This window comes from Agromyces sp. H66, from assembly GCF_004959775.1.
GTDB lineage: Bacteria > Actinomycetota > Actinomycetes > Actinomycetales > Microbacteriaceae > Agromyces.
Window position 1 is genome coordinate 1 of the sequence record NZ_SJZG01000018.1, and the last position, 52617, is coordinate 52617.

53 protein-coding genes and 1 tRNA gene are annotated in these 52617 nt (G+C 71.0%); 34 read left to right on the top strand and 20 right to left on the bottom strand.

What is annotated here, in order from left to right; all coding sequences use genetic code 11:
• Window positions 1-113 precede the first annotated feature (113 nt).
• Window positions 114-1631, top strand: a complete 1518-nt coding sequence (gene lysS, locus EZM51_RS19510) for a lysine--tRNA ligase (protein WP_136709983.1) — start codon at window positions 114-116, stop codon at window positions 1629-1631.
• Window positions 1632-1661: 30 nt separating this feature from the next.
• Window positions 1662-1811, top strand: a complete 150-nt coding sequence (locus tag EZM51_RS20735; RefSeq protein ID WP_169054003.1) for a hypothetical protein — start codon at window positions 1662-1664, stop codon at window positions 1809-1811.
• A gap of 42 nt (window positions 1812-1853) precedes the next feature.
• On the opposite strand, the gene EZM51_RS19515 is transcribed toward EZM51_RS20735, so the two are convergent.
• Genes EZM51_RS19515 through EZM51_RS19535 form a run of 5 tightly spaced genes read right to left on the bottom strand, consistent with a single transcriptional unit; the run spans window position 1854 to window position 9010 of the window.
• Complete coding sequence (locus EZM51_RS19515) at window positions 1854-2933, bottom strand: peptidase C39 family protein (protein ID WP_136709984.1); 1080 nt, start codon at window positions 2931-2933, stop codon at window positions 1854-1856.
• On the bottom strand, window positions 2930-4510 hold the full coding sequence (locus EZM51_RS19520; protein WP_136709985.1) for an ABC transporter ATP-binding protein: 1581 nt from the start codon (window positions 4508-4510) through the stop codon (window positions 2930-2932). Before EZM51_RS19520 ends, EZM51_RS19515 begins: the two co-directional genes overlap by 4 nt.
• Window positions 4507-5358, bottom strand: a complete 852-nt coding sequence (locus tag EZM51_RS19525; RefSeq protein WP_136709986.1) for an ABC transporter permease — start codon at window positions 5356-5358, stop codon at window positions 4507-4509. The genes EZM51_RS19520 and EZM51_RS19525 overlap by 4 nt, the downstream gene beginning before the upstream one ends.
• On the bottom strand, window positions 5355-6350 hold the full coding sequence (locus EZM51_RS19530) for an ABC transporter permease (RefSeq protein WP_248305750.1): 996 nt from the start codon (window positions 6348-6350) through the stop codon (window positions 5355-5357). The genes EZM51_RS19525 and EZM51_RS19530 overlap by 4 nt, the downstream gene beginning before the upstream one ends.
• A gap of 2 nt (window positions 6351-6352) precedes the next feature.
• Window positions 6353-9010 carry an ABC transporter substrate-binding protein gene (locus tag EZM51_RS19535; protein WP_136709987.1) on the bottom strand — a complete coding sequence of 886 codons (2658 nt, stop codon included), beginning with the start codon at window positions 9008-9010 and terminating at the stop codon, window positions 6353-6355.
• Window positions 9011-9100: 90 nt separating this feature from the next.
• On the opposite strand from EZM51_RS19535, the gene EZM51_RS19540 reads away from it, so the two are divergent.
• The 3 genes from EZM51_RS19540 to cls all read left to right on the top strand — a co-directional run bounded on the left by EZM51_RS19540 (window position 9101) and on the right by cls (window position 11574).
• The gene (locus EZM51_RS19540; protein ID WP_169054004.1) at window positions 9101-9823 is read left to right on the top strand and encodes a DUF1684 domain-containing protein; all 723 of its coding nucleotides are present in this window, start codon (window positions 9101-9103) and stop codon (window positions 9821-9823) included.
• Window positions 9824-9925: 102 nt separating this feature from the next.
• The gene (locus tag EZM51_RS20740; RefSeq protein WP_169054005.1) at window positions 9926-10102 is read left to right on the top strand and encodes a hypothetical protein; all 177 of its coding nucleotides are present in this window, start codon (window positions 9926-9928) and stop codon (window positions 10100-10102) included.
• A complete protein-coding gene (gene cls, locus EZM51_RS19545) occupies window positions 10099-11574 on the top strand; it encodes a cardiolipin synthase (RefSeq protein WP_136709989.1) in 1476 nt (491 codons plus the stop codon). Before EZM51_RS20740 ends, cls begins: the two co-directional genes overlap by 4 nt.
• A gap of 60 nt (window positions 11575-11634) precedes the next feature.
• Here the strand turns inward: cls and EZM51_RS19550 are convergent, their stop codons facing one another.
• The gene (locus tag EZM51_RS19550) at window positions 11635-12630 is read right to left on the bottom strand and encodes a pirin family protein (RefSeq protein ID WP_136709990.1); all 996 of its coding nucleotides are present in this window, start codon (window positions 12628-12630) and stop codon (window positions 11635-11637) included.
• 101 nt (window positions 12631-12731) lie between these two features.
• On the opposite strand from EZM51_RS19550, the gene EZM51_RS19555 reads away from it, so the two are divergent.
• Genes EZM51_RS19555 through EZM51_RS19565 form a run of 3 tightly spaced genes read left to right on the top strand, consistent with a single transcriptional unit; the run spans window position 12732 to window position 14777 of the window.
• Entirely contained in the window at window positions 12732-13175 is a 444-nt protein-coding gene (locus tag EZM51_RS19555; RefSeq protein WP_136709991.1) for a hypothetical protein, read from the top strand.
• Window positions 13176-13211: 36 nt separating this feature from the next.
• A complete protein-coding gene (locus EZM51_RS19560) occupies window positions 13212-13637 on the top strand; it encodes a hypothetical protein (RefSeq protein WP_136709992.1) in 426 nt (141 codons plus the stop codon).
• Window positions 13638-13649: 12 nt separating this feature from the next.
• Window positions 13650-14777: a hypothetical protein gene (locus EZM51_RS19565; protein WP_136709993.1), complete on the top strand. Its 1128-nt coding sequence runs from the start codon at window positions 13650-13652 to the stop codon at window positions 14775-14777.
• Between the two features lie 26 nt (window positions 14778-14803).
• On the opposite strand, the gene EZM51_RS19570 is transcribed toward EZM51_RS19565, so the two are convergent.
• Window positions 14804-15070, bottom strand: a complete 267-nt coding sequence (locus EZM51_RS19570; RefSeq protein WP_136709994.1) for a helix-turn-helix domain-containing protein — start codon at window positions 15068-15070, stop codon at window positions 14804-14806.
• Window positions 15070-15753, bottom strand: a complete 684-nt coding sequence (locus EZM51_RS19575; RefSeq protein WP_136709995.1) for a hypothetical protein — start codon at window positions 15751-15753, stop codon at window positions 15070-15072. Before EZM51_RS19575 ends, EZM51_RS19570 begins: the two co-directional genes overlap by 1 nt.
• Window positions 15754-15933: 180 nt before the next feature.
• Here EZM51_RS19575 and EZM51_RS19580 point away from each other — a divergent pair, with 180 nt between their 5' ends.
• The 8 genes from EZM51_RS19580 (at window position 15934) to EZM51_RS19620 (ending at window position 22674) form a co-directional block, all read left to right on the top strand.
• The gene (locus tag EZM51_RS19580; protein WP_136709996.1) at window positions 15934-18462 is read left to right on the top strand and encodes an ATP-dependent Clp protease ATP-binding subunit; all 2529 of its coding nucleotides are present in this window, start codon (window positions 15934-15936) and stop codon (window positions 18460-18462) included.
• 65 nt (window positions 18463-18527) lie between these two features.
• Entirely contained in the window at window positions 18528-19049 is a 522-nt protein-coding gene (locus EZM51_RS19585) for an amino-acid N-acetyltransferase (protein ID WP_136709997.1), read from the top strand.
• Window positions 19050-19111: 62 nt separating this feature from the next.
• Window positions 19112-19744 (top strand): hypothetical protein, encoded by a 633-nt coding sequence (locus EZM51_RS19590; protein WP_136709998.1) that lies wholly within the window; start codon window positions 19112-19114, stop codon window positions 19742-19744.
• 112 nt (window positions 19745-19856) lie between these two features.
• Window positions 19857-20144: an ATP-dependent DNA ligase gene (locus tag EZM51_RS19595; RefSeq protein ID WP_136709999.1), complete on the top strand. Its 288-nt coding sequence runs from the start codon at window positions 19857-19859 to the stop codon at window positions 20142-20144.
• 60 nt (window positions 20145-20204) lie between these two features.
• On the top strand, window positions 20205-20645 hold the full coding sequence (locus EZM51_RS19600; RefSeq protein ID WP_248305751.1) for a DUF6098 family protein: 441 nt from the start codon (window positions 20205-20207) through the stop codon (window positions 20643-20645).
• Between the two features lie 65 nt (window positions 20646-20710).
• The gene (locus tag EZM51_RS20895; protein WP_211195997.1) at window positions 20711-21046 is read left to right on the top strand and encodes a hypothetical protein; all 336 of its coding nucleotides are present in this window, start codon (window positions 20711-20713) and stop codon (window positions 21044-21046) included.
• 72 nt (window positions 21047-21118) lie between these two features.
• Window positions 21119-21529: a dehydrogenase gene (locus tag EZM51_RS19610; RefSeq protein ID WP_136710000.1), complete on the top strand. Its 411-nt coding sequence runs from the start codon at window positions 21119-21121 to the stop codon at window positions 21527-21529.
• Between the two features lie 437 nt (window positions 21530-21966).
• Window positions 21967-22674, top strand: a complete 708-nt coding sequence (locus tag EZM51_RS19620; RefSeq protein WP_136710001.1) for a VOC family protein — start codon at window positions 21967-21969, stop codon at window positions 22672-22674.
• 71 nt (window positions 22675-22745) lie between these two features.
• Here the strand turns inward: EZM51_RS19620 and radA are convergent, their stop codons facing one another.
• On the bottom strand, window positions 22746-24110 hold the full coding sequence (gene radA / locus EZM51_RS19625) for a DNA repair protein RadA (protein WP_136710002.1): 1365 nt from the start codon (window positions 24108-24110) through the stop codon (window positions 22746-22748).
• A gap of 9 nt (window positions 24111-24119) precedes the next feature.
• Window positions 24120-24959, bottom strand: coding sequence for an SGNH/GDSL hydrolase family protein (locus tag EZM51_RS19630; protein WP_248305752.1), 840 nt, complete (start codon window positions 24957-24959; stop codon window positions 24120-24122).
• Between the two features lie 132 nt (window positions 24960-25091).
• On the opposite strand from EZM51_RS19630, the gene EZM51_RS19635 reads away from it, so the two are divergent.
• Window positions 25092-25181 (top strand) — tRNA-Ser (locus EZM51_RS19635).
• A 132-nt stretch (window positions 25182-25313) separates the two neighbouring features.
• On the opposite strand, the gene EZM51_RS19640 is transcribed toward EZM51_RS19635, so the two are convergent.
• Together EZM51_RS19640 and EZM51_RS19645 are read right to left on the bottom strand one after the other, a co-directional pair.
• Window positions 25314-26144 carry a universal stress protein gene (locus tag EZM51_RS19640; protein WP_136710004.1) on the bottom strand — a complete coding sequence of 277 codons (831 nt, stop codon included), beginning with the start codon at window positions 26142-26144 and terminating at the stop codon, window positions 25314-25316.
• 88 nt (window positions 26145-26232) lie between these two features.
• Window positions 26233-27288 (bottom strand): DNA polymerase IV, encoded by a 1056-nt coding sequence (locus EZM51_RS19645; protein WP_136710030.1) that lies wholly within the window; start codon window positions 27286-27288, stop codon window positions 26233-26235.
• Between the two features lie 169 nt (window positions 27289-27457).
• Here EZM51_RS19645 and EZM51_RS19650 point away from each other — a divergent pair, with 169 nt between their 5' ends.
• From EZM51_RS19650 to EZM51_RS19660, 3 genes are all read left to right on the top strand, one after another.
• Window positions 27458-27727 (top strand): GlsB/YeaQ/YmgE family stress response membrane protein, encoded by a 270-nt coding sequence (locus EZM51_RS19650; protein ID WP_136710005.1) that lies wholly within the window; start codon window positions 27458-27460, stop codon window positions 27725-27727.
• A gap of 110 nt (window positions 27728-27837) precedes the next feature.
• On the top strand, window positions 27838-28155 hold the full coding sequence (locus EZM51_RS19655) for a DUF6412 domain-containing protein (protein WP_136710006.1): 318 nt from the start codon (window positions 27838-27840) through the stop codon (window positions 28153-28155).
• A 104-nt stretch (window positions 28156-28259) separates the two neighbouring features.
• Window positions 28260-29021 carry a YidC/Oxa1 family membrane protein insertase gene (locus EZM51_RS19660; protein ID WP_136710007.1) on the top strand — a complete coding sequence of 254 codons (762 nt, stop codon included), beginning with the start codon at window positions 28260-28262 and terminating at the stop codon, window positions 29019-29021.
• A gap of 3 nt (window positions 29022-29024) precedes the next feature.
• On the opposite strand, the gene EZM51_RS19665 is transcribed toward EZM51_RS19660, so the two are convergent.
• Window positions 29025-29756 carry a glutamine amidotransferase gene (locus EZM51_RS19665; RefSeq protein ID WP_136710008.1) on the bottom strand — a complete coding sequence of 244 codons (732 nt, stop codon included), beginning with the start codon at window positions 29754-29756 and terminating at the stop codon, window positions 29025-29027.
• Window positions 29753-30442 (bottom strand): LysR family substrate-binding domain-containing protein, encoded by a 690-nt coding sequence (locus EZM51_RS19670; RefSeq protein WP_136710009.1) that lies wholly within the window; start codon window positions 30440-30442, stop codon window positions 29753-29755. The genes EZM51_RS19665 and EZM51_RS19670 overlap by 4 nt, the downstream gene beginning before the upstream one ends.
• Before the next feature lie 26 nt (window positions 30443-30468).
• Here EZM51_RS19670 and EZM51_RS19675 point away from each other — a divergent pair, with 26 nt between their 5' ends.
• Window positions 30469-30891 (top strand): DUF5997 family protein, encoded by a 423-nt coding sequence (locus tag EZM51_RS19675; RefSeq protein WP_136710010.1) that lies wholly within the window; start codon window positions 30469-30471, stop codon window positions 30889-30891.
• Window positions 30892-30989: 98 nt separating this feature from the next.
• On the opposite strand, the gene EZM51_RS19680 is transcribed toward EZM51_RS19675, so the two are convergent.
• The gene (locus EZM51_RS19680) at window positions 30990-31637 is read right to left on the bottom strand and encodes an alpha/beta fold hydrolase (RefSeq protein ID WP_136710011.1); all 648 of its coding nucleotides are present in this window, start codon (window positions 31635-31637) and stop codon (window positions 30990-30992) included.
• A gap of 118 nt (window positions 31638-31755) precedes the next feature.
• Here EZM51_RS19680 and EZM51_RS19685 point away from each other — a divergent pair, with 118 nt between their 5' ends.
• On the top strand, window positions 31756-32337 hold the full coding sequence (locus tag EZM51_RS19685) for an NUDIX hydrolase family protein (protein ID WP_136710012.1): 582 nt from the start codon (window positions 31756-31758) through the stop codon (window positions 32335-32337).
• Between the two features lie 10 nt (window positions 32338-32347).
• Here the strand turns inward: EZM51_RS19685 and EZM51_RS19690 are convergent, their stop codons facing one another.
• Window positions 32348-33304 carry a nucleoside hydrolase gene (locus tag EZM51_RS19690; protein WP_136710013.1) on the bottom strand — a complete coding sequence of 319 codons (957 nt, stop codon included), beginning with the start codon at window positions 33302-33304 and terminating at the stop codon, window positions 32348-32350.
• Window positions 33305-33465: 161 nt separating this feature from the next.
• On the opposite strand from EZM51_RS19690, the gene EZM51_RS19695 reads away from it, so the two are divergent.
• The 3 genes from EZM51_RS19695 (at window position 33466) to EZM51_RS19705 (ending at window position 39518) form a co-directional block, all read left to right on the top strand.
• Window positions 33466-35073, top strand: coding sequence for a trypsin-like peptidase domain-containing protein (locus EZM51_RS19695; RefSeq protein WP_136710014.1), 1608 nt, complete (start codon window positions 33466-33468; stop codon window positions 35071-35073).
• A gap of 116 nt (window positions 35074-35189) precedes the next feature.
• A complete protein-coding gene (locus EZM51_RS19700; RefSeq protein ID WP_136710015.1) occupies window positions 35190-38000 on the top strand; it encodes a BTAD domain-containing putative transcriptional regulator in 2811 nt (936 codons plus the stop codon).
• A 75-nt stretch (window positions 38001-38075) separates the two neighbouring features.
• On the top strand, window positions 38076-39518 hold the full coding sequence (locus EZM51_RS19705; RefSeq protein ID WP_136710016.1) for a hypothetical protein: 1443 nt from the start codon (window positions 38076-38078) through the stop codon (window positions 39516-39518).
• A gap of 90 nt (window positions 39519-39608) precedes the next feature.
• Here EZM51_RS19705 and EZM51_RS19710 read toward each other — a convergent pair whose 3' ends face one another.
• Together EZM51_RS19710 and EZM51_RS19715 are read right to left on the bottom strand one after the other, a co-directional pair.
• The gene (locus tag EZM51_RS19710) at window positions 39609-40973 is read right to left on the bottom strand and encodes an FAD-binding protein (RefSeq protein WP_136710017.1); all 1365 of its coding nucleotides are present in this window, start codon (window positions 40971-40973) and stop codon (window positions 39609-39611) included.
• Window positions 40974-41059: 86 nt separating this feature from the next.
• Window positions 41060-41563: a GNAT family N-acetyltransferase gene (locus EZM51_RS19715; RefSeq protein ID WP_136710018.1), complete on the bottom strand. Its 504-nt coding sequence runs from the start codon at window positions 41561-41563 to the stop codon at window positions 41060-41062.
• Between the two features lie 269 nt (window positions 41564-41832).
• On the opposite strand from EZM51_RS19715, the gene EZM51_RS19720 reads away from it, so the two are divergent.
• The 5 genes from EZM51_RS19720 (at window position 41833) to EZM51_RS19740 (ending at window position 47127) form a co-directional block, all read left to right on the top strand.
• Window positions 41833-42804 (top strand): ABC transporter permease, encoded by a 972-nt coding sequence (locus EZM51_RS19720; protein WP_169054006.1) that lies wholly within the window; start codon window positions 41833-41835, stop codon window positions 42802-42804.
• Window positions 42801-43715 (top strand): ABC transporter permease, encoded by a 915-nt coding sequence (locus EZM51_RS19725; protein WP_136710020.1) that lies wholly within the window; start codon window positions 42801-42803, stop codon window positions 43713-43715. Before EZM51_RS19720 ends, EZM51_RS19725 begins: the two co-directional genes overlap by 4 nt.
• A complete protein-coding gene (locus tag EZM51_RS19730) occupies window positions 43712-44656 on the top strand; it encodes an ABC transporter ATP-binding protein (protein WP_136710021.1) in 945 nt (314 codons plus the stop codon). The genes EZM51_RS19725 and EZM51_RS19730 overlap by 4 nt, the downstream gene beginning before the upstream one ends.
• Entirely contained in the window at window positions 44653-45435 is a 783-nt protein-coding gene (locus EZM51_RS19735; RefSeq protein ID WP_169054007.1) for an ABC transporter ATP-binding protein, read from the top strand. The genes EZM51_RS19730 and EZM51_RS19735 overlap by 4 nt, the downstream gene beginning before the upstream one ends.
• 84 nt (window positions 45436-45519) lie before the next feature.
• The gene (locus tag EZM51_RS19740; protein ID WP_136710023.1) at window positions 45520-47127 is read left to right on the top strand and encodes an ABC transporter substrate-binding protein; all 1608 of its coding nucleotides are present in this window, start codon (window positions 45520-45522) and stop codon (window positions 47125-47127) included.
• 69 nt (window positions 47128-47196) lie between these two features.
• Here the strand turns inward: EZM51_RS19740 and EZM51_RS19745 are convergent, their stop codons facing one another.
• Window positions 47197-48276 (bottom strand): alcohol dehydrogenase catalytic domain-containing protein, encoded by a 1080-nt coding sequence (locus EZM51_RS19745; protein WP_136710024.1) that lies wholly within the window; start codon window positions 48274-48276, stop codon window positions 47197-47199.
• A gap of 146 nt (window positions 48277-48422) precedes the next feature.
• Here EZM51_RS19745 and EZM51_RS19750 point away from each other — a divergent pair, with 146 nt between their 5' ends.
• Genes EZM51_RS19750 through EZM51_RS19765 form a run of 4 tightly spaced genes read left to right on the top strand, consistent with a single transcriptional unit; the run spans window position 48423 to window position 52243 of the window.
• On the top strand, window positions 48423-48983 hold the full coding sequence (locus EZM51_RS19750; protein WP_136710025.1) for a UGSC family (seleno)protein: 561 nt from the start codon (window positions 48423-48425) through the stop codon (window positions 48981-48983).
• The gene (locus EZM51_RS19755; RefSeq protein WP_211195999.1) at window positions 48980-50017 is read left to right on the top strand and encodes a hypothetical protein; all 1038 of its coding nucleotides are present in this window, start codon (window positions 48980-48982) and stop codon (window positions 50015-50017) included. Before EZM51_RS19750 ends, EZM51_RS19755 begins: the two co-directional genes overlap by 4 nt.
• A 43-nt stretch (window positions 50018-50060) precedes the next feature.
• Window positions 50061-50912 (top strand): SDR family oxidoreductase, encoded by an 852-nt coding sequence (locus EZM51_RS19760; RefSeq protein WP_169054008.1) that lies wholly within the window; start codon window positions 50061-50063, stop codon window positions 50910-50912.
• Window positions 50909-52243, top strand: coding sequence for a phenylacetate--CoA ligase (locus tag EZM51_RS19765; protein WP_136710027.1), 1335 nt, complete (start codon window positions 50909-50911; stop codon window positions 52241-52243). Before EZM51_RS19760 ends, EZM51_RS19765 begins: the two co-directional genes overlap by 4 nt.
• Before the next feature lie 106 nt (window positions 52244-52349).
• Here EZM51_RS19765 and EZM51_RS20745 read toward each other — a convergent pair.
• Window positions 52350-52617, bottom strand: a 268-nt coding sequence (locus EZM51_RS20745; protein ID WP_169054009.1) for a hypothetical protein, incomplete at its 5' end; no start/stop codon positions are given.

The window sequence follows — 52617 nt, forward strand, 5'->3', positions numbered from 1 at the left end:
AAGACCAGATCCAGAACCCCACACCCATAGGGTCTGAGCCGGTCGCGGCCGAATCGTCCGCCCCGGCACAAGTAGGCTGTTGCACGCACGATTCCGCGAACCGAGAGTGAACGATGGCCGAGACCCAGACGGATGCCGCAGTCGAGCCGACCGCCGAGGAGATCTCGGAGCAGAAGGCCGTGCGGCTCGCCAAGCGCGAGCGGCTGATCGCGGCATCCGATGACCCCGGCCTCGGGGCGTACCCGGTGAGCCTGCCGATCACGGCGACCATCCCCGAGGTGCGCGACCGCTTCGTGGGCCTCGGCGTCGACGAGGCGAGCGGCGAGCGCGTCGGGCTCGCCGGCCGCGTCGTGTACTCGCGCAACACGGGCAAGCTCTGCTTCGCGACGCTCCAGTCGGGCGACGGCAGCCGCATCCAGGCGATGGTGTCGCTCGCCGAGGTGGGCGAGGAATCGCTCGCCGACTGGAAGGACCTCGTCGACCTCGGCGACCACGTCTTCGTCGCCGGCGAGGTGATCACGAGCCGCCGGGGCGAACTGTCGATCATGGCGACGGAGTGGCGCATCGCCGCGAAGGCGATCCTGCCGCTGCCGAACCTGCACCACGAGCTCTCCGAGGAGACGCGCGTTCGCAGCCGCTACCTCGACCTCATCGCGCGCGAGCAGGCGCGGCGCAACGTCATCGACCGCGCCGCGGTCAACGCGAGCCTGCGCTCGACGTTCGCGGGCCTCGGCTTCATCGAGGTCGAGACCCCGATGCTCCAGATCATGCACGGCGGGGCATCCGCCCGACCGTTCGTGACGCACTCGAACGCGTTCGACACCGAGCTCTTCCTGCGCATCGCTCCCGAGCTGTACCTGAAGCGCGCGGTCGTCGGCGGCATCGAGCGCGTGTTCGAGATCAACCGCAACTTCCGCAACGAGGGCGCCGACTCGACCCACAGTCCCGAGTTCGCGATGCTCGAGGCCTATCAGGCGTACACCGACTACCAGGGCATCGCCGACCTGACGCAGCAGCTCGTGCAGGACGCCGCGCTCGCCGTGTCGGGCTCGCACGTGGTGACCTGGGCGGACGGCACCGAGTTCGACCTCGGCGGCGAGTGGGAGCGGCTGTCGATGTACGACTCGCTCTCCGAGGCCGTGGGGGAGCAGATCACGGCGGAGACGCCGATGTCTCGCCTGAAGCAGCTCGCCGATGCGGTCGACATCGAGATCGACCACCCGCTGCCCGGCAAGTACGTCGAGGAGCTCTGGGAGCACCACGTGAAGCCGCGCCTCGAGCGGCCGACCTTCGTGATGGACTTCCCGCTCGACACGTCGCCGCTCGTGCGCCAGCACCGCTCCATTCCGGGCGTCGTCGAGAAGTGGGACCTGTACGTGCGCGGCTTCGAGCTCGCGACGGGCTACTCGGAGCTCGTCGACCCCGTCGTGCAGCGCGAACGCTTCGTCGAGCAGGCGAAGCTCGCCGCGGGCGGCGATCCCGAGGCCATGCGCCTCGACGAGGAGTTCCTGCGCGCGCTCGAGTTCGGCATGCCGCCGTCGGGCGGCATGGGCATGGGCATCGACCGGTTGCTCATGGCGATCACGGGGCTCGGCATCCGCGAGACGATCCTCTTCCCGCTGGTCAAGTGAGCGGATGCCCCGAATGAACGGATGCCGCGAATGAACGACTACCTCCCGAAGAAGGAGCTCGAGCCCGATCCCGACCCGAAACGCCCGTCGAACGCGCGGATCATGATCTGGATCGTGGTGGGCGCGATCGGCGTCTACCTGGTCGTCTCGGGCATCTGGGGCATCGTCACGGGCGGCTGACCGGGGTCGCGGGCCGCTGACCCGGGTCGCGGGCCGAGCTCCTCAGCCCGCGCTCCGCTCGAGGAAGATGACGCCGCGGTAGCCCGCGGCTCCCCATGCGGTCATGCGGTCGACGATCTCGCTGCCGATCGGCAGCAGGTGCGTGTCGACCCAGCTCTCGCCCTCCTCGGCGGTGATCCAGGGATCCTGGATGACGATCACGCCGTCGGCCGCGTGGTGTGCGAGCACCCAATGCGGCACCGCCTGGCCATCGTGCATCGGCCCCTCGTCGATGAGCAGCAGCGCGAGCGAGCCGCCCATGACGCGGTGCTCGATCTCGGAGATCGCGACCCGGTCGCGGCCGACCGTCAGGCCCATGGCTCCCGCCTGACGGAGCGACTCGGCCTGGAGTTCGGCCCGGAAGGCGTGGTCGAACCCGTCGCCGAACGACTCCAGCAGCACCGGACCGTCGTGATCGAGGTGCACCTCGACGACCCCGGCCGCCGACTCGCGCTGCAGCGCGACCGCCAGGCCGATGGGCTCGCATGCCGGGTAGTTGCTCGCCGCGCGCCAGAACGTGATCTCCCGGTCGCGACCGGCGGTTCCCCCGTGGCCGAATCCCGCTTCGCCGGCCGCCTCGGTGGCGAGGAGCGCGGCCACGGCCCCGCAGGTGAACTCCGTGGTCTGGGCGTAGTAGGGCGGTTCCATCGTCGGTTCGGCGCGCAGCCACCGCACCAACCCGCGCACCCCGCGGGTACCGGACGCCGAATCGTACGGGGGCGTCAGCTCGGTGAACCCGAGCCGGGCGGCGAACGGCGGCACCGGTTCATCCGTCGCCAGCTCCCACTTCACCGCCGCGTCTCCGGCGGCGACGGATTCCCGGATGAGACCCTCCACGAGGTCGGAGCCCGCGGAGTCGTCGATCGCCCAGTACGCCGCGATCTTGACGGCGAGCGTGTTCGGGCGGCGCGTGGTCAGCACCGCCGCGACGGGACGGTCACCGCGGCGGGCGGTGCGCACCGTGGGCCGGTAGGGATGTCGCGAGCGCAGCCAGCGATCGCCCGCGTCGCCGAGTGCGGCGAGCAGGTCGTCGTCGAGATCTGCCGGGCGGCGGGTTCCGACGGATGCGGTGGTCTCGGTCACGGGGTTCCTTTCGTTGCGACGCGGGTGGCCGCGCCGGTGTTCTCACGCGCAGCGGCGGCGACGAGCAAACGCGTGTACTCGTGCTCGGGCGCCTCGAGCACCTGTTCGCATGTGCCCTGTTCGACGACCCGACCGTCCCAGAGCACGGTCACGGTGTCGGCGATGCGTCGCACGACCGCCAGGTCATGCGAGATGAAGAGGATGGCGAGCCCGAGTTCGTCTCGAAGCCGCCCGAGCAGGTCGAGTACCTGCGCCTGCACCGAGACATCGAGCGCCGAGACCGACTCGTCGCAGATCAGCAGGCGGGGACGCGGGGCCAGCGCCCGGGCGATCGCGACGCGCTGTCGCTGCCCTCCCGAGAGCTCGGCCGGTCGCTTCGACGCGAACTCGGCGGGCAGGCCGACCTGTCCGAGGATGGCCCCGACTTCCGATGCCGGCCGGCCGACCGTGGCGAGAGCCTCCCGCAGGATCGCGCCGATCGTCATCATCGGGTTGAGCGAGGAGTACGGATCCTGGAAGACGATCTGCATCTGGTCGGGGGTGCGTGAACGACGCCCGGGCGAGAGCACGTCGCCGGCGAACCGGACGACGCCCGCATCCTCACGCTCGAGGCCGGCGATGCACCGGGCCAGGGTGCTCTTGCCCGATCCGGATTCGCCAACGATGCCGAGCACGGCACCGGCCGTGACCTGGACCGACACGTCGTCGAGCACCGGGCGATCGCCGAAGCGCTTGGCGATCCCCTCGGCGGCGAGGAGCGGTTCGCGATCGCCGCCCGCCGCCACGGGTCTCGCCGGACCCGGTGCGCCCAACGCCGGGTCGGCCGCGATGAGGGCTCGGGTGTAGGGATGCTGCGGATCGCTCAGCACCTCCGCGGTCGTGCCGCGTTCGACGACCTCGCCCCGGCACATCACGAGCACCCGTTCCGATCGGCCGCGCACGAGTCCGAGGTCGTGCGAGATGAGCAGCAGCGACATGGCCCGCGCGTCCTGCAACGCCCGGAGCAGGTCGAGGATCTCGGCCTGGTTGCTCGCGTCGAGGGCGGTGGTGGGCTCGTCGGCGATCAGGAGCGACGGATCGCTCGCGAGTGCCGCCGCGATCGCGACCCGCTGCCGCATGCCGCCCGACAGTTCGTGCGGATACGCGTGGGCCGCTCGCGCCGGCAGGCGCACCTCGTCGAGTCGCTCCGCGATCCGGCGAGACCGTTCCCTCCGGGGCAGGCGGCCCTGGATGGCGTCGATCGTCCAGCCGATCTGCTCGCCGCAGCGATGCACGGGCGACAGGCTCGTGAACGGGTCCTGCAGCAGGAGCGACACGCGTCGCCCGCGCAACGGCCGCCAGGCGGCATCCGGCTGGTCGAGTGCGACGACCTGATCGCCGGAGCGGAAGGTTCCCTCGGCACGGAAGCCGGCCGGCAGCAGTCCGATCAGGCTCTTCGCCGTGAGGGTCTTGCCGGAGCCCGACTCCCCGATGAGCGCGACGGTCTCGGCGGGCCTCAGCTCGAGGTCGAGCGGCCGCACGACCTCACCGGCCGGGCCGCTGATGCGCAGGCCGCGGATCTCGAGATGCGCGGTCATGCGCGCCTCCCCGACCGGGTGAGCCGTTGTCCCAGCCAGTCGCCCACGAGGTTCACGGAGCACGCCACGACGATGATCAGGAGCGCGGGGACGATCACGGCGGCCGGGTTGTCGAGCATGATCGCGCGCCCTTCGGTGAGCTGCCGGCCCCAATCCGGCGTGCCGGGCGGGACGCCCACGCCGAGGAACGACAACGACGAGAACGCGACGATCGCGAACGCGACGTTCAGCATGGCGTTGGTGATCACGAGGGTCGACACGTTCGGGAGGATGTGGCGGAACATGATGCGCGAGCGCGAGAGGGAGAGCATCTGCGCCGCCTCGATGTAGGGTCGCGCGGACTGCTCGAGGACCCCCGCACGCACGATCCGGATGTCGGAGGGCGAGAAGAGCAGGATCAGCAGCGCGACCGTCGCCCAGTAGCCGCCGCCGAAGACGCCCGACACGACGATGGCGGCGAGCAGCACGGGCAGCGCCAGCAGCAGGTCGGTCCATCGTCCGATCACGGTGTCGAGCCATCCGCGTTCGTACCCGGCGATCGTGCCGAGCAGCACGCCGAGGATCATCGAGCCGAGGGCGACGCAGATCGGCCCCACGAGTGCCGAGGCCGTGCCGGCGATGGTCAATGCCAGGATGTCGCGCCCGAGCTCGTCGGTGCCGAGGAGGTGGCCGTCGGCGCCGGGGGGAAGCAGGCTCGACATGATGTCCTGCCGGGTCGCGTCGGCCGCCACGAGCGGGGTGAGGGCGATCGCGGCGAGGGCGAGTGCGACCACCCCGAGCGAGAGGGCCACGGTCACGGGGAGGCGGGTCGGGCCGAAGACGATGCCGACCGGGCCGGGCGAGGTCATGCGGACACTCCCTTCGCGCGGACGCGTGGGTCGAGGAGCAGGTAGGCGAGGTCTGCGAGCAGGGCGATGACGGCGATGACCACGGCGATCAGGAGGGTCAGCGCCTGCACGACCGGCAGGTCCTTGTAGAGCACGGAGTCCTGGAGCAGCGTGCCGATGCCCGGGAGCGCGTAGGTCGTCTCGGCGAGCACCGTCCCGCCGACGAGGAAGGTGAGCACGAGACTCGCACCCGTGACGATCGGGATGGCGGCATTGCGGAGCGCGATGCGGTGCGTGGTGGCGTCGGTGATCCCGCGGGCCCGGGCCGCGGTGACGTAGTCCGCATCGAGTTCCCGGAGCATCGCGGCGCGGGTGAGCTTCAGGACGATGGCCCCGAGGCCGAGCGCGAGGGTCACCGCCGGGAGCACCAGGTGATGCAGCGTGTCGAGGCCGCCGTCGCCGGCGCCATATACGGGGAACACGGGCAGGTAGTACGCGAACACGTAGAGCAGCAGGAGGCCGACCGCGAACGTCGGTGCGCTCAGGCCGACGATCCCGAGCGCCGAGGCCACCCGGTCGACGACGCCGCCCGCGTGCACGGCGCTCTGCACGCCGAGCGGGATCGCCACGGCCAGTGCCAGCGCGAACGCCAGACCGGTGAGGGCGAGGGTGACGCCGAGACGGTCGGCGATGGCGTCCACGACGGGGGTCTGCAGGCGGATCGACTCGCCGAAGTCACCGCCGAGGGCGCCGCCGAGCCACTGGAGGTACTGCACCGGCAGGGGCTCGTCGAGGTGATACCGCGCTCGGATCGCCGCGATCGCGTCGGGCGACGACGGCCGATTCCCCAAGAGGTTCTTGACGAGGTCGCCGGGTGCCAGGTGGAGCATGGCGAAGACGACGATGGAGAGCACGAACAGGATGCCGAGCACGCCGAGCACGCGCACCGCCAGCATCCGGCCGAGGGGCCGGTGCCGGCGGGCGCGCGCCCGGCGCAGGGCGATCGGGTCCACTGCTAGCCGGCGGAGGGGTGGAGCGCGGTCGGCCAGGCCGAGATGAACGCGAACGAGCTGTACTCATCCATGCCGAGCTCGCGGGCGAACGCGGTCGCCGACTGCCCCCACCAGAGCGGGACGTTGACGATGTCCTCGGCCTGCAGGGTCTCGGCCTCGACGATCAGGTCGATCCGTGCCGCGGCATCCGACTCCGCACCGGCCTGGGCGAGCAGGTCGATGACCTCGGCGTTCTCGTAGTTCGAGAGGTTGCCGGCACCGAGCAGGTAGCTCGGCACCTCGGCGGGGTCGCCCAGCGTCGAGAAGTACCACATGAATCCGACGCCGTACTCGGAGCCCGGGTCGAGGCTCGCGAGCCACTCCTCGATCGGAACCTCGCGGACGTTCAGCGTCACGCCGATCTTCGCGAGGTTCTCGGCGAGCGCCTGTGCGGCGGTGCCGAGCTGCGGTCCCGTCGAGGGGGTGAGGAGTTCGGCCTCGAAACCGTCGGGGTGGGTCGAAGCTGCGAGCGCCTTCGCCGCCGCGTCGAGGTCGAAGTCGTACTGCGGGATCGACGCGAGCAGTTCGCGGGCCTCGTCGGCCGAGTAGACGGATCCGAGCGACTCCGGCGTCGCGATCGCGGTGGCGGCCTCGCCGTGTCCGCGCAGGACGCGTTCGACGACGGCGTCCCGATCGACGGCATGGGCGAACGCCTCGCGGACCTTGGGGTCGTCGAACGGGGCCAGCGCGGTGTTGAAGTACATCCCCACGTACGACAGGTCGTTCACGTATTCGACCCGCATCGTGTCGAGGCCCTCCCACTGGGTCGACTGCGCGAGGGGCACGTTGAACGCGAGATCCACGTCGCCGGACTGTGCGGCGAGCAGTCGCGTCGACTCGTCGGGGATGAACTCGACGCGGATCTTCTCGACCTCGGGCAGGTCGCCCCACCAGGTGTCGACCCGCTCGAAGCTCACGTGCGAGTCGGGTACGAAATCGGTCACGCGGTACGGGCCGGATCCGAGCAACAGCGCTTCGGAGGTCCCGACCTTGCCGTCGTGCTCATCCCAGAAGGCCTTGGAGGTGATGAAGGCCGCGCCGCCGGTGCTCATGTTCTTCGCGAATGCGGCGTCGGGGGCCGTGAGCGTGATCGTGACCTGCTCCTCACCGGTCTGCTCGATGGAGTCGACGCCGCTCAGGTAGTACGCGAGGCCGGGGGAGAGGGTTTCGTCACGAGCCTGTTCGAGGCTGAACACCACGTCCTCGGCCGTGACGGGCGTGCCGTCCTGGAACTTCGCGTCGTCACGGAGCTCGTAGACGTAGGTGATGTCGTCGACCTGCTCCCACGACTCGGCGAGCCCGGGCTGAAGCGCACCGTCGGCGTCGAGCGAGACGAGCCCCTCCTGGGTGATGGAGGCGATGTAGTAGTTCAGGATGCCGGCCTCCTGTCCGACGTAGAGGCTGGAGAGGGATCCCGGCATGGCGACCGTGATCGATTCGATGGTCGCGGCTTCGGCTTCATCCCCGGGTTGGGGGCTGGTGCACGCCGCGAGCAGCAACGCGCCGGCCGCGGCCGCGCTCGCGCGCGAGGTACGCGAAAGGGTGATGGACATGTCGGGACTCTCCAAGGGGGATCGGGACGGGGGAGTGGTGCGATGCGCCGGCACGCTGAAGCGTGACCGGTGCCCGAGCGCATGGTGTCGTCGTCGCGCGTCGAGCAGCGATTCCAGGTCGGTGGCCGTCGGTTGACGGTCGGCGAGGAACCGGAGGGCCGTCTCGACGGCCGGGATGTCGGCCGCTTCGACGAGTGTGGTCGCGAGCACCCGACGGGTGAGCGCGGGATCGAGGCCCACCGCGCGCACGCCGGCGGGCAGCACGAGTGCGGCGAGGCTGGACTCGGCCAGGAAGGCGATGCCGAGTCCCTCACCCACCAGCGCGAGCGCCGCCTGGGGACTCGAGACGCGATAGGCGGGCTCCTTGCCGCTCGCCCCGAGCCGCGCCACGACCTGGTCGCTCGCGGTCGCCGCGCCGCCGATCCACGGTCGGTCGGCGAGGACCGAGGGCTGCACGCGCGGGTCGGCCGGGGTGGCGTCGTCGTCGCGCACGATCGCCACGACTTCGTCCGCGAACAGGAAGCTCGATCGCAGGCCGTCGCGGCGGATCCGGGCGGCTCGATCGCGTTCGGCGGCGAATCGGCTCGTGAGTGCGATATCGGCGCGTCCCGCGCGGATGAGGTCGATCGCCTCGTCGGCGTCGGCCTCGATGAAGTCGGCCCGGACCCCGGAGTCCTCGGTGGCGAACCGCCCGAGGACCGGGGCGACGATGCCCGCGATCGCCCAGTCGGGGGCGGCGATGCGGACACTTCCGGCGCGCACGCCGAGCATGTCGGCGAGATCGGTCGCCGCCGCCGTGAGGCTGGCGTCGATTCGGGGCGCATGGGTCGCGAGGAGCGCACCGACCGGGGTGAGGCGTGCGGAGCGGGCAGAGCGGATGACGAGCGCGGCGCCCAGGCGGGCCTCGAGGCGCTGCACGTGCTGGGTGATGGTCGGCTGGCTGAAGCCGAGCGAACGAGCGGCTCCGCTGATGGAGCCGGTCTCGGCGATGGCCACGAGGATGCGGAGGGAATGCAGGTCGAGTGCGCGTGTCAGCGAATCGATCGCGGCTACCTCGAGGTCTTCCATAGTGAGAGGCTATAGATATCCCTGTTTCGATTGGGTAACAAAATGCAAACCCGGCGATCAGGCCGGCGACCGACCGAGGAGCGAACGGACATGACATCGGTGGAGGAACATCGCGAATGGCGCACTGCACGTGATCGCGCCGTCTGGTCGCGGTGGGGCATCGCCTCGCTCGCCCATACCCACTGGCTCGGCGCCGCACCGGTGGAGCTGCCCGGCCTTCCCGGTCGGTGGCGCGTCGAGGACGACACCGTGATCGGCGAGCCCGGGCCGGCCGGAGTTCCCGCGATGCTTGCGACGGGCGGCGAGCTCGAGTGCGGCAACCTGCTCCTGCGCGTCATCGAGCGCGACGGCGCGTTCGCGCTCCGGGTGTTCGATCCGGCCGCGGCGGCCCGTCGGGGGATCTCGGCGATCGAGTCCTTCCCGGTGTCCGACGCATGGGTCCGCGAGGGCCGGTTCGTCGCCGACGTGGACGCCGAGCCCGAGATGGTGATGGCGGTCGATCACCATGCCGTCCGGCACGACTTCGCCGGCACCGTGTCCTTCGAGCTCGGCGGTGTCGAGCTCGGCCTGCGCGTGACTCGCTCCGGCGTCGGGTTCAGCGCGGTGTTCTCGGATGCCACGAGCGGCGGCGAGAGCTATCGCTTCCGATTCCTCAGGCTTCCGGCGCCCGACTCCCACGGTCGCGTGCAGGTGGACCTCAACCGCGCCTACCTCCCGCCGTGCGCCTTCTCGGACGAGTATCTCTGCGTCATGCCGTCACCCGGCAATCGCTGGGCGGTGCCGATCCGCGCCGGCGAGCGCACGGTGTCGTGAGTCGTGCGGCGGGTCGGCCTCGATGGCGGCACGACGGCGGTGAGCTCCGGCTCCGGCCCGGATGGGTGGATTCCGAGGAATTGACCGTATCCTGATGGGACTATGGACGAATTCTGGGCGAACGCGATCTGGTCGCTCGCGCCGACGGTGCTCATCGGGCTCATCTTCTGGTTCGTGATGCGCGCGGTCATCCGCGCCGACCGCGGTGAGCGCAAGGCGTACGCCCGCATCGAGGCCGAGGAGCGCGCGAAGCTCGGTCGCGAACGCCCGGCCGGATGACGATCGACATCACGGCGACGACGATCACCGCGATCGTCGCCGCCGCCATCATCGTCGTCGACATCCTCATCCGCGTGGTCGCGGTCATCGTCGTTCCGCGCAATCGCCGCCCCACGGCGGGCATGGCGTGGCTGCTCGCCATCTTCTTCATCCCGGTCGTGGGCATCCTGCTCTTCCTGCTCATCGGCAGCCCGAAGCTGCCGAAGCACCGTCGAGAGAAGCAGGCCCAGGTCGACGAGTACATCCGCGACTCGACGCACGGCATCGAGCGTGTGAGCGACAGCACGACGTGGCCGACCTGGTTCGACGGTGTCGTGCGCCTGAACCGCAACCTCGGCGCGATGCCGCTGATCGGCTCGAACAGCGCGAGCCTGATCGGCGACTACCAGGGTTCGCTCGACGCGATGACGGAAGCGATCCGCGGCGCCGAGCGCTACGTGCACGTCGAGTTCTACATCTTCGCCTACGACCGCACCACGGCTCCGCTCTTCGACGCGCTCGGCGACGCCGTGGCACGCGGGGTCGAGGTGCGCGTGCTCCTCGACCACATCGCCTCGGCTCGCGTCGCGGGATACCGCAAGACCCTGCGGCGCCTCGACGACATGGGCGTGCGCTGGCAGCTCATGCTGCCGGTGCAACCGTGGCTCGGCAGGTATCAGCGCCCCGACCTTCGCAACCACCGCAAGCTCCTCGTCGTCGACGGAGCGATCGGCTTCATGGGGTCGCAGAACATCATCGACCGCTCGTACAACAAGCGCAGCAACATCCGTCGCGGCCTGAAGTGGAAGGAGCTCGTCGCCCGCGTCGAGGGTCCGATCGTCTCCGGCCTCGAAGCCATCTTCGCGACCGACTGGTACCTCGAGACCGGCGAGCCGCCGATGCGCGAGATCGTTCCGCTCGGCCAGGAGAGCGAGGCGCAGGGCCTCGACTGCCAGGTGGTGCCGAGCGGGCCGGGATACACGAACGAGAACAACCTCAAGCTCTTCCTCGCGCTCATGTACGCGGCGCGCGAGCGCATCATCCTCACCAGCCCGTACTTCGTGCCCGACGAGGCGATGCTCCGCGCGATCAGCGGCGCGACGCAGCGCGGGGTGCACGTCGAGCTCTTCGTCTCGGAGATCGGCGACCAGGCGCTCGTGTACCACGCGCAGCGGTCGTACTACGAGGCCCTCCTGCGCGCGGGCGTGAAGATCTGGCTGTACCAGGCGCCGTACATCCTGCACTCCAAGCACTTCACGATCGACGACGACGTCGCGGTGATCGGCTCGAGCAACATGGACATCCGCTCGTTCGAACTCAACATGGAGGTGTCGCTCCTCGTGCGCGGCGCCTCGTTCGTGCACGAGATGCGAGCGGTCGAAGCCGACTACCGCCGCAACAGCCGCGAACTCTCGCTCGACGAGTGGGAGCGCCAGCCGCTGCGCTCCACGGTGCTCGACAATCTCGCCAGGCTCACCTCGGCCCTGCAGTAGCGAGGGGGCGGATGCCGCGGCGACGCGCTTCACCGCACCGGGCTGCCGCGACGCGAGCCGTCACGACCGGGGCTTCAGCCGCACCGTGGGCAGCTCGGGTGCGGGCAGCGGGGCGCCCTCGTATCCGGTGACGGTGCCGAACCGCCCGTCGGGATTGTCGCGGCCGACGACGTCGGCCTGCCACTGCCGGCGATACTCCACGATCTCGTCGTGGCTGCGGCCGATGAAGTTCCACCACATCACGAGTTCCTCGCCGAACGGCACGCCGCCGAGCAGGACCACGCGCGCGGGCCCGCGGGGTGCGCTGACGGAGAGTCGTCGCCGCCCGGATTCGAGATAGACGAGTTCCGACCGTGCGACCTCGGTCGGGGCATCCGCGCCGTCGGCCGCGATGGCGACCGGGCCGACGTCGACGAGCACGCCGTGCTCGAACGACGGGTCGAGTTCGAACTCGACGCGTCCGGCGGCCGGCAGGTCGACCTGGGCGCCGAGCAGCGGCGAGAACACCGTGACGGCGGCGTCGCTGCCGGCGAGCGAGCCGACGAAGACGCGCACGGTGGCGTCGCCGATCGCGACGGGCACGGTCTCGGCGTGCTCGAAGAACGGGCCGATGTGGCGAGATGCATCGGGCAGCGCCACCCAGAGCTGCACGCCGTGCAGCCGCGTCGTGCCCGGCGTGGACACCTCGGAATGCGAGATCCCGCGACCCGCGGTCATCAGGTTCACCGCGCCCGGGCGCACGAGCTCGTGGCTGCCCGCACTGTCGCGGTGCTCGATCTCGCCCTCGAAGAGCCAGCTCACCGTCTGCAGCCCGGTGTGCGGATGCGGCGGCACCACCATGCCTCCCGAGACCGCGACGTCGTCGGGGCCGTAGTGATCCGCGAAGCACCAGGCGCCGATGGTCGTGCGACCACGCTGCGGGAGCGTGCGCCGCACGTTCATGGCGCGTGGTCCGCCGAGCGGCACCTCGCGCGGCTCGAGCACCTGCACGACCGGCCCGTCGGGCACGTCCGGCGGGCAGGTGAGCTCCACGGGATCGCGTTCGAGGTTGCTCATGTCGGGCATGCTACTCGCCTGCCGTGCCGCCGGTCGGCCGCCCCCGGAACCGCCACTCGGTGCCGCCGCCGCGCGGGTGCGCGACCCGATACCATGTGGGCATGGCATCCCTTCCTCTTCGCCGTGCCGGCCTCATGTCCGCGGCCGTGGCATCCGTGTTCCTGCTCTCCGCGTGCAACCCCGGCGGCGGCGCGATCGAGGACTACCGCGGGCTGCCGGTCAGCGACCACGCCGGCGACGCCGAGGGACACGAGGGCGCCGAGGACGAGGTGCAGGCGGCCTGGCTCCAGCAGGGCGGACAGATCGCGGTGACCATCCCGGGCAGCTCCACCTGCCCCGTCGTGGGCAGTGACATCCGGGTGCTCGACAGGGCCGGCGAGGGCAACCGGGTCGCGGTCGACGTCGTCGAACGCGACGAGGACGAGCCCTGCACGATGGACCTCGTGCCGCACACCACGGTGTTCTGGACCCCGGTCGATGTGACCACGACCGAGGAGCTCACGGTCGAGGTCGTGGGCGAGACCGTCACCGTTCCCGTCAAGTAACGGGCGACGGTCCGGGCGGTGCGAGGCGTGCGCTCGGTGGCGCTCGCTCCGGGCCGCGCGCCGGAGAGCTCGGCGACCTGGGCGGAAATGGCCGTGTGGGCCATCCCGGCCGCGCTGGCCCTCGGCCTGGGCCTGCATCGATCGGCGGGTACGCCCGTGTGGCGCGACGAGTACGCCACATCGGCCCATGCGGCGCTCGACGTTCCCGACCTCGTGGAGGCGGTGGGGCGGGTCGACGTGGTGTTCGGCCCCTACTACCTCCTGATGCACGTGATCGCGCCGGTGCTCGGCGGCGAGGGCCCGTGGCTGCGGCTCCCGTCGATCGTGGCGTTCGTCATCGCGACCGCCCTGGTCGGCGTTCTCGCACGGCGCTGGTGGGGGCTTCCCGCCGCGCTCGCGGCGGGCATCGCGTTCGCGGTGAATCCGGATCTGCTCGCCCAGGCCGCGAACGCCCGACCGTAGACGCTCTCGGTGATGTTCGTGCTCATCGCGGTGCTCGCGCTCGACGTGGCGCTGGACGGACCCGGGCGACGCGCCGCCTGGGTGGTCGCCGCGCTGGCGGGCGCGCTCGCGGTCGCGATGCACCTCTTCGCGGTGTTCGCCCTCGCGACGACCGCGGTCCTGCTCGTCGGACGGCGTCGTGCGGTCGCGACGTGGGCGCTCGCTGCCGTGCCGGCCGCAGCCGTCGCCGCCGTCATCGGCCTCGTCGGCGCCGGCCAACGGGGACAGTTGACCTGGCTGTCGGCCCCGGATGTCCGTGAGGCGGTCGCCATCCTGGCGGATGCGGCCGGAATCGGCACCGACCGCGCCGTCGTGTTCGACGCCATCCTCCTCGCCGTGCTGCTCGCGGTGCTGCTGCTCGCGCTGCTCGTGACGAGTCGATCGGGGGATCGCCACGTCGCCGGTGCCGACCGCGGCCCATGGGAACGTTCGAAGCCCGTGCTGTTCAGCGGTGCACTCCTCGTCGCGCCGTGGCTCGTGCTCGCCATCGGCTCGTGGCTGGTCGCACCGATGCTCACCGATCGCTACGTGCTCTGGTCCGCCGCCGGCGCCGCGTTCGTGATCGGCGCGGGCGTGCACGTGTGGACGCGGTCCCGCACGCCGGCCGCGATCACCGCGGGGATCCTGTCCGTCGCGCTGCTGGCCGCCTCGGCCGTGCTCTCGCTGGAGCGCGCGGCGCGCCTCGAGCCGCATGCCGGCGCACTCGAGCGAGTGGTCGGGGAACTTCGTGCCGATGCCCGGCCGGGCGATCGCGTCGCACTGGTGCAGCGGTACTGGGAGGGCGGCGTGGCCATGGAGTTCGCCGCGGCCGCGGAGGATGCGTCCTATGCCGCCGAGGTGATCGCCCGGCTACCCGACGGCGACCAGCCCTTCGTGGAGATGCGGCGCATCGCCTCGGTCGACCCGCTGCGCACGGAGTCCGACGCGATCGCGCCCGATACCGGAGACGTGGTCTGGCTGCTCACGATCTTCCCCCTGACCGACGAGGATCTCGACACGATCGATCCTCGCCTCGCCGCATGCCTGGCGGATCTCTCGCCGGAACAGACGAAGGAGATCGACGCCTTCCATCTCACGCGGGTGGTCTGCGGGGGCGACTGAGCGGCGCACGCAGCACGCAGTCCTGGTCAGCGCGCTGCTGCGCCGGGCGACGCCGCGGTCGCCGGCGACCGGATCACGAGGAGGTCGCCGACCTCGCACTCGAGCGCCTCGCAGATGGCCTGCAGCGTCGAGAAGCGGATGGCCCGCGCCCGGTCGTTCTTCAGGATGCTGAGGTTCACGACGCTCACGCCGACCAGTTCGCTGAGGCGCGTGAGTGTGAGGCCGCGTGACTCGAGCAGTTCATCGAGCCGGCAGTGGGTGTCGGATGCCTCGTCGGGCTCGGCCGGGGACATCAGACGAGTCCCGTGACGTCGCGCTGGAGGCGCTCGCGCTCCCGTTCGAGGCGGTTGCCGATCGCGAACACGGCGACGACGACGGCGAGCGCGAGGCCGACGAGGATCCAGATCCCCGAGATCGACCAGCCCCACGCCGTGCCGAGCGGGGTGTCGTGTCGCCCGCCGGTGATCACCTCGGTCGCCACGCCGTCGACGACATTCGCGAGCACTTCGGCGCCGGTGCCGACGATCACGAGCAGCACTGCGGTCACGGCGAGGACGATCGTGGTGGATCGGACGAACGGCTTACCCGATCGCAGGCGTAGGAGCACTGTCACGAATGCGCCGACGATCACGAGGAGGATCCCGAGGCTCACGAGGTGGTGGAGCAGCACGAGCGAACTCAGCCGCTCGGGGACGTCCTCGAGGAAGACCGTGACCTCGTTCGTCTGCCGCGCGTCCACGATCGTGCCGTCGGGTGGCTGCGGGAAGGTGATCTCACGGGGGTTGCCGGCGAGCGGCAGCGTGAAGAGGTAGAGGCCGTCGGTGAGCTTCTGCGACAGGGAGAGCCAGATCGACCAGACGGCGAATGCGACGACCAGCGCCGCGACCGCCAGCAGGAGGTCGATGGCGAACCGGTCGCCACGCGGGAGCCTGCGTGTCCGATCGGGGGACATGTCTGCGTTGCGGGGATCGATCACGAAACATCCTCCATATCGATTCTCGATAATAACGAATATCGATAAGCATCGCCGGTGATCGGTCGCGATGTCAAGTACGAGAGGCGCTGCGCCCACGGCGAACAGCGGCCCGCGCGGCATCCCGAGTGTTTACGCTCGATATATCGACGCCCCTGCCGAGAGGGGTCGTGAGGAGTTGAGATGTTCGAGAGATTCACCGACCGAGCCCGTCGTGTCGTCGTCCTGGCCCAAGAAGAGGCCAAGATGCTGAACCACAACTACATCGGCACCGAGCACATCCTGCTCGGCCTCATCCACGAGGGCGAGGGCGTGGCCGCCAAGGCGCTCGAATCGCTCGGGATCTCGCTCGACGCCGTGCGCGAGCAGGTGCAGGACATCATCGGCCAGGGGCAGCAGCAGCCGACCGGCCACATCCCGTTCACGCCGCGCGCCAAGAAGGTGCTCGAGCTCTCCCTCCGCGAGGCGCTCCAGCTCGGCCACAACTACATCGGCACCGAGCACATCCTGCTCGGCCTCATCCGCGAGGGCGAGGGCGTCGCCGCCCAGGTGCTCGTGAAGCTCGGCGCCGACCTCAACCGCGTCCGCCAGCAGGTGATCCAGCTCCTGTCCGGCTACCAGGGCAAGGAGCAGGTGCAGGTCGGCGCGAACGACCAGCAGCAGCCGCAGGGCGGCTCGCAGATCCTCGACCAGTTCGGCCGCAACCTCACGCAGGCCGCACGCGAGTCGAAGCTCGACCCGGTGATCGGGCGCGAGAAGGAGATCGAGCGGGTCATGCAGATCCTCTCCCGCCGCTCCAAGAACAACCCCGTGCTGATCGGCGAGCCGGGCGTGGGCAAGACCGCGGTCGTCGAAGGCCTCGCGCAGGCCATCGTCAAGGGCGAGGTCCCCGAGACGCTGAAGGACAAGCAGCTCTACTCGCTCGACCTCGGCTCGCTCATCGCGGGTTCCCGCTACCGCGGCGACTTCGAGGAGCGCCTGAAGAAGGTCACCAAGGAGATCCGCACCCGCGGCGACATCATCGTCTTCATCGACGAGATCCACACCCTGGTGGGTGCGGGCGCCGCCGAGGGCGCGATCGACGCGGCATCCATCCTGAAGCCGCTGCTCGCCCGCGGCGAGCTGCAGACCATCGGCGCCACCACCCTCGACGAGTACCGCAAGCACTTCGAGAAGGATGCCGCGCTCGAGCGTCGCTTCCAGCCCATCCAGGTGCAGGAGCCGTCGCTGCCGCACGCGATCAACATCCTCAAGGGCCTCCGCGACCGTTACGAGGCGCACCACAAGGTGTCCATCACCGACGGTGCCATCGTCGCGGCGGCGAACCTCGCCGACCGCTACATCAGCGACCGGTTCCTCCCCGACAAGGCGATCGACCTGATCGACGAGGCCGGCGCCCGCCTGCGCCTGTCGATCCTCTCGTCGCCGCCCGAGCTGCGCGAGTTCGACGAGAAGATCGCCGTGGTCCGCGCCGCGAAGGAGACCGCGATCGAGGAGCAGGACTTCGAGAAGGCCGCGTCGCTGCGCGACGAGGAGAAGAACCTGCTCGGCGAGCGCCTGCGCCTCGAGAAGCAGTGGAAGTCGGGCGACGTGAAGACCACCGCGGTCGTCGACGAGGGCCTGATCGCCGAGGTGCTCGCCCAGGCCACCGGCATCCCGGTGTTCAAGCTCACCGAGGAGGAGTCGTCGCGGCTCGTCTTCATGGAGAAGGCCCTGCACGAGCGCGTCATCGGCCAGGAGGAGGCCATCTCGGCCCTCGCCAAGACGATCCGCCGCACGCGCGCCGGCCTCAAGGACCCGAAGCGCCCCTCGGGCTCGTTCATCTTCGCCGGCCCCACGGGCGTCGGAAAGACCGAGCTCGCCAAGGCGCTCGCGGAGTTCCTCTTCGACGACGAGGCGGCGATGATCTCGCTCGACATGTCGGAGTACGGCGAGAAGCACACCGTCTCGCGACTGTTCGGTGCTCCTCCCGGGTTCGTCGGCTTCGAGGAGGGCGGCCAGCTCACCGAGAAGGTGCGTCGCAAGCCGTTCAGCGTCGTGCTCTTCGACGAGATCGAGAAGGCCCACCCCGACATCTTCAACTCGCTCCTCCAGATCCTGGAGGAGGGCCGTCTCACCGACGGCCAGGGTCGCGTGGTGGACTTCAAGAACACCGTCATCATCATGACGACGAACCTCGGCACGAAGGACATCTCGAGCGGGCCCGTCGGCTTCGCGATCGAGGGCGACACCCGCACGGGCTACGACCTCATGAGCGGCAAGGTGAAGGAGGAGCTGAAGAAGCACTTCAAGCCCGAGTTCCTGAACCGCGTCGACGAGATCATCGTGTTCCCGCAGCTGTCGAAGGAGGAGCTCCTCCAGATCGTCGACCTGTTCATCAAGCGCCTCGGCGAGCGCATGCTCGACCGCGACATGACGGTCGACCTCACCGTGCCGGCGAAGGAGCGCCTCATCGAGGTCGGGTTCGACCCGGCCCTCGGCGCCCGGCCGCTGCGCCGTGCGGTGCAGCACGAGATCGAGGACCGCCTGTCGGAGAAGATCCTGCACGGCGAGCTCAACTCGGGCGACCACGTGCACGTCGACTTCAAGGACGGCGAGTTCGTGTTCACCACGTCGCAGCGTGCGCTGCCCGTGGGCGTGGGCGTGAACACGGGCGCCGCGATCGGCACGGGCCCGGTGAGCCCCGACCTCGCCGCGGCATCCGGCGAGTAGACACGACCCGAACGAGGGCGGATGCCGCGGCATCCGCCCTCGTCGTCTGCGCCTACGATGATCGGATGACCACTTCGTCCGGCTCAGGGACCTTCGCGGTGCGCCGTGCGCGCACGAGCGATGTGCCGAAGATCCTCGCGGTCGTGGAACCGCTCGTCTCCCGACGCATCCTGCTCGGCAAGGAGCGCGTCGACCTGTACGGCGACGTGCAGGAGTTCCGGGTCGCCGAGTCGAGCGACGGCACCCTCATCGGGGCCGGCGCGCTGCACGTCATGTGGGAGGACCTGGGCGAGGTGCGCACGCTCGCCGTGGACGAACGCTGGCTCGGCCGGGGCGTCGGGCACGCGTTGCTCGAGGCGCTCGAGGAGGACGCCCGCGAACTCGGCCTGAAGCGACTGTTCTGCCTGACGTTCGAGGTCGAGTTCTTCGGACGCCACGGCTTCGAGGACATGGGCTCGGAGACGGTCGACCCCGAGGTGTACGCCGAACTGGTGCGCTCGCACGACGAGGGCGTCGCCGAGTTCCTCGACCTCGCGCGCGTGAAGCAGAACACCCTCGGCAACACCCGCATGCTGAAGCTTCTCTGAGAGCGATTCGGCACGCCGACCGGATGCCGCCCGCGGGGGCATCCCGGCCGTACCCTGTGACCATGTCGACGAATCCCGCTCCGGTGCGGCGGCAACCGCCGCAGGTGTACCGGCGGCGTCGGCTGATCGTGCTGCTCGGTCTCATCGCCGTCATCGTCACCGTCGTGCTCATCATCGTGCGACCGGGTTCGAGTCAGGGCGATGAATCGGATGTCCCGGGCGCGACGGATCCGACGGCCTCGCCAAGCACCACGACCGCGATCCCGACCGAGCCCACGGCCGCCGACGGCGACGCCTGCGCGACGAAGAACATCGTGGTCGAGGCGGTCACCGACAAGTCCGGCTACGAGGCCGGGGAGCAGCCGCAGCTGTCGGTCACGATCACGAACATCGGGAAGAACATCTGCGTGCTGAACGCCGGCACGAAGGCGCAGGTGTTCACGATCACGAGCGGCGACGAGATCTACTGGCTGTCGACTGACTGCCAGGTCGACGCGATCGACGCCGAGGTGTCGCTGACGCCGGGCACCCCGGTCAGCTCGAGCGTGCCGATCGTCTGGGACCGCACCCGTTCGAGTGTCGAGACCTGCGATGGGCCGCGCGAGGCGGTGCCCGCCGGCGGCGCGTCGTATCACCTCGCGGTCTCGGTCGACGGGTTCGAGTCGGCCGCGAAGAAGCAGTTCCTGCTGTACTGACGCGGGTCGCGCGGGACCCGGGCCGCGGCGGAAGTGCGAGACGCCTCGGACTGGCGCCGCCCCGCAATCAGGGGCAGAGTAGGTCGTGGGAAGCATTCGGGTTGGAGCCAGCGTGGGCGTATTCGTGTACGACCGTGACGTCGAGGTGGACATCGAGGATCGCACCCTCGCGCACCTGCAGGTCGTCATCATCGACAAACTTCGGCGGCAGGAGCGGTTCCCGCTCGTGCTCCAGGACGGCAAGCAGGAGCGGGTCATCTGGATGAGCCCCGAGACGCCGCTGCAGTTCGTGTACCACGGCAACCGCCACCCGGTGCTGAACCGGGCCTGGCTCGAGGTGCTCGCGGAGGCGGCCGGGTCGACGCAGGGGCTGACCGTGGTTCCCGAGCCGCCGATGTAGCCGCGCGGCGGTCGCGTCAATCCCCTCCCGCGGCTCCGGGCTGCGTTCTATCGTTCCCTCGTGCGCCGAACCGCCCGATCCGATCGCAGGCTCGACTCCCTGAAGGCACTGGAGTCGGAGCTGGGAACGGCGCCGCTGTACGTCAGGTACTCGCGAGGGCCGGATCACGATCTCCGGCAGACGTCGATCGACACGGAGAGCGGCCTCGAACTGCCCGGGCTCTCGGTGAACCCCCTCGATCCGGAGCCGTGGTGGACGAGACCGACCTCCGACTGGCTCGCGCGACAGCTGTGCCAGTACAAGCACCTGCGCGACCGCAATCCCGACCGCATCGCGTGGGTCCTGCGCGGCACGATCGTGGGACGCGGTCCCGACTGCGAGCCGCTGCTCGCCGACGTCGAGTTCATCGCAGAGCTCGGCGACGACCTCCTCGCGGAGGCGGAGCGACGCTACCACGAGCACTTCGCCGCCGGTGTCGGCCCGGAGGGGCGGGAGCCGTGACGGCCTGCCAGCGGGTCGGCCGCACGAGGCTTGATCGCGGAGGCGGAGGAGCGGAGACTCGTCGCATGCACATCGAAGAGGAAGCGCAGGCCCTCGATCGCGTGGTGGATCGCCTCGCGGAGCGGTTCCCCAGCGTGACCCGGGAGCAGGTCGCGGCCATCGTGGCGGAGGAGCATCTCGAGCTCGAGGGGAATCCGATCCGCGACTTCGTGCCGGTGCTCGTGGAGCACGAGGCGCGTGAGCGACTGCGGGCCTCGGGAGCGGCGCCGATCCGGGTCGGTGCGGATGCCGCAGTCGATATCGCGGACGCCGACCGTCTCGAGGCGGCGGAACGACGGCGTGACGAGCTCGACCCGGCGCAACGCCTCGGCCTGCTGAACGGCGACCTCGGCGGATCCTGACGAGTGGATGCCGCGGGTTCGCCGCCCGCGGACGGGCGGCGGCATTCGGCATCCGCTCGATACGCTGGGAGCATGGCGCAGCGCAGGAGACCCGGCCGACCGGCCGAGCCGATCGAGTTCCGTTCCCAGGCGCTTGCGGAGGCGCTCGAACGGCAGGACATGGCCGCCGTGGCACTCGCACTGCGGAACGGCAACACGGTCGTGCCGCTCGTCAGGTCGGGCCCGCGTGACAAGCCGCTCGACGGCGGCGAGGTGTGGACCTATCGCGACCCGAACAGCGGCGAGGTCGCGCTGCTGCTGTTCAGCGACGCCGCGAACAAGCCGTCGAACCTTCCTCCCACCGTCGGGCTGCAGAGCCCTGCGTGGCTGCGCTCGTTCCTGAAGCGGCACGAGTCGACGATCACGACGGTGTTCCTCGACATCGCGGGTCCGCACCCCATGCAGGCTGCGCCGGCCGAGCTGCTCCGAGCGCTCGAGGCGTAGCGCGCGTCGCGAGATCGTTCGGCACCCCCGTAGTGGTCAGGCCGGCAGGATCGTGCGGCGCATGACGGTGTTCTTCATCCCCTTGCGGCGGACGAACTCGAAGCCGGCTTGCTCGTACATCGGATCGAGCGCACCGGTCAAGGCCACCTTCGCGTAGCCCTGTCCGCGGTAACGCTTGTCGACGAAGTTGCAGGTGATGCGGTAGTCGGGCAGTACGTCGGCCTCGGCGAGGTACCTCGCGGTGCTGGATGTTCGGCAGCTCGTCCGGGGTGCCGTACTCCGCCCACGCGATCGCCTCAGCGCCGACCATCACCAGAGCCGCATGAGCCTGCCTGCCCTGGTCGTGGGAGACGCGTCCGCACGAGGCCGAGCGCAGGACGAGCTCGAAGTGGATTCTCCGATGACGCTGCGGCGGAGCGGAACTAGACTCCCCGTCTATGGACATGCTGAGGGGCGAGCAGATCGTCGCGGCACGCCTGACCGACTGGCGCAAGCTCGCCCAGGGACTGCATGCCCGGTTCGTGGTCGACGACTTCGGCGCCGGTGCACGGTTCGTCGTGGCGGTGGCCGAGGCGGGCGACGCGCTCGGCCATTACCCGCGCGTGGTGATCGGCAACGGGTACGTCGATCTCGAGGTGGTCAGCGACGACGCCATATACCGCGACGACGAGGGCACCGAACACGTCATCGAATGGGTGACCCAACAGGACATCGACCTGGCGCGGCGGATCACTGAGATCGCCGCCGACCACGGGGTGGTCTCCGACCCGGCATCGGTCAGCGAGATCGAGCTCGGCCTCGACACCGCCCACTCCGCGGTCATCGCCCCGGTGTGGGCCGCCCTCCTGACCGGGAGCGCCGAGTCCCAGGGCCGCGGGACCCCCAGCGACGAGATCAGGGACGCCACGGGCCGGGTGCCGAACCTGTGGTTCGGTGACGCCGACGACCACGAGACCCCACGTCAGCGGTTCCACCTCGAGGTCTATGTGGCGCCCGAGGTGGCCGAACAACGGGTCGCCGCCGCCCTCGCCGCGGGCGGGACGGTCGTCGATGACAGCGACGCGCCCTCGCTCACGGTGATCGCCGACCAAGACGGCAACCAGGGAGTCGTCTGCGTCGACGTGGCCGCGGCGAAGGAGGATTGAACCGACTCGGATGAGCTCCGCGCGGCCGTGTGTCACCTCGGCCCGCCGCTCGAGCAACGCCGTGGTCGCGGTCAGAATGCGGCGTCGAGCTCGCGCTCGCGCCTCGACGAGGCGGCGATCATGGCACGCTCGACGGCCGCGTGCACGGTGCCGGCCTCGACGTCGAGGATCGTCGTGTAGCCGAGTCGTCGCGCCTCGTTGCCTCGCTGCGCGGCCGAGGTGACCGGGCGCACCTCGCCGGCGAGGCTGATCTCGCCGAATGCGGCGAGCTCGTGGGGCACCGCGCGGTCGCGCATGGCCGACGCGATCGCCACGGCGATGGCGAGGTCGGCGCCGGGCTCGGCGAGCCGAACGCCCCCGACGGTCGAGACGTACACGTCGTGCTCGCCGAGCTGCTTGAGACCCGCACGACGCTCGAGCACGGCGATGATCATCGCCACCCGCGACGGGTCGACCCCGTTGACGACGCGACGAGGCTGCGGCGCCTTGGTCGTGACGACGAGCGCCTGCACCTCGACGGGGAGCGCCCGACGGCCCTCGAGCGCGACCGTGACGCAGGTGCCGCTCACGGCATTGCGGGAGCGGCTGAGGAAGAGCCCGGAGGGGTCGGGCACCTCGGCGATGCCGTCGCCGGTCATCTCGAAGCATCCGACCTCGTCGGTGGGGCCGAAGCGGTTCTTCAGGGCCCGCACGAACCGCAGCGCGGTCTGCCGGTCGCCCTCGAACTGGCAGACCACGTCGACGAGGTGCTCGAGCAGGCGGGGACCTGCGATCGAACCGTCTTTCGTGACGTGCCCGACCAGGAGTACCGGCAACTGCCGCTCCTTCGCGACGCGGATCAGGGTGGACGCGACCTCGCGGACCTGGCTCGGCTGGCCGGGCAGGCCGTCGGAGAGGGCGCTCGACACCGTCTGCACGGAGTCGACCACGAGGAGGTCGGGGGCGACCTGGTCGATCTGGCCGAGGACGGTGGCGAGATCGGTCTCTGCGGCGAGATAGAGCTCATCGTGCAGCGCACCCGTGCGGCCCGCGCGGAGGCGAACCTGGGCAGTGGACTCCTCGGCGCTCACGTAGAGCACCCGCCGCCCGGTGGCCGCGACCCGGGCCGCCACCTCGAGCAGGAGCGTGGACTTGCCGACGCCGGGCTCGCCCGAGAGGAGGATCGCGGCGCCCGCCACGATGCCGCCGCCGAGCACGCGATCGAACTCGCCGATGCCGGTCGGACGGTGCGCCGCGTCTTCGGTCTGGATCTCGGCGATCGGCCGCGCGCCGCGCCCGACGGAAGGCTCGACGGCGTGCAGCGTGCGGGTGATGCCCTGCGGCGCACCCGCTTCGGCGACGGTGCCCCACTGCTGGCACTCGGCGCAGCGGCCCGCCCATTTGGCGGTGGTCCACCCGCACTCGGTGCAGCGGAACGCGGAGGTGGGTCGGGCCATGCTGCGAGGTTAGCCGTGGCTCCCGACATCCGACCGTACGGCGGCGGCGTGGCCGGCGGTCGGCGTGGGCGCCGGGGCATCCGCCGGGAACCTGGCATCGAGATCGGCGATGAGCGCCGACCGGAACGCCTCGGCCCAGACCTTGTAGCCGTGGTCGTTCGGGTGGAAGAAGTCGGCGGCGAAGTGCGTGAACATGCGGCGCACGCCCCGGAGCCGGGTGACGGTGTGCAGTGGCACGACCGTGAGACCGAACTCGCCGGCCACCGAGCGCAGGATGCGATTCGCCACCGCGACCTTGCGCTCATTGTGCGGGAAGTAGAAGAACGGCAGGTTGGCGACGAGTGCGTGCGACGGCAGGGCGGCGAAGATCTCGCGGATGCCGCGCTCGAACATCTCGGGGTCCCACTTGGCGATGTCGTTCGCGCCGATCGCCACCGTCACGATGTCGGGCCGGAACTTCGCGAACTTCGGGAGCTGGTCGCGTACCGCGAGGTCGACCGTGGCACCCGAGACGCTGAGGTTCACCACGCGCACGCTGCGCCCGGTCGCCGCCCGGATGTCTCGGGCCAGCAGCCCCACGTAGCTGCGGTCGGGGCGGCTCGCCCCGATGCCCTGCGCCGCGCTGTCGCCCATGGCGACGTACAAGAGCTCGCCCGGCTGCTCGGCGTGGTCGCGCCACCATTTCGAATGCACGGGGAGCGTCTCGTTGAGGATGGCCGAGTTCGCGGTGAGGCGCGCGCGGAATCGGCGCCACGCGGCGCGCACGGTGAGCGCGACGCCGGCGACGATGGCGCCGACGACGGCGATCGGGATGAGGGCTGCCGCCGCCCCCGGGCGATCTTCGGCCACGAGGGCGACCGTAGGTCTCGATGCTGAACGGCGGCTGAGCGGATGCTGCATACCCGGGCGGTCGCGTATGGCGTGTGTTCGAGGCATCCGATCGTTTTGGATGATCCCGCGAGGTCGTCTAAGATCGATCCCGGTACCGTGTCCGAGCGGCCGAAGGTGCAACTCTCGAAAAGTTGTGTGGGTGAAAGCCCACCGTGGGTTCAAATCCCACCGGTACCGCCATGGAGAACCCCTGTGAGAACAGGGGTTTTCTGCTGTCCGGGATGGCGGTGCGGCACGGCGCCGCGGGGTTACCGGCCATAAAGAGTGGATGCCTCGCCCGCAGCCCGCAGCCCGCAGCCCGCGGGCCCCATGTCACGCCGTGGCCGGAGGCTCCGGCGGCGGCACCACGATGGTCGGACAGTGCGCGTTCGTGACCAGCGTGTGACTCACGGAGCCGAGGAACATGCGGCGCACCGGACCCAGCCGGCGCGTGCCGACGACGACGGTGGACATCTCGCGCGCGTGCCGGAGCAGCACGCCGGCGGGCGAGCCAGACTCGACGCGCGACTCGACGACGAGCCCCGGGAAGTCGGCGATCACCGGCTCGAGCGCCCGTTCGAGCACGCGCCGGCCGGTCTCGGGATCGTGCGAGCGGGCGCCGACGTGCACGGCACGCAGCATCTCGCCCGTCGACGTCGCGAGCTCGGCGGCGAACCGGCAGAGGTGCTCTGCCTCGGGCACGTCGTCGACGCCGACCAGCACGCCGGCACGCTCCCGCTCGTCACCCACGGGGACGACGGCGACCGGGCCGGCGGCGGCGCCGGAGACTCGTGCTCCGATCCGCGAGCTGTACCAGTACTCCTCGGTGTGTCCGTTCTCCGCGCCGATGACGACCAGCGCGTCGGGCCCGCTGCGGTCGGTGAGCAGGTCTCCCGGCTCGCCCTGCACGACCTCCGTCTGCACCTCGAGTCCGGGATGCTCCGCGCCGATGCGCGCGGCCAGCTCCGCGATCTCCGTGGTCGCGAGGTCCAGTTCTCGTCGCGTCTCGGCGTCGTCGCTCGCGATCGACGTGTCGTCGACGGCCCGCATGATGCGCAGCACACCCGACCCGCCGGGTTGCCGCAGCGCCCGGCTCGTCGCCCACGCGACCGCGTTGGCCCCCGTGCGATCGTTGTTCCACCCCACGATGGTCGTGTCGTACATCGCTCTCCCTCGGCTCGACTCCTCGAGTCTCGTCGCCACGCGCGGGCCGCGCGGGGCCCAAGGTCCCCCGGCGGCGATCGCGCCGCCATCACCAGCCGCTTCGGGTCGGCGTGTGCCCCTCTCGTGCCTTTTCCGGCATCGGCATCTCGGCCCGCAGGCCGAGGAGCCGGATCGGCCGGCCGGGCTCGATCCGACCGGCGAGGCCGAGCGCGGCCGCCTCCACGACGGCGGGGTCCCGGGTCTCGGCGATCTTCCTCTGCATCGTCTTCGTGATGAACGGCGCGTAGCGCACCTTGAGGGTCAGCCCGATCACGGGCCGGCCCTCGGCCGCGACATCCTCGAGGACCTTGGCGGTGAGCCCGCGGACCGCCGCCTCGACCTGGGCGGGTTCGGTCAGGTCCTGCTGGAACGTCGTCTCCCGGCTGTGCCCGCGGGCGACCCACGGCGTGTCGTCGACGACGCGCTCGCCCTCGCCCCGGCCGAGCAGGCCGTACCACGGTCCCATCTTCGGGCCGAACTCGGTCGCCAGCACCGCCGGGTCGGCCGTGGCCAGTTCAGCGACCGTCGCGATGCCGTGTGCGGCGAGCCGGGCCGAGATCCGGGAGCCGACGCCCCAGAGGTCGACGGTCGGTCGGTCGCCCATGATCTCGAGCCAGTTCTCGGCGGTGAGCCGGAACACGCCCCGTGGCTTGCCGAATCCGGTGGCGACCTTCGCTCGCACGAGCGTGTCGCCGATGCCGATGCTGCAGTGCAGGCCGGTCCGTTCGAGCACCGCCGCCTGCACCCGGCGGGCGTAGGCCTCCGGGTCGTCGGTCTGCACGCCGAGGAACGCCTCGTCCCAGCCCAGCACCTGCACGGTCGCGTCCGGTTGCGTCCGGAGCGTCGCCATGACCTGCGCGGAAGCCGCCGTGTAGGCCTCGGCGTCCACCGGCAGGATCACCGCGTCGGGCGCTTTGCGCGCGGCGATGCGCAAGGGCATGCCCGAGCCGACGCCGAACTCGCGGGCCTCGTAGGAGGCGGTGGAGACGACGGCGCGCTCGGTCGGGTCGCCTCGTCCGCCGACGATGAGCGGCTTCCCGGCGAGTTCCGGATGCCGCAGCACCTCGACGGCGGCGATGAACTGGTCGAGGTCGACGTGCAGCACCCAATACTCGCGATTGTGGCTCACGCGACCAGTCTGCCCCGTTCTGGCGGGATCAGCTGGGCATACTGCTGGATCCGAATACTCGGCAAGGGGTTGCGGCAAATTCTCAGGTTGTGGTTTCGTGAGACACCCCCAAAGGGGTACCCCACAGAAACGAAGGAGCACACCAATGGGTTTCCTCGCATTTCTCATCCTCGGCCTGATCGCCGGCGCCATCGCCAAGCTCATCCTCCCGGGCAAGCAGGGCGGCGGCTGGCTGGTGACGCTGCTGCTGGGAGTCGTGGGCGCGATCCTCGGCGGCTGGCTGGGCAGTCTCATCTTCGGCGTCGGCCTGGACGAGTTCTGGGACCTGAGCACCTGGCTGCTCGCGATCGCCGGTGCGATCATCGTGCTGCTCATCTGGGGCCTCATCACGCGGAACCGGAGCCGCACCACCTGATCCGGAACACCACGCATCGAGCGGATGGCGGGCTTCCCGCCGTCCGCTCGATCGCGTTCCGGGGCCGTTCCCGCGCTCGGTGCTAGCGTGAAGCACATCAGCCCGCGTCGATGCGACCGGAGGGAGGCGTGCTCGTGATCGAACTCATCACGGCGCTGCTCCGGTACGTGCGGGCGACCCTCGAGGTGCACCTCGCCTCCGACGTCCTGGTGACGGTGCTGCTCGTCGGCGTGATCGGCGCCGCGGCCACCGCGATCGTGGTGTCGGCGTGGCGGATGGTGCCGGCCCTGGTCGACGCAGACCCGAGCGGCGCCTCGACGCGCCTCCGGCAGACCACCGATCCTGCACGACTCATCTCGCAGAGCGACCCCGACGCAGCCGGTCGGCCCCGCCCCAGGGCACCAGGACGCGGCATCCCGGCCGCGTAGCGACATCCGACCACACGGCACCTCGCCCATTCGAGGTGCGCGGTCTCACGCACCGCTCCAGCGGCCAGACGGATCCCGCATCCCTCCGACCGCAAGGAACACCAGTGGACCTCTACGCCCTCCCGCCCGTCGCCGCGCTCCTCGACGGTGCGCACCGGACCCTCATGGGCCTCGCCGGCCTCCTCGAACCGTTCATCGGCGTCTCGAGCGCCGCGGCCGCCATCGTGCTCGTGACGCTCCTCGTGCGGGCCGTGCTCATCCCCGTCGGCGTCTCGCAGGCGAAGGCCGATCGCACGCGCGCCCGACTCTCCCCGCGTCTCGCCGAGCTCCGCCGCCGCCACGGGAAGGATCCCGAGCGCCTCCGTCACGAGACCATGGCGCTGTACGCAGCGGAGGGCGCCTCGCCGTTCGCCGGCTGCCTCCCGATGCTGGCGCAGGCTCCCGTGCTGGGCGTGATCTACGCGCTCTTCATCCTGCCCACCATCGCGGGGCATCCGAACGTGCTCCTCGAGCAGCAACTCGGCGGCGTGCCGCTCGGTTCGAGCCTCGCGGGCTCGATCGCGGCCGGCACGCTCGACCCGGCGTCGCTCGCGGTGTTCCTCGTCGTCATCGCCTCGATCGCCCTCGTCGGCGAGGTCACCCGGCGCGTCTTCGGCCTGGCGCAGGAGAGGTCGACGGATGCCGCATCGCCGTCGCCGCTCGCGACCCCGGTCGCCCGGCGACTGGTCGGCGTCATGCAGTTCATCACGGCCGTCATCGCCGTCTTCGTGCCGCTCGCGGCGGCGCTCTACCTGCTCGTCACGGTCGTGTGGACGCTCGGACAGCGCGTGCTGCTGCGTCGGGCGTTCCCGCCGGAGTCGGCGTGAGCGTCACGCGTCGGCCAGTTCGACGAACCGGCGGAGCATCCGCTGCGGTTCGGTGACGGATGCCGCGGCGAGGCGTTCGCTCACGGCGCGCAGCTCGCTCGCCGGGAAGTACCCGTGATGCCGGTACACCTGGGCGCGCGCGACGAAGTCGCTCGTCGACACCTCGGGATGGAACTGGGTCGCCCACACGCGATCGCCGACCCGGTAGACCTGCACCGGGCAGGCGGCGGACGACGCCAGCAGCACCGCGTCGTCCGGGAGCCGTTCGGTCGCCTCCTTGTGACCCACGAGCGCCTCGAACCGCTCGGGCAGCACGCCGGCGAGCGCGTCGGCTCGGCCCTCGGCGGTGAGCGTGATCTCGACCGCGGCGGCCTGCTCGCCGTGCAGTGTGCCGACGTGGCCGCCGAGGACGCGCGTGAGCACGCCGATGCCGTAGCACGTGAAGAGCAGCGGATGGTCGCGTTCGAGCGCGGCCTCGGCGAGCCGTGCGAGGTCGGCCTCGACGCGGCGCTGCACCGGGTGCTTGTGCGCGTCGGGCGTGGTGACGTTGTAGGGGCTGCCGCCGACGACCACGCCCGCGAACCCGTCGAGGCGCACGTCACCGAGCGGCTCCGCATCGAGCCGCACGTGTTCCAGGCGGGACGCGTCGACGCCCATCGCCCGTCGCACGGACTCGTACTCGGGCCCCACCGCCTCGACCTCGGGTCGGGCCGAGAGGAACAGGAACGGCCTCATCGCCCGCGGCCGCGCTTGCGCGTCGAGCCGCCGCGGCGACCGGATGCGCCGCGCCGGGCGTTCGGGTCGCGCCGCGATCTCGGCTCGCGCCGTGCGGCACGCTCGCGACGTGCGGCAGGTTCGGGGCGAGCGGATGCCTCGGGGCTCGTGGCCTCGCCGCGGGAGCTGCGTGCCGTGCGACCGCGCACGACCGCCACGAACTCCTGGATGTCGGCGTCGTCGCGCTCGACGCGCCACACGAGCGCGATGCGCGTGGTCGGGGCATCCGTCACCGGGATCGCGACCACGTCGCGGCGATGATGCAGGCGGGCGACGCCGTGGGGGAGCAGCGCATGCCCGGCGCCCGCGGCGACGAGCTCGACCGTCATCGCGGCGTCGGGTTGCGCGGGCGCGAGGGGCTCGCCCTCGAGGTCGGCGAGCGTGAGCGACCCGGCTTCCGCGAGCGGATGCTCCTTCGGGAGCACGGCGACCGCCAGCTCCTCCCAGAGCGGGATCTCGTGCAGGCCCGCAGCCGCGACGGGCAGGCGCACGAATGCGACATCCGCATCGCCGGCGAGGAGGTCGACGAGCTGCTCGGACTGCTCGACGCGCGTCGCCTCGAGCGGCAGGTCGGGTCGGCGCTCGGCCCAGACGCGCAGCCACCTGGCCGGGCTCACCCCGGCGACGTAGCGGAGCCTCAGGACCATCCGATCAGGGTATCGGCTACGGTGTCATGGTGAGCCAGAGCCAGTCGATGAAGCCCGAGACCGCCGCGAAGAAGCTCGGCATCCTGCTCGAGGCCGCGCCGGCCGAGTTCCGAGAGGGCGTCGTCACGAGAGACGAGCTCAGTGCGCTGCAGGAGGAGCCGCCCGAGTGGTTGCAGGTGCTCCGCCGCGAGGGGCCGCACCCGCGCAGCGTCGTCGCCGCGAAGCTCGGCGTCTCGAACTCCGGCCTCGCTCGCGGCGGCGTCACCGAGCCGCTCACCACCGCCGAGATCAAGGCGCTCCTCGCCGCACCGCCGCAGTGGCTCGTGCAGGAGCGGGCGACGCAGGCGGCCGTGCGTGCCGAGAAGCGACGTGTCGCCGACCGCGACGCCGAGCGAGCCGCGAAGCGCGCCTCCGAGTCGGGCGGCGGTGGAGGCGGCGCGGGCGTCTGACCCCGTCCCCGCCTCGACCCCCCCCGATCGAGAAGTCGCGGATGCATGGTGGCACCGTGCAGATGCGACCGTTCGATCCTGGTCCCGTTCGCCGCGGGTCAGGCGGCGCGTGCGTAGCGCGCCCGCAGGAAGGCCGCGATGTCGGCGAGCTCACGCTCGGCGATCGAGTGTCCGAGCCCCTCGTAGATGCGCTCGTCGAGGTCGGCGTGCCCCGGCAGCCACTGCTGCGTGCGGGCGACGTAGTCGGCCGGGATCACGCCGTCGGCGGTGCCGCGGCCCCAGAACACGGGTGTCGCCAGTGCCGCGAGCCGCAGGTCGCCCTCGCGCTCGCCGGGGAGTGAGAACCCCGACAGGTTCACCGCGAACGCGAATCGCTCGGGCGCCCGGCGCAGCAGCTCGAGGGCCATCGCGCCGCCCTGCGAGAACCCGAGCAACCCGATGGCGGACGCGTCGGGCGCCGCCCGGTCGATCCACGCGAGGATCGCGTCGGTCGCAGCATCCGCGGCCTCGAGCGCCTGCTCGACGCCCTCGCCGAGCAGGGGGAACCAGGCGTGCCCGTACCCCGTGAAGATCGGTGCGCGAAGCGACGCGATCGCCGGTTCGAGGGGCAGGTACGGCGCGAGGCCGAAGAGGTCGCCCTCGTTCGAGTTGTACCCGTGCAGGAGCAGCAGCAGCGGCCGCCCCTCGCGGTCGGCCTCGGATGCCGACCAGAGCACCGCCTCGTCGTCGACTCGCACCTCGGGCATGATCCTCCGCTCCGGACGGCGGAGACGGATGCCACGAGCCGGCCGGTCCCGCACGCCCGTGTTCGAGCGTACCCGCCGATTCCGTGGCGCCCGTCGCCCGGTGGGGCAGAATCGAGGCATGAGCGTTCGCACCCCCGATCCGGATTGGAATCCCGACGACGAGCCCGTCGTGCGGCCGCCGGCGAATCCGGGCTGGCTGAGCGACCTCGAGCTCGCCGAGATCCGTGGGCGGCTGCCGCTGCTCTACGTGGAGGCCGTGCCCGTGCGCGTCGACGGACTCGGGCAGGTCACCGAGGTCGGCGTGCTGCTTCGTGCGAACGCCGTCGGCCAGATGACCCGCACAGTCGTCTCGGGCCGCGTCATGTACGGCGAGACGCTGCGCGACGCGCTGTTCCGCCACCTCGAGAAGGACCTCGGGCCCATGGCGTTCCCGCTGCTGCCGGCGAGCCCGGTGCCGTTCACGGTGGCCGAGTACTTCCCGCTGCCGGGCCTCTCGCCGTTCACCGACGAACGCCAGCACGCCGTGTCGCTCGCGTACGTCGTGCCCGTGACGGGCACCTGCGAGCCGCGCCAGGACGCCCTCGAGGTGACCTGGATGACCCCGCTCGAGGCGGTGTCGGAGGGCATCGTCGCCGAGATGGAGGGCGGTCGGGGCGTGCTGCTCAAGCAGGCGCTCGCCTCGGTCGGGGCCCTCCGCTAGCCGCCGGGCCTCAGGTGAGCCCGAGCGTGTCGAGGAACAGGCGAGCGAGTCGCTCGCCGTCGACCTCGAGCGCGACCTCGACGTTCGTCCACTCGTCGGGATGCGCCTGCACCATGCTCTCGCCCCGGGAGAGCTCGCGGAGGTCGACGAGCGTCTGCCCGCGCCCGTAGCCGGCGAGTTCGACGCGCACGGGCCGCACCTCGGTGCGGAGCGCCAGCGGATCGACGAGCGAGCACACGGCGCCGGCATCGCCGATGAGCCCCGTGTACTCGGCGCGCTCGTCCTCCGACAGCGCGACGCGATGGCCGAGCAGCGTGCCGACCACACGGCCGAGCGGGTCGTCGCCGTGCTGGAGGGCCACGGCGACCTCGTGGTCGACGGCGACGCGATTGAAGACGTCGAGTCCGTACATGTAGGTCGGCACGTTCGAGTCGAGCACGATCGCCGCGGCCTCTGGGTCGTGCCACACGTTGAACTCGGCCACGGCCGTGGCGTTGCCCACGCTCGCCGAGCCGCCCATGAAGACGATGCGCTCGAGGTTGCCGGCGACCTCGGGGTAGGTGCGCAGCAGCAACGCGAGATTGGTCTGCGGCGCGAGCGCCACGAGCGTCACGGGCGTCGGGTGCTCGAGGATGAGCCGGCGCATGAGCTCCACCGCTCCCGTCGAGGTCGCCCGGCGCCGGGTGGGCGGAAGCACCAGGTCGCCGAGGCCCGCCGGCCCGTGCACGTGGCCCGCGGCACGCGGCGGCTCCAGCAGGGGCCGCACGGCCCCCGCCGCGACGGGAAGGTCGGGTGCGTCCGCCGCATCCAGGACTCGCAGCGTGTTGTCGACGACCTGCGCCAGCGGCGCGTTGCCGGCGACGCACGAGATGCCGAGCACGTCGAGGCCCGGATGCCGCACGGCGAACAGGATGGCCATGGCGTCGTCGACGCCCGTGTCGACGTCGAGCACGATGGGGATGGACATGCGCCCAGCGTATTGGAGTCGGATACGGGGCGGGGGAGCGGTCCGCGGACGATTACGAAACGCCTCGTGCGGCCGCGAATCCGCGTCGGCAGCGTAATCGGAACGTAGTCGGGCCGCTCGCGACATCCGCCCGGCCCGCCCCGCTTCCTACGGTCGAACCCATGACTGCACATCATGACTCGACGCTGCCGCGCCTCCTGCGCCAGGGCAGCCCCACTTCCGGCCGTACGCGGCCCGCTGCGCGGGCGATCCGGCGCGCACTCATCCCCGTGATCGCCGCGCCCGTCGCGCTGTCGCTCACCGGATGCATCCAACTCCCCCTCGGAGGGCAGAGCGGAGGCGCCGTCTCGTTCGACGGCGTGCAGTCCGCCACCATCCAGATCGAGGCCGTCGGCACCTTCGTCGATCCCTCCGAGGGGGGCTACGAAGCCGCGGGTCGCGGCTCGGGCTTCCTCATCGCCGACTCGGGCGTCGCCGTCACGAACAACCACGTCGTGACCGGCGCCGGCACCATCAAGGTGTGGCGGGGCGGCGACACCACCGAGGAGATCGGCGCCAAGGTGCTCGGCTCCTCCGAGTGCCTCGACCTCGCGGTCATCGAACTCGAGGGCGACGGGTATCCCTACCTGGCGTGGCACAAGGGCGAGATCGGCACGGCGACCGACGTCTACGCCGCCGGCTTCCCGCTCGGCGACCCGACATTCACCATGACGCGAGGCATCGTCTCGAAGGCGTCGACCGACGGCGAGACACCCTGGGCCTCGATCGACAACGTCATCGAGCACGACGCCCGCATCCGCAGCGGCAACTCGGGCGGCCCGCTGGTCGACGAGGACGGCGCCGTGGTCGGCGTGAACTACGCCGGGAACGACGCGCTCGACTACAACTACGCCATCCACCGTGACGAGGTGACCGATGCGGTGAAGAAGATGCGCGAGGGCGAGGACGTGCTGAGCCTCGGCATCAACGGCACCGCGCTGCAGGACGAGGAGGGCAACGGCCTCGGCATCTGGGTGAACTCGGTGAAGTCGGGCTCGTCGGCCGACAAGGCCGGCGTCGAGCCCGGCGACCTCCTCACCCGCATGGAGGGCGTGAGCCTCGGGCTGAACGGCACGATGACCGAGTACTGCGACGTGCTGCGCACGCACGGCCACGACGCGACGCTCTCGGTCGAGCTCTACCGCCCGAGCGAGGAGGCGTACTACCGCGGCCAGTTCAACGGCGACGAGAAGCTCGAGCCGGTGAGCGTGATCGCCGACGCGACCGGCACGTCGGGCTCGAGCGCCTCGGCCGGCGAGTTCGTCACCGTCACCGACGACTCCGGCGTGGTGATCGTCGAGGTTCCCGCCAGCTGGGCGCAGGTCGACGGCGCACCGTTCACCGACGACGCCGGCAACGAGTACAAGGGCGTGCAGGCGAGCACGAACCTGGCCGAGTTCCAGACCACCTGGAACGTGCCCGGGGTCGCCATCTACGCCTCCCAGGCCGCGGTCGGCATCACGACACCCGAGGCGCTCCACGAGGCCATGACCTCGTCGTTGGGCGCCGACGGCTGCCAGCAGGTCGACGCCGACAGCTACGACGACGGCTACCACCTGGGCGTGTACAGCTACTGGACGGACTGCGGGGGCGTCGGCACGTCGGCCGTCGTCGTCGCCGCGAACTCGGTCGCCGGGGACTACCTCATCCTCGTCAGCGCGCAGGCGTCCACCGACGCGGACATCGCGGCCATCGACCGGGTGCTGGCGAGCTTCGTCGCCGTGTTCTGAGCGAGACCGCACCGAAGCCGAGCGGATGTCCCGGGCGCGCGTCCGGGGCATCCGCTCCGCCGTATCCCACGAAGTTGGGACAGCGCCGCGGCCCGCGATGAGCCTAGAATCGCGCGGTGACCAACGCTCAGGATCCGGCGCCGCTCGCCGTCGAGCTCCTCGGACCCATCGTCGTCCGCGTCGACGGCGTCGACGTGCCGCTGCGGGGCGAGATCGCCCGGGGGATCATCGGCCGGCTGGCGCTCGCCGCGGGCGATGCGGTGTCGACCGAGGAGCTCGTCCGCTCCCTGTGGGCCGAGCCCACCGACACCGCCGCCGTCTCGGTGCGCGTCAACGTGTCGAAGCTCCGCGCCGGCCCGCTCGGGCCCCGGCTCACGGGCGGACGCGGCGGATACCGGCTCGGGGTCGACCCCGAGCACGTCGACCTGCTGCGTCTCCGCGCGGCCATCCGCGGGTTGCGCGCCGCCGTGGCATCCGGCGCCCCGGCCCCCGACCTGGTCGAGCGCCTCGACCTCGCCGAGGTGCTCTGGGGCGCGGACGCACTCCCCGAGCTCGCCGACCAGCCGTTCGCGGTCGACCTGCGCCGCCTGCTCGCCGACGAGCGCCGGTTCGCCGGGCAGGAACTCGCCGTGCTGCACATCGAGCGCGGCGAGTTCGAGTCCGCGCTCGCGGGCATCGAGGTGCTGCGTTCGTGGGATCCCGTCGGCGAGGAGCCGGTGCGACTGGAGGTGCTCGCGCTCGCGGGCGCCGGCCGCACGGGCGAGGCGCTCGCGACGATCGACGTGTTCCGTGCCCGCTGCGCCGACGAGTTCGGGCTCGAGTTGCCGGCGGCGCTCGCGGAGCTGCGGCAGTCCGTGCTGCGGGCCGACCCGTCGGTGGTGTCGCCTGCCCGGGATCGCGTCGAGGTCGAACGCCACGGCATCCCGCTCCCGCTCACCCGGCTGGTCGGCCGCCTCGACGTGCTCGAGTCCATCGCCGAGGCGCGGCGCAACGCGCGCCTCGTGACGCTCGTCGGCCCGGGCGGCGTGGGCAAGACCCGCATGGCCGTCGAGACGGCGCGCCGGGCCGGCCGGGAGTTCGACGACGTGCAGTGGATGGTCGACCTCGCGTCGGTCTCGAGCGGTGCCGACGTCGTGGGGTCGGTCGCGCACGCCGTCGGCGCGACGATGCAGGATGTCGACGCCGTCGTGCGGCGTCTGCACGGGCGACGTGCCCTCCTCATCCTCGACAACGCCGAACACGTGCTCGACGCCTGTCGCACGCTCGCGAAGGGCCTGCTCGAGCGCTGCGAGGGCCTCGCGGTGCTGGTCACGAGCCGTGAGCCGCTGGGCCTCGCCGGCGAACGCCTCGTGCCGGTCCCCACCTTCGGCGGTGCGACCGCCGGCGACGCCGTCGAGCTCTTCGCGGAGCGCGCCGCCGACGCGCGCCCGGGATTCGTCGTCGACGACGGCAACCGAGACGACGTGCGAGCGCTGTGCTCCGCCCTCGATGGGATGCCCCTCGCACTCGAGCTCGCCGCCGCGCGGCTCGCGGTCATGGAGCTCGGACAGCTGGCGGGCTCCGTGCTCGACACGGTCGCTGCCTCGGGGCCGGCCGGCGACCGGCATGCGAGCCTCGTGGACGCCATCGGGTGGAGCATCGACCTGCTCGATCCCGCCGAACGCGAACTGGTCGCACAGGTCGCGTGCTTCGCCGGCACGTTCGACTTCACGGATGTCGCGGCGGTCTGCACCGTCGCCGGCGACGATGCCGCCGCGGTGGCCGTTCGGCTCGCGCAGCAGTCGCTGCTCTCGATCGTCGAACGAGACGGTCGCCCGCGACGGTACCGGGTGCTCGAATCGGTCAAGGCGTACGTCAGGTCGCGCCTCCCGCTCACCGACGCCGAGGCGGCCGCGTGGTCGGCCCGGCACGTCGCCTGGTACGCGGAGCTCGCCGACCGGCTCGCCTCGGAGCTCCGCGGGCATGACCGACGCGCCGTGCGCGACCTGTTCATCGCGGCGTATCCCGATTTCCGCCTGGCACTCGACGCCGCGGTGGCCGCCGGCGACCGGGAGACCGCCCTCCGCATCGCCGGCGGCCAGTCGGAGCACTGGATGCGCGAAGGGCTCCTCGTCGACGGGCGAGCCGACGTCGAGCGCGCCCTCGCCGTGCCGGGCGAGGCGGCACCGGCGGTCGAGGCCCGTGCCCTCTTCGGCGTCGCGCTGCTCGCGTACCAGGGCGGCGCGTTCGAGCCGGCCGTGGCGTATGCCGTCGACGGCCTCGCGGCGGCCGACGCGGCCGGCGACCTCGACACGAGGGCGGCCCTGTCGGCGTACATGGCCTACGGACAGTGCCTCCGGGGCGATCCCGTGGCGGCGGAGGCGCTGGTGGCGCTCGCCGAATCCCTCCCCGATGGGGTCGAGCCGTGGGCTGCCTGCTCGGTGCTGTTCTGCGTCGGACAGGCGCACCGGACGCTCGGCCGGCCCGCGCAGGCCCTCGACGCGCTTCGGGCGGCGAGGGCGATGGCCGTGCGCATCGGCTACGCGTGGGTGGCCGGATCGGCCACCTACCTCATCGGCAAGGTGCTCGTCGACGTCGGTCGCGGACAGGACGCCATCGACGTGCTGGTGCCCGGCATCGCGGAGGTCCTGGAGGAGGGCGAGGCGATGGGGGCGCTGGCGCTGCTGCACCTCGTGGGCGGGGCGTGCGCGCTCATCGAGCGGCATGCCGACGGCGCGGTGATCCACGCGGCGGTCGATCGGATCGGCACCCGGTACGACTACAACCCGGTGATCTCCGAGGGCCCCGACGCCGAGGTCCATCGGCGACGGATCGCCGAGGCGCTCACCCCGCGCGAGCGCGCGCGGGCCGTGGCGATCGGGTCCCGGCTCGACCTCGCCGGCCTCCTCGACTTCGTGAACGCGCTGACGGTGCGAGCGGCCGCCTGACCCGACGCGTAACCGGCGGGTAATCGGCGCACCGGCCGGTCGGGCCGTGCCGCGCACGGACCGCAGGATCGTGGTATGACTCGACCCCTTCCTCGTCATCGGGGGCGCCTGAAGCGCGCCCCCATCTTCGCCGTCGCCGGCGTCGCCGCCATCGGGCTGGCGGTGCCCGCGGTCATCGCGGCCGCCGCGGTCGCTGCGGAGCCCGGCGTGCCCGACACGACGCCGCCGCTGCTCAACACGAGCATCTACGCCCCCTCGGAGAGCGGATGGCACCACGGCGACCCGAACTACCGGGCGCACGCCATCGAGCGCGGCGGCTCCGAGGTGGACAGCATCTCGTACTCGATCGACGGCGGCCCGGTCGTCATCGAGCACGACGACCGGATCGCGATCGACATGTCGGCCGAGGGCGTGCACGAGATCGAGATCTGGACGCTCGATACCGCCGGGAACGAATCCTTCCACCAGCGCCACACGGTGAAGGTCGACACCGTCGCACCGACGATCACGCTGCCCGCGGTCACCGAGTTCGCGGTCGGCGAGAAGGCGGTGTTCACGTACTCGTGCGACGACCCGACCTCCGGCGTGAAGTCCTGCGATGCGGACGTGCCGAACAAGGAGAACCTCAGCACCATCACGCCCGGCGAGTACCTCGTGCGCGTCGTGGCGACCGATGCGGCCGGCCATGAGACGAACGCCGAGTACCGCTACACGGTGATCGCGTCGGATGCCACGCCTCCGGCCGTGGAGCTGCGCCTCGCTCCCGAGCCGGCGTCGGGCTGGTACCGGAGCTACCTGGGCGCGGCCGTCGTCGCGTCGGATCCGTCTGGAATCGCCTCCGTGCACTACGCCGCCGACGGCGCCGTCTCGACGAACGGCGACGTGGTCGGCGAACCCGAGGCGACGTTCGACCTCACCGCCGACGGCGTGACGGACATCACCTACTGGGCGATCGACGGCGTCGGCAACCAGTCCGAGCACCGCACCTCGACGGTGCGCATCGACACCGTCGTTCCGCGCATCGACATCGCATCGCCGGCGCTGTCGAACCCGCTCGCGGAGAGCGAGTTCGAGGTCGAGCAGGGCGAGGTCGTTCCGCTCGAGTTCGAGTGCATCGACGCGCACTCGGGCATCGAGTCCTGCGGTGTCACGGACAACGGGCCGGCGTTCGCCGCGCCGAGCGCGCTGCCGACCGATGAGCTCGGCGAGCAGCGGGTGAAGATCGTCGCACGCGACAACGCCGGCAACGTCACGAAGACGCAGATCGTGTACACGGTGGTCGAGGCGAGCGGCGAGACGCCCGTGGAGCCCGGCGGCACCGACGGCGAAGGCCATGACGGCGCCGGTGAGCCCGCCGCGCCCGCCGCGCCGGCCTCGCCGACCTCAGCAGGCGACCGGGGATCGGCCCTCGCCGACACCGGCTTCCCGCTCATGCCCGCGCTGATGCTCGCCGGCGGCCTCGTCGTCGCCGGGGGACTCGGGCTGACCGCGCGGTCGGCACTTCGCTCGAAGCGCTGAACCGGCGCCGGCGTTCCCTCGAATGCGGGGGAGCGCCGGACGCCCCGCCCCGCGTGCACCGCATGGGATGTCGTCGTGCGACGTCGGGAATCAGGTGAAGTCGCGGTTGCCGCGGAAGCGGCCCTCGGGGTCGACCGTGGCCTTGACGCGGGCGGCACGTGCCACGTCGGACTCGGCGTAGGCGCCCGAGTACCCGACTCCCGGGGCGAGGAAGGTGCCGAGCGTACGGTCGGATGCCGCCACGCCGAGGGCCGCATCGAGGGCGCCGAACGCCCGCTCCGCGGGCTCGGCGCGGTCGGGCAGCCCCATCGCGTGACCGCTGACGATGTGCGTCTCCCGCACGGCGCCCGCGATGCCGGGCCGTGCGGGCGGTGCCGCCAGCGCTCCACCGAGCACGCGGAACGCGAGCCCCATGATCGCCTGCCCCTCGGATGACTCCCACGTCTCGACGAGGCGGGTCACGCTGTCCTCGTCGAGATCGGCGAGCGCAGACCAGCCGAAGCCGGGCGACGGGTCGGTGGGTTCCTCGGCGATGGCCGTGAGCGCGAGGGCATCTATGGGCCCGACGGCGTCGAGCACGACGGTTCCGGCGGAACGGATCGCGTCCAGCGCGGCACGGCCCGCCGCGGACGCGCCGAGCTCGACCGTCTCGACGCTCACGATGGTGGTGCCCCGGAGCTCTGCCGGGGCCTGCGGCACGTCGGGGATGCGCACTGCGCCCGCGTGCAGCGCGAGCGTGTCGGGTGCCGTGCGGCCGGCGGCGACGGTCGCGCGGAAGACGGCCGCGGCATCCGTTCCGGCGAACACGATGCGTCCGCCGGTGAGCACGGGCGCCGGATGCAGGTCGACCTCGATCGCCGTGACGACGCCGAACGCGCCGCCGGCGCCGCGGATCGCCCACAGGAGCTCGGGGTCGTCGGCGTCGCGCAGCCAGCGGTGGCGGCCGTCGGCGGTCAGCAGCTCGACGGCGCGCAGCGAGCTCGAGCCGAAGCCGAACGAACGGGCGAACCACGAGTGGCCGCCGCCGAGCGTGAACGCCGTGGCGTTCACCACGCCGCTCGAGCCCGACATCGCCACGAGGCCGGTGCCCGCGAGCGAGTCGAGCACGAGTCCCATGCGGGCCCCGGCCCCGATGCGAGCGGTGCGTCCGTCGACGTCGACGTCGACGAGGTCGAAGGCGGCCGTGCGCACCAGCAGGGTGCCGTCGAGGGTGCCCGACGCGCCGTGTCCCGACGGCTGCACCGCGACCTGGATTCCGTCGGCCCTCGCGGCGGCCACCAGCGCCCGCAGGTCGTCGACGTCGCCCGGGGTCGCGACCGCCGCAGGTCGCTGGTCGATCGCGAGGTTCCACGGCGAGCGGGCGGCATCCCAGCGAGGGTCGCCCGGACGCACGAGCCGGTTCCCGAGCCGTTCGGCGAGGGCGTCGAGGGCGGGGTGCGCGGCGGCGTCGGTCATCGCTGGTCCTTCCGTGGCATCCGTCGGCGGACGCCGACCCACGTCACGCTATCGGGGCCGACCGACGTCGGGAACCCTGCGAGCACTCACCGGACCAGACGCACCTCGAGGATCTCCTCGCCGAGGAACGGCTGCAGCTGCTCGGCGCCGTCGGGCGTGAATCCGTTGCGCTTGTAGAAGGCATGGGCCCGGGGGTTGTCCTTCGCGACCCAGAGGTAGCCGGGGCGGTCGCCGCAGGCGGCATCGAACAGCTTCTGGCCGATGCCGGTGCCGTGATACGCGTGCAGCAGGTAGATGAAGTAGAGCTCCCGCTCGCGAGGCGGATTCTCGTCACGTGCCGGCCCCGAGCCGACGAAGCCGACGATCTCGCCGTCGACGAGTGCGGCGAACTGGTTGTACTCCTCGCCTCGGGCGGCCATGTGGGTCCAGAGCTCGGCCATCCGGCGGGGGGAGAGGTTCTCGAAGGCGGCTGCGCTGATCAGGTGGTCGTAGGTCTCGTGCCAGCAGGTGGCGTGAACTCGGCCCAGGGCCTCCACATCCGAGTCGCGGATGGGACGGACGACGACGTCGGCAACAACTTCGGTGCTCATGTCTCGAGGCTAAGCCAGCGCGCGCGGGAGGGGAAATCGAGCAGGGCCGACCGCCGCCGAGCGATGGGCGCTCCGCCGCGACGCGCGACCGACGGCCAAACGTTTCCGCAGCGTGGAAGCGCGCGTTGAACGCGCTTCGAGGCGTTGCGAACATGCACGGGCCGGTCGCGACCGAAGTCGGTCGGGCCGCCGGGCATTCAAAGGAGATATCCCATGCTGCGCACGCGTGCTCGACGGTCGAGCCGGAACGGGGTCGTCCGATGAAGGCGATGGCCGTCCACCTCGGGAAGGTCCTCTTCTCCTCCGTCATCCTCCTCGTCGTGGTCATCACGATCCTCTTCCTGCTCCTCGAGCTCGCTCCGGGGGACCCGATCCAGACGTTGGTCGGCGACGTGCCGATCTCCGACGCACTGCGCGAGCAGATCTACGCCACGTTCGGCTTGGACAAGCCCGCCTGGGAGCGCTACCTGATCTACATGGGCAACGTGCTCACCGGGAACCTCGGGGTCTCGTTCGGCACCGAGGTGCCCGTCTCGCAGCTCATCGGCGAACGGATCGGCAACACGCTCGCCCTCGCCATCCCGTCGTTCATCCTCTCGACCATCGGCGCCGTCGTCATCGGATCGATCGCGGCGAAGACGCGCAAGCGCTGGCTCGACACGCTGCTCTCCGGCAGCGCGGTCGCCCTGTTCTCACTGCCGAACTTCTGGCTCGGCCTGATGCTGATCATCCTGTTCTCGATCACCCTCGGCTGGCTGCCCACGCAGGGCAAGGCGCCCTACGGCGTGGAGGGCATCGAGGTCCAGTACATGATCCTCCCGCTGATCACGATGGCCACCTCCGAGCTCGCCTTCAAGGCTCGCATCATGCGAGCCTCGATGATCGAGTCCCTCGGCCAGGACTTCATGGACACCGCCCGCTCGAAGGGCATGGCCGATCGCGCCGCGCTCTGGCGACATGCCCTTCCCAACGCCCTCCTGCCCATGGTGACGGTGGCCGGACTCAGCCTCTCGCACGTCCTGGCCGGCTCGGTCCTGGTGGAGCGGGTCTTCGGCTGGCCGGGCATGGGCCTCCTCTTCATCGGCGCGATCGAGCGCCAGGACACCTTCCTGGTGCTCGGCATCGTCATCGTGCTGACCGTCACCATCCTCATCGTCAACCTCGTGACCGACATCGTCTACGGCCTCGTGGATCCGCGTCTTCGCAGCCGGGTGACGAGACCGGTAAGGAGCGAACCGTGAGCGTCCAACAACTGTCCCGACCGGCCTCCGACGCGGCGCCGGAAGCGGCACCGCCCCGGCGCCCGGCTCGGCGCCCGCGCAACCCCGATGCGATCTGGCGCGTGTACTTCCGCAAGCCCCTCGTGCGGATCGCGTTGCCGATCCTGGTCGTCATCGTCCTCGCGTCGGTCATCGGTCCGATGCTGACGGGAGATCCGTTCGCGACGAACCACCCGACCTTCGTGCCGCCGAACGCCGAGTACCCGCTCGGCACGGACAACCTGGGGCGCGATTACCTCGGGCGCGTGCTGATGGGCGGTCAGGTGTCGCTGCTGGTCGGCTTCAGCGTCGCGTTCCTGTGCCTGACCGTCGCGCTCGTCGTCGGAGGGCTCGCCGGCTTCTACGGCGGTGTCCTCGACACGGTGCTGGTGAAGATCTCCGAGTTCTTCCAGGTCATCCCAGGCATCGTCCTCGCACTCGTCGCGGCGGCGATCCTCGGCTCGAACCTCGCGATGATCGTGATCATCCTGTCGGTGACGATGTGGCCCGGCGTGGCCCGCATCGTGCGGGCCGAGGCGATGCGCATCTCCCAGCTCGGCTACGTCGAATCCCAGCGCGCGGCAGGCTTCCTCAGCCTGCGCATCCTGTGGTCCGACGTGCTGCCGAACGCGATGCCCCCGGTGCTCGTGGCCACGACGATGACCGTCGCCCGCGCCATCCTCGCCGAATCGGGCCTGTCCTTCCTCGGGATCGGCGACGCGAACCGCCCCAGCTGGGGCGCGCTGCTGAACCAGGCGCAGCCGTACATCTCCACCGCGTGGTGGCTGGCGCTCTTCCCGGGCCTGTGCATCTTCATCGTCGTGCTGGCGATCAACCTGCTCGGCGATGCGCTCAACGACGCGCTCAACCCGTCGATCGGAAGGGTGAAATGACCACCGTCGAATCCTCCGCCCTCACGAGCGAGACCGCACGATCGTTCGCCCCGCCGGGCAGCGGCGCCACCTTCCTCGAGGTCGCCGACCTCGAGGTCCACCTGCCGACCGGTCCCCGCAGGGAGATCCGGGCCGTCCAGTCGGTCAGCCTCCGGGTGCGCCGGGGCGAGCGCGTCGGGATCGTCGGCGAGTCCGGATCCGGCAAGTCCGTCACCGGACGCGCGATCGCGGGCCTCCTGCCCACGAACCCGCGCGTTCGGGTGTCGGGTTCGATCACGTTCGACGGCCGCGAGATGGTCGGAGCCCCCGCGCGAGCGTGGGATGAGATCCGGTCGCGGTCGGTGGGCATGATCTTCCAGGACCCCCTCACCTTCCTCAACCCCGTGATGAAGGTCGGCGCGCAGGTCCGGGAGGCGGTCGCCCCCGGCAGGCGGTCGGGCAGCGACACCGCGGCCGACCCCGAAGCCATCCGCTTCCTGACGCTGGCCGGCCTCGCGGACGCCGACGACCTCGCGCGCCGCTTCCCCCACGAGCTCAGCGGTGGTCAACGTCAGCGCGTGCTGATCGCGATCGCGATCGCGAAGCAGCCCGACCTGATCCTCGCCGACGAGCCCACGACGGCGCTCGATGCCACCGTGCAGCGGAGGGTCCTGAACACGCTCGACGAGACCGTCGCCACGCTCGGCACCTCGCTGATCCTCATCTCGCACGACCTCGCCGTCGTGGCGAGCATGACGGACACCATCTACGTGATGTACGCGGGGCGGGTCGTCGAATCCGGACCCACCCGGCAGGTGCTGCTCTCCCCGCAGCACCCGTACACGCAGGCCCTGCTGCGCAGCGTCCGGAGCCTCACCGAGGCGGGGATGGACCTCTGGTCCATCCCACCCGAGCTGCGCCGCGAGATCGACGCACTCGTCGCGAAGGGGGCGGATTCGTGATCGAGGTCACGCACGCATCGAAGACCTTCCGGTCGCGACGGGGCGGCCGGTCCGTCGCCGCCGTCGTCGACGCCGATCTCACCGCCGAGCGCGGCGAGTTCGTGGCGATCGTCGGCGAGAGCGGATCGGGCAAGAGCACGCTCGCCCGGATGCTCCTGGGACTCATCCCGCCGACATCCGGACGCATCGAGATCAACGGCGTCGACATCGCGCACATGAACGCCGCGCAGCGCAGGGAGTACCGGCGGACCGTGCAGGCCGTCCTGCAGGACCCCTCGGGGTCGCTCAATCCCCGCAAACCCGTCGGACGCACCATCGGCGAGATCGTGACGCTGCACGGCATCGCCCGCGGCCGCGACGACGTGTACGCCAAGGTCCTCGAGGTGCTGGAACTGGTCGGCCTCACTCCCGCGGCATCCTTCGTCCACCGGTTCCCGCAGGAGCTCAGCGGGGGCCAGCGCCAGCGCGTGCTGATCGCCAGGGCGATCGTCCTGGATCCGCAGATCATCGTCGCCGACGAGGCGGTCTCCGCCCTCGACGCATCGGTGAAGGCCGGAGTCCTCCGGCTGATGAACGGCCTGACCGAGCGCCTCGGCGTGGGCTACGTCTTCATCACGCACGACCTTCCGGTCGTCAAGAAGGTCGCCGACCGCGTCTACGTGATGAAGGCCGGCGAGATCGTCGAATCCGGCACCACGAAGCAGATCTTCGAGCACCCACAGCACCCGTACACGCAGAATCTGCTGGCCTCCGAGCTCGTCCTGGAGACCGTCCTGTGACCCGGCACCCGGCCGGCCACCAGAACTGAACACCCACCCCCGTCCCTGCGCAGTCCTGCGCTCGGAGCTACAGAGAGGTAGTCCATGAGATCCACGCGTACGACCCGATTGGCCGCCGTGGCGGTCCTCGCGTCCACGGCCCTGCTCATCGCAGGATGCTCGGCCGGCCCATCCGCATCGGAGAACGACGAGCCCAGCGGGCCGACCGTCTACATCGATGCGATCTCCGCCGACCCGATCAGCTTCAACCCGCAGATCACGAACTCGCCCGCAACGACGGCGTTCGGTGCGGCGGTCTTCGACCAGCTCGTCTACATCGACACCGAGTCGGAGATCCACCCCATGCTGGCGAAGTCGTGGGAGTACAGCGACGACCAGTCGACGCTGACGTTCATCCTCGAAGAGGGCGTCACGTGGCACGACGGCGAGCCCTTCACCTCCGAGGACGTGAAGTTCAACTTCGACGAGATCATGCAGTACCAGACGTACGGCGCCTCCCTCGTCAAGTCGATCGACTCGGTGGACGCCCCCGACGACCACACCGTCGTGCTGCACCTGAACTCCCAGTTCGGGCCGTTCTTCGAGACGCTCGCCCTCCAGGCGATCGTTCCGAAGCACCTCTACGAGGGCACCGACCCCGTCACCAACCCCGCGAACATGGCACCCATCGGCACGGGTGCGATGAAGTTCGAGTCCTTCTCATCCGGCGCCGAGGTCATCCTCGTGAAGAACGAGGACTACTGGCGCGGCGAGGTGCAGGTCGACACGGCCATCTACCCGGTCATGGCCGACACGAACACGCGCGCCCTCGCCCTGATCTCGGGCGAGGTCGACAAGGCATCCATCGATGCCTCGCAGCTCGACCAGATCGAGGGCAAGCCCGAGCTGGTCCACCTCGAGGAGGGCTATTTCGCCCAGGCGGTCGTGCTCCAGATGAACACCCTCAACCCGTACCTGGCCGACCCCGAGGTCCGCGCCCTGGTCTTCTCCGCGCTGGACCGCACCGCCTTCGCCGACGTGGCGTTGGCCGGCTACGGCGAACCCGCCGACGGCTTCTTCCCGGACACCCTGGCCTGGGCGAAGAACGAGGACATCGACTTCGCGGAGGACTTCCCCTACGACGTCGAGGCGATCAACGAGGGCCTGGACGAGGCGGGCTTCCCCGTCGGCGCCGACGGCGTCCGGTTCACGCTGAACGTCAAGTACATCTCGACCCTCACCGACACCGTCGCCATGGCCGAGCAGGCCAAGTCGATGCTCGGCGAGGTCGGCATCGGCGTCAACCTCGAGGGCGTGACCTCGGCGATCTTCACCGACCAGATCTACGTGCAGAACAACTTCGACCTGTCGTTCCTGCGCACGACGGTGTCGGCCGACCCCGGTCTCGGCATCTCGCGCTGGTACCAGTGCAATCCCGACCACATGTCGGCACGCAACCCGTCGGGGATCTGCGACCCCGAGATCGACGCGGCCGTCGCCGGCGCCAACTCGACCACCGATCGCGAGGAGCGCGGCTCGTACTTCCGCGACATGCAGGAGCGTGCGAGGGAGCTCATCTTCTTCGCTCCGCTGGTGTGGACCAATGCGTCGTTCCCGACGGTCAACACGACCCGGTGGGACGGCCTGGTCGGCATCGACGAGGGCACGGCGAGCGGCAACGTCAACTGGCTGACCATGAAGTGGAAGGGCTGACCGCGACGCGATGACGACCGCTGAGCGAGGCTCCGGGCATCCGCCCGGAGCCTCGCTCGGTCGCCGGTGTCAGGGAAGGATCGCGATGTTGAGGGCGTGCTCGCCCTCGACCCTGCCCGAGAGGACCTGCACGGCCTCGACGATCCCGTCGAGGCCGAACGTGTGGGTGCCGAGCTTCTCGAGCGGGTAGGCGCCGGACTCGATGATCGCGATGGCCTCGCGGATCGAACGCCCCTCCACCCCGCGGGCGCCGATGACCCGCAGCCCCTTCTGGATCAGCTTGTCGGTCACCACCTCGATCGGCCTGCCGTGCTTGAGTCCGGCCAGCACGACGGTCGAACCCATGCGAGCGACCTCGACGGCGTCGCGAACGGGCTGGGCGGCACTCGGCGTGACATCGAGCACCACGTCCGCTCCGCGGCCGGCGGTCGCCTCGGAGACCCGCTCGACGACGTCCTCCTGATCCGCGAAGATCGTCGTCTGCACTCCGAACTCCCGGGCGATCCGCAGCTTGTGCGCGTCGCGGGCGAGGCCGGTCGCGATGACGTGCTCGGCGCCGGCGGACGTGGCCGCGATCGCGGCGGCGATGCCCCGCTGCCCCGCTCCGAGGATGACCACGGTGTCGCCCGGCTGGACTCCGCCGAGGTGGTTCGCCCACCGGATGCCGGCCGCGAGGGCGTTGTACATCGCGGCGGTCGCGACCGGCACCGAGGCATCCATCCGGTGGACGATGGAGTTGGGATGCACGTACATGTACTCGGCCATGCCGCCCTGGAGGGGCGTCGAGGCCGGGAACGGACGCGCGCCGTACCCGCCCAGCGACGCCTCGCACGAGCTGAAGACCTGCCGCGCGCACTGGCGGCACTCGTGACAGGGGAGCACGACCTCGACCACGATGCGGTCGCCGACGCCGACGCCCCAACGGCGGGATGCCTCCGGGCCGATGCTCTCGATGATGCCGAGCGGCTCGTGGCCCGGGACGATGCGCCCCTGCCTGCCGCCGGAGAGGATCTGCTCGATATCGCTCCCGCAGAGTCCGTTCGCCTCGACACGGATGACCGCGTCATCGACGCCGGCGACGGGGATGGGATGCTCTTCGATCTCGATGCGGTTGGGGCCGCTCAGGAATGCGGCGCGTGCGTCGGTCATGAACCTCACTTCGCTTCGGTCGGTGTGCCACCACGCTAGGCGCGTCCGTGCCGCGCGGGACTTCCGGGTTCCGTGAGACGGAATCAGGTCTGCAACGGGCCGCGGACGGCGCAATAGTCGAGAGTGCCGAACAGGAAGGTTCCGAGATGATCGCCGAGATGATCGACCCGACGAAGCGCCCGCGCATCGAGTCCGCAGCGACACCGGCGTCCGCCGGCCGTCCGCGCTCCCTCGACGGGCTCCGCATCGGGCTGCTGGGCAACACCAAGCGCAACGCCGACCTCATCCTCGACGCCGTCGGGGCGCAACTCGCCCGGCGTGCCGACGCGGTCACGCTCGTTCCGCGCACGAAGACGCAGTTCGCCATGCCGCTTCCCGTGGACCTGATCGAGGAGCTCATCCGCGAATGCGACGTCGTCGTCATCGGCGTGGGCGACTGCGGCTCGTGCAGCGCGTCCGCCGTCGCGGACGGGATCGCGCTCGAACGGGTCGGCATCCCCACCGCCGTGGTCTGCACCGACGCCTTCGTCGACCCGTCGGCGGCGATGGCGGGGCTCAAGGGTGCGCCGGACTTCCCGTTCCTGCTCACCCCGCACCCGATCGCGAACCTCGCCGTGGACGAGATCCTCGAGCGCGGTGCGCAGCTCGCGGACGGCGTGCTGCACCGCCTGATCGACGAGCCGGCCCTCGTCGCCGCGACCGCGTGAGCGGGGGCAACGCCGTCGCGCTCGATCCGGAGGTCGCGGCGGGAATCGCGGAGCACATCTACGAGCAGGGCTGGACGGACGGACTTCCCGCCCTGCCCGCCACCGCCGAATCGGTCGAGCGCATGCTCGCTGCGACCGCACGCGACCCCGAGGAGATCGCGGCGCAGCATCCGCAGCTCGAGCGCAGTGTCACCGTGCGTGAGATCGCCGTCAACGCCGTGATGGCCGGTTGCCTGCCGGAGCACTTCCCCGTCGTCCTGGCCGCATGGGACGCACTGTCGGCAGATCGCGCGGCGCGCGGAGGCGGTTGGCAGAGCACGAGCGGTCCCGGTCCACTGGTGATCGTCAACGGTCCGATCCGCGACCGGATCGGCGTCAACTCGGCGGGGGGCGCACTCGGGCCGGGGTTCCGGGCGAACGCCACGATTCCGCGCGCGATCGGCCTGACCGTTCGCAACAGCTTCGGCATCCGCCCCCGTGAGCTCGAGCAGGCGACCATCGGCACGGTCGGCCGGTGGCAGATGTGCATCGGCGAGAACGAGGAGGCCAGCCCGTGGGAGTCGTTGTCGGTCGAGGCCGGTCTCGACCCCGGCCGGAGTGCGGTGTCCGCGATGCTGGTGCGCACCTTCGAGGTCGTCGACAACCGCAGCTTCACCAGCCACGAGGAGGTCCTCGCGGACCTCGTCGACACCGTCCAGCGCGCCGGCGCCCTCATCGGGCGGCACAGCCCGACCGGCATCATCCTGAACCCGGAGCACGCCCGCCTCTTCGCCGAGGCCGGTATGGGCAAGCAGGACGTCCGCGAGTGGATCGTCGCTCGCGCGGGGCGCACCGAAGCGCAGTTGCAGGCGGTCGGCAAGGGGCTGAGCCACCTCCCCGGCGGCCCCTTCGCGCCCGACCACTTCCACCCGACGATCGCGGATGCCAGGCTCGCGACGCTCCCGATCATCGTCGCCGGGTCGTCGAACGCCGCCATGTCCATGGTGTTCCGGGTTCTCGGCTTGTGGTCCGGGCAGTCGTTCCCGGTCCCCTGAACCCATCCCACATCCGCATCCGGCAGAGAGGCCAGATAACCCCATGACCGATTCCACTCCCGAGGTATGGACCGTCCCCGTCTCCGACCCGCTGGCGAGCGCCGGCGAGCCGTGGCTGTCGGGCAAGGTGGCCCTCGTCGTCGGCGGAGGCCTGAGCGGCCCCGAAGGCGGCATCGGCTTCGCGATCGCGTGGCTGTGCGCCCGGAACGGCGCGGCCGTGGCGATCCTCGATCGAGACCCCGCTGCGGGTCGGCGCACGCTCGACGCGATCCGCGAGGCCGGCGGCGTGGCGGAGTACTTCCCCGTCGACGTCACCGACGACGCGTCCGTGGCGAGCGCCGTGTCCGCCGCCGCGGAACGCTTCGGTCGCTTCGACGTCGTCGCGGACTCGATCGGCGGCGGCGGCGTGCAGCCGATGTTCGACGCGACCCTGGACCAGTTCGAGGACGCGATGCGCCTGAACTTCACCGCCGTCTGGTACGTGATGCGCCACGCCCAGAGGCACATGGACCGCGGCGCATCCATGGTCACGATCTCCTCGGCGGCCGCCGAGGGGCGCGGGCCCGGCCTGCCGTACTCGTTCGGCAAGGCCGCGCTCGAGAAGCTCACCTCCGGCGCGGCCGCCAGCCTCGCCGCACGCGGGATCCGGGTGAACTGCGTGCGCGTCGGCATGATCTGGGGGGCGTTCGCCGCCCGCGGGATGTCGGAGGAACAGCGCGTCATGCGCGCGAACAACGTGATGCTGCAGACGGAGGGCAACAACTGGGACATCGCGCGCGCGGCGTTCTTCCTCCTGACCGACCAGGCCCGCTGGATCACCGGGCAGACCATCGCGGTCGACGGTGGCGGGTTCCGGTTGACCAACACCGGCGCGGCGGGATCCAACCTCAAGTGAGTACCTTCGCACTGTGGAACGCCGAGGTCGACACCCGACCCTGGGCGTCCACGCAGGATCTTCAGCTGGCCGAGTTCGGGCGCATGGTCGAGCGACTGCGCGCCCACGAGGTCTGGGCCGCCCGACTCGCCCCGCGCACGACGTTCTCCCACGTCGACGACCTGCTCGAGGTCCCCTTCACGACGAAGGAGGACCTGCGTGCGGCCCAGGCCGAGGCCGACACGGCGCGCCCGCTCGGCGCGTTCCAGTTGGTCGACGCCGCGGATCTCGTGCAGGTGACCTCCTCCTCCGGCACGACCGGCGCGCAGACCTACTTCGGGCTCAGCCGCAACGACTGGGTGCGCTGGAAGGATCGGATCGGCAACGCCTACCGCACGGCCGGAGTCGGACCGGGCTCGGTGGTCGCGCTCACCACCGGCATGGCGATCGTCGCAGGGGGGCTTCCCTACGCCGACGGCATCCGGGAAGCCGGCGGCGTGCTGGCGTGGATCGGCGGCCAGACCACCCCGAGGATGGCGTTCGGGATGGATCGGATCGGCGTCGACGTGCTCGTCGCCACGGCGTCGTTCGCCTCGCACTTCGCGGAGCGTTGCACCGAAGAGCTGGGCAGGCCCGCGCGCGAGCTCGCCGTGCGCACGGTGATCGCCGGCGGCGAGCCGGGTGCCGGCGTGCCGCACATCCGACGGGGGATCCTGGACGCCTGGGGCGCGACCCGGGTCAGCGAGTTCATGGGCCTGGCCGATGTGCTCCCGGCCATGTGGGCCGAGTGCGAGATGGGCCGGGGGATGCACTTCACCGCGGCCCCCGACGTGCTCGTCGAACTGATCGACCCGGCGACCCTGGAGCACATCCCCTGGGAGCCGGGTGCGACGGGAGAGGCGGTCTACACGACCCTCAGCCGCGAGGCCTCCGCCGTCGTCCGATTCCGCTCGCGCGATCAGATCCAGGTCACCGGGACCTCGTGCGCCTGCGGTCGCACCGCTCCCACCATCCGTTGCGTCGGCCGCACCGACGACATGCTGATCTTCAAGGCGATGAACGTGTACCCCAGCGCCATCCGCGAGCTGGTGCTCGATGCGGCATCACCGGTGCTCTCGGGCACGATGCGCATCCGCAAGAGCAGCGCGGACCAGGTGCGCTTCGACAGCGACATCCCGCTCGAGGTCGAACTGCGAGACGGGATGACCGTCGAGCGGGCGACCCCCCTGCTGCGCGCGGCGGAAGAGGCGGTGCGCCGGCAGTTGCGCGTGCGGGTTCGCGTGGAGCCGCTGCCGATGGGTGTCATCCCCGTGAGCGACTACAAGAACGCGCTCGTCTACGCCCCCGCGTGACCCGGGCCCCCGCCTGACCCGGCGGCCGGGTGTGCACGACCACGCCCCGCCGTCGACCAACGGTCGGCGGCGGGGCGTGGTCGTGCCCGAGGCCGGTGCGCGGGCGTCAGCCCTGCGCGCGGCGGTTGGTGCGCGTGCTGCGCGACGGCGACACGAGGCTGCCGACGCGAAGCGGCTGCTTCGCGGTGGAGCGAGCGGATGCCCCGCCCTTCGACGTGCTCAGGGACCGGCTCGCACCCGAACTCTGCGCGCCGCGGCTGTGCCCCGCGCCCTGCTTGGGCGCGTGCGCCTTCGCCTCCGCGGGGCGGCCGGAGCGGTCGCGTCGCGGCGTCGCCGGGGCGACGTCCGCCTGGCCGGCGCGACCGCCGCGGCGA

Excerpts from the sequence above, each read along its gene's own strand:
- EZM51_RS20895 (WP_211195997.1), top strand. The coding sequence starts at position 20,711 with ATGCACATCGAAGAGGAAGCGCAGGCCCTCGATCGCGTGGTGGATCGC.
- EZM51_RS20735 (WP_169054003.1), top strand. The coding sequence starts at position 1,662 with ATGAACGACTACCTCCCGAAGAAGGAGCTCGAGCCCGATCCCGACCCG.
- EZM51_RS19555 (WP_136709991.1), top strand. The coding sequence starts at position 12,732 with ATGGCATCCCTTCCTCTTCGCCGTGCCGGCCTCATGTCCGCGGCCGTG.
- EZM51_RS19745 (WP_136710024.1), bottom strand. The coding sequence starts at position 48,276 with ATGACCGACGCACGCGCCGCATTCCTGAGCGGCCCCAACCGCATCGAG.
- lysS (WP_136709983.1), top strand. The coding sequence starts at position 114 with ATGGCCGAGACCCAGACGGATGCCGCAGTCGAGCCGACCGCCGAGGAG.
- EZM51_RS19610 (WP_136710000.1), top strand. The coding sequence starts at position 21,119 with ATGGCGCAGCGCAGGAGACCCGGCCGACCGGCCGAGCCGATCGAGTTC.
- EZM51_RS19590 (WP_136709998.1), top strand. The coding sequence starts at position 19,112 with ATGTCGACGAATCCCGCTCCGGTGCGGCGGCAACCGCCGCAGGTGTAC.
- EZM51_RS19535 (WP_136709987.1), bottom strand. The coding sequence starts at position 9,010 with ATGGAAGACCTCGAGGTAGCCGCGATCGATTCGCTGACACGCGCACTC.
- EZM51_RS19520 (WP_136709985.1), bottom strand. The coding sequence starts at position 4,510 with ATGACCGCGCATCTCGAGATCCGCGGCCTGCGCATCAGCGGCCCGGCC.
- EZM51_RS19570 (WP_136709994.1), bottom strand. The coding sequence starts at position 15,070 with ATGTCCCCGGCCGAGCCCGACGAGGCATCCGACACCCACTGCCGGCTC.
- EZM51_RS19550 (WP_136709990.1), bottom strand. The coding sequence starts at position 12,630 with ATGAGCAACCTCGAACGCGATCCCGTGGAGCTCACCTGCCCGCCGGAC.
- EZM51_RS19580 (WP_136709996.1), top strand. The coding sequence starts at position 15,934 with ATGTTCGAGAGATTCACCGACCGAGCCCGTCGTGTCGTCGTCCTGGCC.
- EZM51_RS19650 (WP_136710005.1), top strand. The coding sequence starts at position 27,458 with ATGGGTTTCCTCGCATTTCTCATCCTCGGCCTGATCGCCGGCGCCATC.
- EZM51_RS19760 (WP_169054008.1), top strand. The coding sequence starts at position 50,061 with ATGACCGATTCCACTCCCGAGGTATGGACCGTCCCCGTCTCCGACCCG.
- EZM51_RS19680 (WP_136710011.1), bottom strand. The coding sequence starts at position 31,637 with ATGCCCGAGGTGCGAGTCGACGACGAGGCGGTGCTCTGGTCGGCATCC.
- EZM51_RS19665 (WP_136710008.1), bottom strand. The coding sequence starts at position 29,756 with ATGAGGCCGTTCCTGTTCCTCTCGGCCCGACCCGAGGTCGAGGCGGTG.
- EZM51_RS19525 (WP_136709986.1), bottom strand. The coding sequence starts at position 5,358 with ATGACCTCGCCCGGCCCGGTCGGCATCGTCTTCGGCCCGACCCGCCTC.
- EZM51_RS19730 (WP_136710021.1), top strand. The coding sequence starts at position 43,712 with ATGACCACCGTCGAATCCTCCGCCCTCACGAGCGAGACCGCACGATCG.
- EZM51_RS19675 (WP_136710010.1), top strand. The coding sequence starts at position 30,469 with ATGGTGAGCCAGAGCCAGTCGATGAAGCCCGAGACCGCCGCGAAGAAG.
- EZM51_RS19685 (WP_136710012.1), top strand. The coding sequence starts at position 31,756 with ATGAGCGTTCGCACCCCCGATCCGGATTGGAATCCCGACGACGAGCCC.
- EZM51_RS19640 (WP_136710004.1), bottom strand. The coding sequence starts at position 26,144 with ATGTACGACACGACCATCGTGGGGTGGAACAACGATCGCACGGGGGCC.
- EZM51_RS19565 (WP_136709993.1), top strand. The coding sequence starts at position 13,650 with ATGTTCGTGCTCATCGCGGTGCTCGCGCTCGACGTGGCGCTGGACGGA.
- cls (WP_136709989.1), top strand. The coding sequence starts at position 10,099 with ATGACGATCGACATCACGGCGACGACGATCACCGCGATCGTCGCCGCC.
- EZM51_RS19655 (WP_136710006.1), top strand. The coding sequence starts at position 27,838 with ATGCGACCGGAGGGAGGCGTGCTCGTGATCGAACTCATCACGGCGCTG.
- EZM51_RS19540 (WP_169054004.1), top strand. The coding sequence starts at position 9,101 with ATGACATCGGTGGAGGAACATCGCGAATGGCGCACTGCACGTGATCGC.
- EZM51_RS19715 (WP_136710018.1), bottom strand. The coding sequence starts at position 41,563 with ATGAGCACCGAAGTTGTTGCCGACGTCGTCGTCCGTCCCATCCGCGAC.
- EZM51_RS19690 (WP_136710013.1), bottom strand. The coding sequence starts at position 33,304 with ATGTCCATCCCCATCGTGCTCGACGTCGACACGGGCGTCGACGACGCC.
- EZM51_RS19670 (WP_136710009.1), bottom strand. The coding sequence starts at position 30,442 with ATGGTCCTGAGGCTCCGCTACGTCGCCGGGGTGAGCCCGGCCAGGTGG.
- EZM51_RS20740 (WP_169054005.1), top strand. The coding sequence starts at position 9,926 with ATGGACGAATTCTGGGCGAACGCGATCTGGTCGCTCGCGCCGACGGTG.
- EZM51_RS19705 (WP_136710016.1), top strand. The coding sequence starts at position 38,076 with ATGACTCGACCCCTTCCTCGTCATCGGGGGCGCCTGAAGCGCGCCCCC.
- radA (WP_136710002.1), bottom strand. The coding sequence starts at position 24,110 with ATGGCCCGACCCACCTCCGCGTTCCGCTGCACCGAGTGCGGGTGGACC.
- EZM51_RS19585 (WP_136709997.1), top strand. The coding sequence starts at position 18,528 with ATGACCACTTCGTCCGGCTCAGGGACCTTCGCGGTGCGCCGTGCGCGC.
- EZM51_RS19710 (WP_136710017.1), bottom strand. The coding sequence starts at position 40,973 with ATGACCGACGCCGCCGCGCACCCCGCCCTCGACGCCCTCGCCGAACGG.
- EZM51_RS19620 (WP_136710001.1), top strand. The coding sequence starts at position 21,967 with ATGGACATGCTGAGGGGCGAGCAGATCGTCGCGGCACGCCTGACCGAC.
- EZM51_RS19695 (WP_136710014.1), top strand. The coding sequence starts at position 33,466 with ATGACTGCACATCATGACTCGACGCTGCCGCGCCTCCTGCGCCAGGGC.
- EZM51_RS19720 (WP_169054006.1), top strand. The coding sequence starts at position 41,833 with ATGGCCGTCCACCTCGGGAAGGTCCTCTTCTCCTCCGTCATCCTCCTC.
- EZM51_RS19750 (WP_136710025.1), top strand. The coding sequence starts at position 48,423 with ATGATCGCCGAGATGATCGACCCGACGAAGCGCCCGCGCATCGAGTCC.
- EZM51_RS19740 (WP_136710023.1), top strand. The coding sequence starts at position 45,520 with ATGAGATCCACGCGTACGACCCGATTGGCCGCCGTGGCGGTCCTCGCG.